Below are 51,159 nucleotides of genomic sequence, written 5' to 3' on the forward strand. Positions count from 1 at the left end.
CACACGCTCGAGCAGCGTCGTGCCGAGACTGCGCTCGAGCTGGCGGATCTGCTGGCTCACGGCGGGCTGCGTGAGGTCGAGGCGCTGCGCCGCGGCGGAGAAGCTGCCGAGTTCGACGACGGACACGAACGTGCGCAGGTAATTGAGGTTGAGACCGGGGGTCGGAGATTTCATGGCGGCTGCGCGATATCGGACGATCTCAAACAATCGCTTATACATTGCATCAAAGGATGAAGCTTCATTTATGGTAACGAATGAGGCAAGATGCGGCAACGCCTGACCCACGACCATCATGTCCACCGCTGCTTCCTCCCTAGATCCCGCCATCCACACCACGGTGCAGGTACGCGACGCCACCGACGACGATATGGCCGCGATCCAGGCCATCTACGCCCATCACGTCCTCCATGGCAAATCGAGCTTCGAGGAAGTGCCGCCGACGCTGGACGACATGCGCGCGCGGCGCGCGGGCGTCCTCGGCCACGGCCTGCCCTATCTGGCCGCCGAACTCGGCGGCCGGGTGGTGGGCTATGCCTACGCCACGCCCTATCGGCCGCGCCCGGCGTACCGGTTCACGGTGGAAGATTCGGTGTATGTGGCCGATGGGCTCGCGGGACGCGGCATCGGCAATGCGTTGATGGCCGCGCTGATCGCGCGCTGCGAGCAGGGACCATGGCGGCAGATGATCGCCGTGATCGGCAATAGCGCGAACGCGGGCTCGCGCGCGCTCCATGCGCGCCACGGCTTCGAATATGTCGGCACGCTCGCGAACGTCGGCTTCAAGTTCGGCGGCTGGCTCGATACCGTATTGATGCAGCGACCGCTCGGCGAAGGCGCGCGGTCGCTGCCGTCCACTAGCCCGAAGGACTAGCGCAAAGGACTGGCGCAAAACCCTGCCGCTCAGCTCTTGATGAACGCGAGCAGGTCGTTGTTGAAGCGTTCCTTGTGCGTGTCGGTCAGACCGTGCGGCGCACCGGGATAGACGATCAGCTTCGAGTTCTTCACGAGCTTGTGCGAGGCGCGGCCCGCCGCATCGATCGGCACGATCTGGTCGTCGTCGCCATGAATCACGAGCGTCGGACGATCGATCTTCTTCAGGTCCTCGGTGAAATCGGTTTCCGAGAAGGCCTTGATCGAGTCGTACGTGTTCTTGTGTCCGCCCTGCATGCCCTGCGCCCACCACCATTCGACGAGGCCCTGCGACACCTTCGCGCCCGGACGGTTGAAGCCATAGAACGGACCCGACGGAATATCGCGATACAGCTGCGAACGATTGGCCAGTTGCCCATTGCGAATGCCGTCGAACACTTCCAGCGGCAATCCACCGGGGTTGGCCGGCGTCTTGAGCATCAGCGGCGGCACGGCCGAGACCAGCACGACCTTGGCCACGCGCGACGTACCGTGCCGGCCGATATAGCGTGCCACCTCGCCGCCACCGGTGGAAAAGCCCACCAGAATCACATTGCGCAGGTCCAGCGTCTCGATGACGGTCGCGAGGTCGTCCGCGTAGTGGTCCATGTCGTTGCCGTTCCACGGCTGGCTCGAACGGCCGTGGCCGCGGCGGTCATGCGCCACCGCGCGGAAGCCGTTGTTGGCAACGGCCATCATCTGCGATTCCCAGCTGTCCGAAGACAGCGGCCAGCCGTGGCTGAACACGACCGGCTGGCCCGTGCCCCAGTCCTTGTAGTAGAGCTGCACGCCGTCCTTCGTGGTGATGAAGCTGCCACCGGCGTTCGCACCGGCCGGCGATGCGCCGGCACCCGGCTGGCCTGCCGCGCTGGCGGCAACCGCCTGCGTGGCCAGCAGTGCGCCAGCGGCGCCGAGGGCGCTGCCGAGCAGCAGGGAGCGGCGGGCGGGTACGGCTACGGCTTCGTTCTTCTCGTTCTTTGCAGACATGATGGGCTCCGATTAAGATCGTACGTATTTATATCGCGTGCGATATTTAAGGTCAAAAAAACTCGCTTCACGTGTAATCGCCGAGGCTGCCCCGCAGGTTCAGCATCCGGGTCCGCATCTCGCGAATCTCCGCCGCATTCAGCCCCGTGGCTTCCGCCACGCATGCGGGAATGCGCTCGGCCTTCTCGCGCAACGCCTCGCCCTGCTTCGTCAGCGTGACGATGACCTGCCGCTCGTCGGCCGCCGATCGTGTCCGCCTGACCAGACCCTGCGCCTCGAGCCGCTTGAGCAACGGCGTCAGCGTGGTGGTCTCCAGCGCGAGGCGTTCGCAGATCTCGGAGACATTGACGCCTTCCTTCTCCCACAACACCAGCAGCACCAGATACTGGGGATAGGTCACGTCCAGCTCGCGCAACAGCTTGCGATACACCTTGTTGAAGCTCAGCGCCGTGGAATAGACGGCGAAACACAGCTGCGCGTCGAGCGCCAGGGCATTCGATTCGGGCCGTTTCATCGTGGGTTTCCGTTGGTCACTGGGCATGGAGCGAAATTTATATCGCACACGATATATTGTCAAGCGACTTTTTTGAGGTGCGGTCGCTGCCCTCATTCATGCACAACCCACTGAGCAGCCCAGCACCATTCCGTGCGATGCCCTCCCGGCACTGGTGCACGCCCGATCGCGGCATCGTGCCCGCTCGCGCCACGCTGGCCCGCTCACAGACCAGACATATCCCCTCCCGATGCGGGGGGTCCGCCACCCTCGAGCTGGCGCGGGGCCTGAGGGCAGACGCTCCGCCTCATGCAGACAACTCGCCCGGCCACACGGCAATGGTGAGCAGCCCACAACGATCAGGCATTACATGTGCTTCTGAGAAACGCTTCGTTTGGTCACAGCGTTCACGGTCTTAAGCTTTGCCTCTCTGATTGAGAGTCACTGCATAGCTCTGTGAGCGGCTCACAGGAGTCAATGAACCCATGAGCGAACCACAATTCCACGCGCCATCCCGCGAGACTGACGCCGATAGCGTCAGCCTCGGTCTTGCGGCCTACACCGCGATTCGTCGCGACATCCTCACGTGCCGACTCGTCCCCGGGTCCATGGTGACCGAGGGCGAGCTGATGGCGACGTATGGCTTCGGCAAGAACAGCTGCCGCATCGCGCTGACCCGGCTCGCGCACGAGCGCCTCGTGTTTGCGCGGCCACGCAAGGGCTATCAGGTAGCGCCCATCACGCTGAAGGACGTCGAGGAAGTCTTCGCGCTGCGCGTGCAGCTCGAGCCGATGGCGGCGCGGCTGGCGGTCAATCGCGTCGACACGCAGCTGCTGCATCGGCTCGAAGCGGCCTGCCGCGTCGAACACATCGGTCCGCTGCCGCATCGCATCGACGTCTTCATGGATGCGAACAAGGCGTTCCACCTCGCCATCGCCGAAGCCACCGGCAACGAGCGCCTGCTGCGCACGCTGTCGGGCCTGATGGACGAGATGTCGCGGCTGGTCGCGCTCGGCTTCAACGTGCAGCGCGTGAAGCCGGAGATCCGTCACGACCACAACTCGATGATCAAGGCATTCGAGGATCGCGACGAACGCGCGGCGGAAACGATCGCGCGCCGCCATATCGAGACGTTCCGCACGCAGACGATGGAAAAGGTCTACGCAAGTCTGTCGCAGGCGGGGACGTATCTGCCGCTCGTCGTGGCCGGAGGTGTGCGATGAGCCCCCCCGTTCTGGTTGCCACGGGCATCACCAAGCGCTTCGGCGCAACCACGATCCTCGACGACATCGACCTGACCGTGAACGCCGGCGAAGTCCTCGCGCTGGTCGGCCCGTCGGGCTGCGGCAAGAGCACGCTGCTGAATATCCTGTCGGGCCTCGTCGCGCCCGATGCGGGCCAGTTGCTGGTGGAAGGCGTGCCGTCGACGCAGGTCAGGGACTGGCGCCGCATCGCGTACATGTTTCAGGAAGACCGTCTCCTGCCCTGGCGCACGGTGCGCGACAACGTGACGTTCGGGCTCGAAGCCTCGCCGATGCTGCGCGGCGAACGCGACCGCATCGCCGACGAGATGCTCGCGCTCGTGGGCCTGCATGGCCGCGCCGACGCATGGCCGCACGAACTGTCGGGCGGCATGCGCAGCCGCGTGGCCCTGGCGCGCAGCCTCGCCGTGCAGCCGGACGTGCTGCTGATGGACGAGCCGTTCTCGAAGCTCGACCCGCATACGCGCAGCCAGATGCATGAAGAGTTGCTGCGCATTCAGGCCGGCAATCCCAACCACAAGCGCATGACAGTCGTTTTCGTCACGCACGATATGGAAGAGGCCGTGGTGCTCGCGGACCGCGTGGTGCGCCTGGCCGCGCGCCCGGGGCGTGTCGCCGACGTCGTCGATCTCGCGACACTCGTGCGGCCCCGTATTCCGACGGCACCGGTCGTCGCCGAACAGGTCCGCGTGCTGCGGGCCGCCGCGTAAGGAGCCGCCGCCATGTCTAACGTGATCCAGAACCGCGCGCTCCAACTCGTCGCGCAACGTCTGCTGTTGGTCGGCGCCGTGCTTGGGCTGTGGTGGTGGGGCGCGTCGCACGTGCCGTCGTTCGTGCTGCCGGGCCCGGCCAAGGTTGCCGACGCACTGGTCGCGCTGTGGCACAGCGATACGTTCGCGGCCGATGTGGGCGCCACGTTCCGCCGCGTGCTGACGGGCTTCCTGATCGCCACCGTCATCGGCACGGGACTCGGGCTCGCGCTCGGCGGCAGCCGGATGCTCGCGCGCTTCTTCGAGCCCATCCTCACCGTCTTCAATACCGTGTCGTCGGCCATCTGGGCGATCTTCGCGATCATCTGGTTCGGCATCTCGGACGCGACCACCATCTTCGTCGTGTTCATGACCGCCATGCCGCTGATTCTCACGAACGTGTGGGAAGGCGCGAAGACCGTCGATGCGCAGTACGTGGATCTGGCGCGGAGCTTCCGCATGTCGCGGCTGCAGATCCTGCGCAAGATCTACGGGCCCACGATCCTGCCGCACTTCTTCGCCGGCGCGCGGCTCGCCTTCGGTTTCGGCTGGCGCGTCTCGCTGGTGGCGGAAACCATCGGTTCCTCCAGCGGCATCGGTTACCGGCTGCGCCAGGCCGCGGACCTCGTGCAGACGGATCAGGTCTTCGCGTGGACCGTGCTGCTGGTCGGCCTGATGCTGCTGCTCGAAGGCGGCGTGCTCAAGCCCGCCGAACGCTGGCTGTTCCGCTGGAAGGCACCGGCCGGTGCATCCGGCAAGTCCGCCGCCCCGTCACGCAACACCTCTTCTCTGCTTCAAGTTCAAGGATGACCATCATGCGCAAGCTATTTACTGCCACCTTTGCCGCGCTGTCGCTGTTCTCGGCCGCCGCAAGCGCCGCCGACACCGTGAAGATCGGCTACTGGACCAGCGGCGTGAGCCTGGGCTACGGCTCCGTGCTGGAAGCGAAGGACTTCCTGGCCAAGCGCGGCATCAAGGCCGAGTTCGTGCACTTTCCCGACGTGAACGCCCCGCTGCGCGCGCTGGCGGCCGGCTCGATCGACCTCGCGTTCGGTGCCCCGGTGGCTGGCGTGTTCGGCACCGCCGCCTCGGGCGTGCCCATCCGCATCTTCGCGGCCACGCAGCCCGCCGACGTGCAGTTCGTCGTGCCGAAGGACTCGCCGATCCAGTCGATCGCCGAGTTCAAGGGCAAGAAGATCGGCATGTCGCCGGCCGGCTCGTCGGTGGCCGTGATCGCGAGCGCCGTGCTCGCGGGCAACTATCAGATCAAAAGCAGCGAGTTCTCGCTGATCGGCGGCAACGAGTCGCGCCTTGCGCAGTTCCTCGTGCAGAAGCAGGTGGACGCGGCCGCGCTGCGGTCCGTGACCGTGGCACAGCTCGGCAGCGAACTGCCCGTGCGCAAGCTCAGCACGTTTGCCGACGAATGGAAGAAGCTCACGAAGTCCGATGCGGTGCCGTATATCGGCGTGGGCGCCGTGCGCACGGAGCTCATCGACAAGCAGCCGGAGACGGTGGCACGCGTGATCGCCGCGCTGCGCGACACCCTCGCATGGGGCAACGCCAACCGCGACGAAGTGGTGCAGATCCTTCAGAAGAAGGCCAACCTGCCCGCCGACGACGCCAAAGTCTACGTGAGCCACTGGAACGACATGAACCGCGTGGCCTTCGAGCCGACCGATATCGATACGCTGCGCCGCCAGCATGCGGTGTTCGTCGAGTCCGGTCTGGTCAAGGGCGAACTCAAGGACGACCTGTTCGCGCGCGGTCCGTACGAGCAGTCGAAGACGCTCAAGTAATTGGTTAGATTCGCCCCCCTTTTTTCTTCCCCCAAGCAAGGAACATCCCGTGAGCCAAACCATGCAGGCGCTCGTTCTCGATGCGCACGGTACCCTCGATCAACTTCGCGTCGTCAGCGACAAGCCCGTTCCCACGGCAGGCGAAGGTCACGTCGTGATCCGCGTCGGCGCGTCCTCGTTCAACTATCACGACGTATTCACCGTTCAGGGCATGCCCGGCATCAAGGTGCCGCTGCCCGTCGTGATCGGGCTGGACCTCGCCGGCACGATCACCGAGATCGGTGAGGGCGTGTCCGGCTGGAAGATCGGCGATCGCGTGCTCGTCAATCCGCTGAAGCCCGGCGTGGGCCTGATGGGCGAGATGGTCGACGGCGGCATGGCCGAGTACGCGCGGGTCGATGCCAAACAGCTGATCGCGCTGCCCGAGAACGTGACGTTCGAGCAGGCCGCCGCGCTGCCGGTGGCTTACGGCACCGCGCATCGCATGCTGATCACGCACAACACGGTCAAGGCCGGCGACAAGGTGCTCGTGCTCGGCGCGAGCGGTGGTGTCGGCACGGCGACGGTGCTGCTGGCGAAGATGCTCGGTGCGGAAGTCATTGCCGCGGCCGGCAGCGACGAGAAAGGCGAAAAGCTCAAGGCGATCGGCGCGGACCATGTCGTCAACTACCGCGAAGTCGATTTCGGCAAATGGGTCATCGAGCGCTACGGCAAGCCGCAGCGCCGCAACTTCGACGGCGGCGTCGATGTCGTGGTGAACTTCACGGGCGGCGACACGTGGCTGCCGTCGATCAAGAGCCTCAAGCGCGGCGGCACGCTGCTCGTGTGCGGCGCCACCGCGGGGCACGACCCGAAGGAAGATCTGCGCTACGTATGGAGCTTCGAGCTGAACATCAAGGGCTCGAACAGCTTCTACGACGACAACCTCAAGGCGCTGCTCGCGCTGGTGGCCGAAGGCAAGCTCGATCCGGTCATCGACAGCGTGGTACCGCTGACCGGTGCCGCCGACGGCCTCGCGCTGATTCGCGATCGCGCCGTGCTCGGCAAGGTGATTGTCACGCCCTGAGCGTCACGCCTGATTCCCTCTTACTTCCCATACCCCCGATCATGTCCGAAAACACCACCCTTCCGACCGCCGCCGACGTGCAGGCACGCCTGCTGCGCGGCCCCTATCACCAATGGCTGGGCCTCGAAGTCCAGAACGTCGCCGACGGCGAGATCACCATCACCGCGAAGTTCCGCGACGAATGGGTCGTCAACGTCGAGGGCGGCTATATCCATGGCGGCATTCTTGCCGCGCTGGTGGACCTCGGCGCGGACTGGGCGCTCGTCTCGCACACCGGCAAGGGCGTGCCGACGATCGACCTGCGCGTGGACTACCACCGTGCCGCGCGCGGCGACCTCAAGGTCGTCGGCAAGGTCATCAAGACCGGCCGCCAGGTCTCCGTCGCGGAGGCGAGCGTGTTCGACGCCGAAGGACGGCTCGTGGCCAGCGGCCGCGGCGTCTATTCGACGCCTGCCGCCTGACCGGACACGGATACGATCATGGACGAGCGCTCGAGTTTCATCCCTGATTCCAGCCCGAACGTCAGTCGAAACCTCGGTCGGATCATCGATCGAGGTGCCGACCGTGCCGCCACCGCGATCGTGGGCCTCGATCTGGAAGGCCATGCCACCGAGCATAGCTTCGGCGAGATCGACACGCGTGCCGATGCCATGGCGCGCGGGCTGCTCGCGCGCGGGCTCGTGCCCGGCGATCGCGTGGCGCTGCTCGGCGTGAACGCGGTGGATTACGTCGTCTCGCTGCTCGGCATCGTCCGTGCGGGGCTCGTGGCGGTGCCCGTCAACTTCAAGCTGCCGGCCACGATCGTCGAGTACATCCTGGCCGACAGCGGCGCGCGCCTCGTGCTGTGCGACGCCGCGCGCGCGCCACAGGTGCCGGCCGCCCTGCCGCACCTCGTGTTCGGCTCGGCGGCGTTCGCCGCCCTGGCCGTCGCGCAGCCGAATGCCGAGCCATTCGAGGCATTCGAGCCCGGCGAGCGGGATCTTGCGCTCATTCTCTATACGTCCGGCTCCACGGGACGTCCCAAGGGTGTCCTGCTGAGCCATGCGTCCCATCGCTGGGTCGTACGCACACGCCAGGCGGCCACACCGCTGGCCGACGAGCGCGTACTGATTGCCGCCCCGCTGTACCACATGAATGCGCTCGCGCTCATCCTGCTGACGCTCGCGAGCCACGCGCCGGCCGTATTGCTGCCGCAGTTCCAGGCGGCCGCGTATATCCGCGCGATCGCCCGCTATCGCTGCACATGGCTCACGGCCGTGCCGCCGATGATCGCGATGATGCTGCGCGAGCGCGAACTGCTCGCGCAGACGGACCTCGGCAGCGTGCGCGTGGTACGCATGGGCTCCGCGCCCGTGAGCCCCAGCCTGCTCGAACAGATTCACAAGCTGCTGCCCAATGCGCGCGTGATCAACGCGTTCGGCACAACCGAAGGCGGTCCGGTCGTGTTCGGTCCGCACCCCGACGGCCTGCCCACGCCCACCCAATCGGTCGGTGCCGCGCATCCGGCCGTGCAGATGCGGCTGGTCGACGCGCAAGGCCAGGCCGCGGAGGAAGGCGTGCTCGAACTGAAGAGTCCGGGCCTGATGCTCGGCTACCACCAGCGTCCCGAGCTGTCGCCATTCACGCCCGACGGCTATTACGTGACCGGCGATGTGTTCCGTCGCGATGCCAACGGGTTCTACACGTTCGTCGGCCGCCGCGACGACATGTTCGTGAGCGGTGGCGAGAACCTGTATCCCGGCGAAATCGAGAAAGCGCTCGAGCGTCATCCGGCCGTGCAGCAGGCCAGCGTGGTGCCGGTGCCGGACGACATCAAGGGCACCAAGCCCGTGGCATTCGTCGTGCCGCGCCCGGGCCATGCCGTCCCCAGCGAAGACGAACTCAAGGCGTTCTCGCTGACCCAGCTGGCCGCCTACGAGCATCCGCGACGCATCTGGTTCGTGGATGCGCTGCCGCTCGCGGCCACGCAGAAGATCGACCGGCGCGCACTGACCGAGGATGCCTTGCAGCGCCTTGGCGGCGAGCACGCCCATCATTAACCGCAGGAGTATTCCGATGTCTTTCCAGCACCCGGCGGCTCGCGCCGTGGCCTTCTCTCTTCTTGCCGCGTGCGCGGCACCCGCGTTCGCGCTCGACGAGGTGACCGTCGCGCTGGCCATTCCGCCCGCCGTGCACGACGGCGCGCCTTACGCGGCCGCCGAGGAGCTCGGACTGTTCAAGGAGGCCAACCTCAGCGTCAAGACCATCGTGTTCCAGGGCGCGGGCGCGCTGCTGCCGCAGGTGGCAGGCAAGCGCGTGACGTTCGGCTATCCGACCTCCGAACCCGTGATCGCCAGCTATTTCTCGGGCAAGGATCCGCTGCCTCTGCGCTACTTCTACAACGGCGTGCCCGGCAACACGATGGAGTTCGCGGTGCTGGCGGACTCGCCCATCAAGACGCTTGCCGACCTCAAGGGCAAGCAGATCGGCGTGGGCGCGCTCACATGGGGCACGATTCCCGGCGGCCGCGCGGCGCTGCGCACGGCGGGCCTCGAACCCGGCAAGAACGTGGAGTACGTGGCCGTCGGCGCGCTGGGCGCGGGCTTCCAGGCCCTGCGCACGCACAAGGTGGATGCGCTCAACTTCAACAGCAGCTGGGACGACCAGCTCGAGTTCTCGGGCGTGAAGATCCGCCGCATCGCCTATCCGCCGGTATTCCAGGAAACCGCCGGCAATGGCTTTATCGCCCACGTGGACACGCTGCGCGACCAGCCCGATCTCGTACGGCGCTTCGGCCGCGCCTATACGCAGGCGCAACTCGTGTGCGAGGCGAACCCGACGTTCTGCGTCAAGGCCTTCTGGAAGCACAACCCCGAGGCCAGGCCCGCCGGCGATGAAGCGAAGAATCTCGCCGAGGCCACCGAACTGCTGAGCCGCCGCCTCAAGCGCGTCCTGCATACGCCCGCCGGCGCCGCGCGTGTGCCGGGGCAGTACGACCTGGCCGCCATCCAGCGCGGCATCGATGCCATGGCCAAGGCCGGCGAGTATCCGAGCGCGGATGTCCCGCTGCAGAAGATCTTCAGCAACGAGTTCGTGCCCGCGTTCACCGACTTCGATCGCGCGGCATTGCTGCGCCGGGCAAAGGCGGCGCAATGAGCGGAACGATCCACGAACTGGCCACCGGCACGCCCGTGCTTTCGGTCACGCCCGCCGACGCCCTCGTCGATGTGCCCCGCGAGATCGTCGTGCGCGGCTTTCGCGCGGGCGAGCGCGTGGCACTGGACGCCACGCTCGCGCATCCCGATGGCAGCGCATGGCAGAGCCATGCCGAGTTCATCGCCGATGCCGATGGCGATATCGATATCGCGCGCGTCATTCCGATCGCCGGAGACTGGCGCATCGCGGATGCCACCGCCCCGGTCTGGGCCATGCAGCGCACGCAGGCGCCCGTACGCCCTCAACTGAGCGAGGACGTGAACCCGCTGGAGATCGTGCTGTCCGCCACGGGCGAGCACGGCGCGCGGGCATCGGCCACGTACACGCTGCGCTTTCTGGGGCTGGGCGTCGCACTGCGCCCGGTCCGCGAGGCGGGCCTGACCGGCACGCTCTATACGCCGGCGGGCGACGGCCCGCATCCGGCCGTGCTCGTGCTGGCGGGGTCCGGCGGCGGCATGCACGAGCAGCGCGCGGCCCTCTACGCGGCGCGCGGTTACACGGCGCTTGCGCTCGGATATTTCAAGGCACCGGGACGTCCCGACCATATCGACGACACCCCGCTCGAGTATTTCGAAAGCGCGCTGCAATGGATGCACGCGACGCTGAAGCCGGCCAATGGCTTCGTCGCGGTATCGGGCGTCTCGCGCGGCGGCGAGCTCGTGCTGCTGCTGGGCGCGCGCTTTCCGGAACTCGTCTCGGCCGTCATCGCCTATGTGCCGAGCGCCGTCGTCAACGGCACGTTGCGCGCGGGCAAGCCCGGTGCGCCGCGCGACGCCACGGCATGGACCTGGCGCGGCGAGCCGTTGCCCAATGTCTGGCGCGGCAATCCCGATGCCGACTGGTCGGCATTCGACGCGCCCGCCGCGCCGGGGCAGCCGGTCCGGCAGGCGGCCGCGTTCCACACGGTATTGCGGAACGCGGACTTCGTCGCGGCCGCGCGGATTCCGGTCGAACAGATTCGTGGGCCGGTGCTGCTGATCTCCGGCACCGACGACGGTTTCTGGCCGTCCACGCTGTATAGCGAGCAGGTGGAACGCACGCTGCGCGAGCACGGCGCGCGCTGGCCCGTGAAGCATGTGGTCGGCACGGGCGCGGGGCATGCGATCGGGGTGCCGCAACTGCCGGCGACGCTGATTGCCAAGCCCCATCCGGTGGCGGGCCTGCTGCTCGATGGCGGCGGTACGGCGGAAGCGAATGCTCGGGCGAGCGCGCAGTCGTGGGAAGCGGTGCTGGCATTCCTCGCGGATGCCGTGACAACGGGCAAACAGGCATGACCGCGGCGTTGCCTGTCATGTCGCCCATTGCGTCTCCCGCGCTCGACGCGCGGCACGTCGGCCTGACCTACCCCACCCGCAGCGGCGAAACCGAAGCGCTCAAGGACATCGACCTCGCAATCGGCGACGGGGAATTCGTGGCACTGCTCGGTCCGTCGGGCTGCGGCAAGTCCACGCTGCTGCGGCTGGCGGCGGGCCTGATGCCGGCCAGCACGGGCACGCTCCACCTGCACGGCAAACCCATCGAGGGACCGAGCCGCCGCGCGGGCGTGGTGTTCCAGAAGCCGAACCTGCTGCCGTGGAAGACCGTACGCGACAACGTGCTGTTGCCCGCGCGCACGCAGCGGCTCGATCTGCGCGCCGCCGGGCGCCGTGCCGACGAACTGCTCGAACTCGTGGGGCTTGCGCAGTTCGCCAAGGCATACCCGTTCGAGCTATCGGGCGGCATGCAACAGCGCGTGGGCATTGCGCGCATGCTGCTGCCCGATCCGGACCTCCTGCTGATGGACGAACCGTTCGCCGCGCTCGATGCGCTCTCGCGAGAGACGCTGACGTTCGCATTGCAGGAAATCTGGAGTGTGCAGCGCAAGTCCGTGCTGTTCATCACGCACAGCATTCCGGAAGCGGTATTCCTCGCCGACCGTGTGCTCGTGATGTCGCCGCGTCCGGGGCGCATCGTGGAATCGCTGCAGATCGACCTGCCCCGCCCGCGGACGCTCGATACCTTCGATACGCCCGCGTTCACGGCGCTGACCCAACACCTGCGGAGACACTTCAATGCCTCGCCGATCTAGACTGCTGCCGGCACCGCTCTACCCGCTGATCAGCCTCGGCGTACTGCTCCTCGTCTGGCATCTGGCCGTACGCATCTGGCAGATTCCCGACTACCTGCTGCCGCCGCCATCGGCCGTCTTCGACGCGCTGTCGGCGGGCTTCGCCAGCGGCAGCCTGTGGCCGCATATCTGGGCCACGCTCGTCAATACGTTCAGCGGCTATGCCATCGGCTGTGCACTGGCCATCGCGCTCGGGGCGTTGCTCGCCGAGTCGGAGACGTTCGAACGCTTCGTCTACCCGGTGCTGGTCGGCCTGCAGGCCACGCCGAAGGTCGCGCTCGGACCGATCATCCTGGTCTGGTTCGGCTTCGGGGCCGCGTCGAAGATCGTGCTCGTCGCGCTGGTCTGCTTCTTTCCGCTGTTCGTGAACACGGTCAACGGTATCCGGCGCACCGATCCGGAACTGCTCGAAGCGTGCCGCGCGTTCAGCGCGTCGCGATGGTTCCTGCTATGGCACGTGAAACTGCCGGCCGCGCTCGGCGATATCTTTGCCGGGTTGCAGATCGGCGTGTCGCTCGCATTGATCGGCGCGGTGGTGGGCGAGTTCCTGTCCGCGCAGAAGGGGCTTGGCTATCTGATCGCCTCGTCCTCGGTCAGCATGAGTCTGGCCACGATGTTCGCGGGCGTGATTCTGCTCGCGGTCACGGGACTCACGGGTGCGGAGATCGTGCGCGCGTTGCAGCGACGCGTGGTGTTCTGGCAGGCGCGGAAACAGTAAGCGTCAGCCCTTCACACGCAAGATCTCTTCTTCGACCGCGGGCAGCGCATCCTTGCCGAACCACATCTCGTCATTGACGAAGAATGTCGGCGAGCCAAACGCGCCGCGGTCGAACGCGGCCTGCGTGTTGTCGATCAGCGTCTGCTTGACGTCGGCCTGACCGATACGCGCGACAAAGGCCTCGGGATCGAAGCCGGCTTCGCCGAGCGTGGCCGCGAAGATCGCGGGGTCGTCCATCTTCTTCCCGTCTTCCCACATCGCCTTGAAGATCGCGTCCACATAGCGCGCGAAGGTCCCATCCGACTTGTCGTCAATGCGCGTGGCCACCGCGCCGCGCATCAGTTGCAGCGTATTGACGGGGAAATGCGGATTCGGGCGGTAGGCATCGAGCCCGTGGCGCGCAACAAAGCGGCGGACTTCCAGCCGGCCGTACTCCTGCTTGTTCTTGATGCCCGCGAACGCTTCCGCGGGCGAACGGTTGCCGGTCAGGCGGAACAGACCGCCGAGCAGCACCGGCACGTACTCGAACGGAACGCCCGTGCGCGCCGCGATGCGGGGGAGCACCTTGTGCGACAGATAGGCATTGGGACTGCCGAAATCGAAACAGAACTGGGCGCTCACCGCGGGTTTCGCATGGTTTGCCTCGGGCATGTCGGGTCTCCGAATTGTCTTTGTATTGCGGAACAATGTACTGCACTGCAATCCATCCTGCAACCGCACCAAGCAGGATTTCAGGCGCCACTATAGAATCTCGCGCATTCGCACCGTGTTTCGGTGTTTCCCACACGGAATCGCATTCCGATACGCAGCATGACTGAGCCATCACCCGCCGCCGCCCCGGCCACCGCCGCGCCCCGCCAGACCGCGCGGGCAAAGCGTCTGCTCAACGATCCGATCCTGCCGACGCTGTTGCGGCTGGCGGCGCCCAATATCGTCGTCATGCTCGCACAGGCGGCCGCGAACTTCCTCGAGAGTTATTACGTCGGTCAACTGGGCGTGCCCGCGCTGGCCGGGGCGGCGCTGGTCGTGCCGCTGGTCATGGCCATGCAGATGCTGTCCGCCGGCGCGGTCGGCGGCGCGATTTCCTCGGCCATCGCCCGGGCGCTGGGTGCCGGGCGGCACGCGGAGGCCGAGGCGCTTGCCCTCCATGCGACGGTGATCGGGATCGTGTTCGGCGTGGTGCTGAGCGTGGCGATGCTGGGACTCGGGCCCTATATCTATCGGGCGCTGGGCGGGCGCGACAGCACGCTGGCGGCGGCGGTCACCTACTCCAACGCGGTGTTTCTGGGCACCACCTTCCTCTGGCTGCTCAATGCGTTCGCGAGCATTCTGCGCGGCACCGGAAACATGCTGCTACCCGCTGCCGTGGTCACCGGTGGCGTGCTGGTCCTCGTGGTGGCATCGCCGGTGCTGATCTTTGGCGCCGGGCCGATTCCGCCGATGGGGATCGCCGGGGCCGGGCTGGCGCTCGTTTGCTATTACGCGGTGGGATTCGTGGTGCTGCTGGTGGCGCTGCTGCGCGGATATGGCGGCATCCGGCTGTCGTTCGCGCATCGGCTGCGGTGGTCGATGTTTGCCGAGATTCTCGGCGTGGGCATCTATGCCGCGGTGAACAGCCTGATGATCAATCTGTCCGTGATCACCGCCACGGCGATGATCGGGATGCACGGGCCGCATGCGCTGGCGGGCTTCGGGCTCGGTATCCGGCTCGAGTATCTGCTGGTGCCGCTGATCTTTGGCTTCGGGGCCGGGATGGTGGCGATGGTCGGCATGAACACGGGCGCCGGGCAGCATGCGCGGGCGCGGCGGGTGGCATGGACGGGCGCGTTGGTCGCCGCCGGGTTGTGCGAGCTGATCGGCCTTGCCGCGGCGATCTGGCCGGCGGCATGGCTCTCGCTCTTCACGCAGGACGAGGAGGCGATCCGGATGGGCGCGGCGTATCTGCGGGCGGTGGCGCCCGCGTATGGGCTCTTCGGGCTTGGGCTGGCGTTGTATTTCGCTTCGCAGGGCGCGCGGCGACTGGGATGGTCGGTCATCGCGGCCGTGTCGCGGGTGGCGGTGATCGGGTTGCTCGGGTATTTGACGCTGACGCTATGGCATGGCGAGCTCGGGGCGTTTTTCGCGGCGCTGGTGTTGGGGCTCGCGATCTTTGCCGCGGTGAACGCGGTGCCCTGGGTGCCGACTCCGCCGGCCCCTCTCCCTGACGGAGAGGGGAGCAAGCCGCTGGCCAGCGCCCCGAGGCGCTGAGCACGCGTCTCCGTCAGCGACGGTCTTCGTTGCGGGCCTGTTGGCCGCGCTGCTGCTGGAACTGACGCTGTTGCTGCTGTTGTTGTTGTTGCTGCTGCTGATGCTGTTGTTGCTGACGCTGCTGCTCGAATGCCTGCCGTTGCTGCTCCTGCGCCTGGCGTTGCTGTTCCATCTGCTGGCGCTGCATCGACTGTTGCCGCTGCTGCTCCATCTGCGCGCGCTGCTGTTCCTGCTGCGCGCGTTGCATCGCCTGCCGCTGCTGATCCTGCTGCTGCCTCTGCTGCTCGAACGCCCGTTGCTGTTCCTGCTGAGCCCGCTGCATGGCCGCCCGCTGCTGATCCTGCTGCTGCCGCTGCATGTCCTGCGCGCGTTGCTGCTCCTGCTGCGCGCGCTGCATCGCCGCCCTTTGCTGGTCCTGCTGCTGACGTTGCATGTCCTGCGCCCGTTGCTGATCCATCTGCGCGCGTTGCATCGCCGCCCGCTGCTGGTCCTGCTGCTGCCGCTGCATGTCCTGCGCGCGCTGCTGCTCCATCTGGGCCCGTTGCATGGCCGCCCGCTGCTCATCCTGCTGCTGCCGCTGCTGGGTAAATGCCCGCTGCTGATCCTGTCGCGCGCGGTCGCCCGCCGCCTGCTGCTCGCCGAGCTGGCGTTGCTGTTCCATCTGCTGCCGTTGCAACGCCTGTTGCTGCTGCCGCTGGAAGTCCGATCCCTGCCGCTGCTGCTCCTGCAACTGCCGTTGCTGTTCGAACTGCTGCCGCTGCAATGCCTGTTGCTGCTGCCGCTGGAAATCCGGTCCCTGCCGCTGCTGCTCCTGCAACTGCCGTTGCTGCTCGAACTGCTGCCGCTGCAATGCCTGTTGCTGCTGCCGCTGGAAATCCGGTCCCTGCCGCTGCTGTTCCTGCAACTGCCGTTGCTGCTCGAACTGCTGCCGCTGCAATGCCTGCTGCTGGCGCTGTGCCTCGGCCGGCAGGCCTCGCATCTGATCCGGCCGCGTCGAGTAGGTGCGGCCGTTGTCCGCCGCACCGGGCGCCGAAACGAACCCCTGCGGCTGACCCGGTCGGCCCGGCTGCCCTTGCTGCCACGACTGCCGGTCGCGCGGATGCTGCGCCGCCTGACTGACCCGCACATCCGAATACGACGCCACGGGCTGCGGCGAGCGGCCCGGCTGCCGTGCATCGGGCACCTGCGGCCCGCGCCATGCCGGACCGGCGCCCGCCGTGCCGCCTTCCCGCGCAAACCGCCGCGCGAGGTCGTCGCTCCGGACAAACCCCGGCGCCCGCGCCGCGATGGCCTCGCGATCGAACGTCTGCCGCGCCTGCGGCGGAAGATTGCGAACCGGCGCACCGCCGATCAGGCTCGTCTTGACCGGGGCGATCGCGGGTCCGCCATGCGCCTCGCCACCGGGAATCCGGCGCCACTCGTCGTTGTGCCCGCCTGCCCGATAGGGCGCGGACGGCCGCCCTTCGACGAACCCGCGCGCCGGCATGCCCGTGATCGCGCCGGGCACGCCCCGGTTGAACCAGCGATCCCGATCGCCACGCCCGTTCCAGTCGCGCGCCCCATAGTTGATGCGCGTGAGATACGTCGGACTCGACCGATAGATCGGCCGGTACCGTTCGCCGGGCCCCAGCGGATACCACGCGACGCCGGGCCCGCCGCCGATGCGGATCTGCGTCGAGCTGCCGATAAAGCCGACCACGGCCGGCGCATAATAGGGCCGCACGTTGGCCGGCCCCGGCACCCATCCCCAGCGATTGCCCACATGCGCCCAACGCCCATAGTGCGACGGCGCAAACCCCCATGGCGCATCATCGACCCACGTCCAGCCCCAGGGCGCCACCCATGCCCACTGCCCCACGCTATACGGCGCCCATCCCGGCGACACCGCGCGCGGGAACCAGACCGCGCCATAGTCGGCGTCCTGCTGCCAGTCGCCGTAATCGTCGAGCGCCGTATAGCCGGTCATGTCGCGCGGGACATACTGCGCCGCCACCGACCGGTCTTCGCGCGCATCGCGGTCCGCGGTCCAGCGGTCGAACGCATCGGTCGGCGCAAGATTGCCCGCGCCGGCGTCGGCCAGATCGGTTCCGGCGAACCGCACACGCTCGCCGCGCTCGAGTTCGGTGGAGCGGCTGTCGCCATAGAGCACGGCGCGGCCATGCCGCATCGTGACCGTCGTGGTGCTGCCATCGGGCGCGACATCCAGCCGGTAGTCGCCCGGCTCGCTCGGCACGAATGCCAGGTTCGGCGTATCGACCTCGACCGTCTGTCCCTGCGGCAGCGCGCGCACGCGCAACTGCAGCGTGCCCTGCGTGAGCTTGACCTGCGTGGTGTCGTCATCGAGATTGAGCACGGAAACCGCGGTCGCCCCGGCCAGCCGCACCGCCGTCGAGCCCGCATGGAGTTCCGCCCGGCCACCGGGATCGACCCACAACCGGTCGCCCGTGGTCACGGGGCGGTTGAGCCCCGTCGCCGCCCAGGTGTCGGAGCCCGCCGGCGCAAAGCTGACGTTGCCGCCGACATCGGTCAGCGTGGCCACCCGCGACGAGGGGTCGGCGCCCAGCGCCGCGTTGCCGGGATCGCCGAGCGGATTGCCCGAGGGATCGACGGGCTGGCCATAATCCTGTCCGCCCTGCCCCGGTGGGTACCCATAGCCTCCCTGTCCGTACCCCTGCGCGTACCCCTGCGCGTACCCCGGCGGCGCCGTACCCTGCGCGCCGGCCGAGGCCGCGATCACGCTGGCCAGCACCACGGGCGCAAGCCGCCACGAGGTCGCAAGCTTCGGACGCTTCGGACGCTTCGGTCGCTGGGGATCGATGGAGATAGAAAAGGGGCGCATTGCTTCGGTCTTGTTCAGGGAGTCCGCACCGGAGGCGGCAGTCGTATTGTCACCCTATATGCGGAACGGGGCGCGGCGCGCAACGGCGCGGGAGGACTTTGTAAGCACGTATTTCCCCGTGCCCGCACGCCGGCGGGGCATCCTTCCCGCCAAGGCCGGCGGCGGGCGGCTGCCCGGGCGGCGACGGCGGACAGCGTCCCCGCAGGCGGACGCACACGGAAACAAGTCTTGCAGTCGGAGCGCCATTCGAGGGTTACTGCTGCGCCGCACCAACCGGGGAAGAAGCGAGGGGGGCGCGACGTTCAGCGCGGCTGGTTGCGCAGGAAATCGGTCAGGCGATCCGGCGCCATCGGCCGGCCATACAGGTAGCCCTGCGCCTCGTAGCAACCGTTCGCGAGCAGGAAGTCGCGCTGGCCCGCGGTCTCCACGCCTTCGGCCACCACGCCGATGCCCAGGCTGTTGCCGACCGTGATGACGGAATTGACGATCGCGGCGTCCACGCCGTCATCGACGACGTTGCGGATAAAGGACTGGTCGATCTTGAGCCGGTCCACGGGAAACGACTTGAGGAACGACAGCGAGGCGTAGCCCGTCCCGAAGTCGTCGCAGGTCAGCGTCACGCCGTCGCGGCGCAGCGCCTGGAGCTGGTCGGAAACGTCGTCCCCCTGCTGGAGCGCGATCGTTTCGGTAATCTCGATCTCGAGCAGCGAGGGCGGCAGCTCGAGCGCGCGCAGCACGTGCCGGACTTCGGTCAGCAGCCGGCTTTCGGCCAGCTGGGCGGCAAACAGGTTGATGGCGACGCGCGGCGCTTCCTCGCCGAACTGGAGCGACCACGCCCGCGCCTGCGCGCAGGCCGTATGGAGCAGCCACATGCCGACGTCGCTGGCGACGCTGCTGGCGGCCAGCGCGTCGATAAACGCGGCCGGCGTGAGCAGGCCGAGCGTCGGATGGCGCCAGCGCATGAGCGCCTCGGCACCGAGCACCCGCCCGTCCCGCAGATCGACCTGGGGCTGGTACAGCAGCTCGAACTGCCGCTGGGCATAGGCCTCGCGCAGGGCCTGGACCAGCGACAGGCGCGTCGTCACGTCCGTGCGCATCTGCGGCTTGAAGAAACGGATTGTCCGGCCGCCATCGTGCTTGGCGCGCGCGAGCGCCAGGCTGGAGGCGGCCAGCACGTCGGAAGCGGTATCCCCGCCGGCCGGCAGCACGCACGCGCCGACGCTGGCCAGCACATGATGGCGGCGGCCGGCCATTTCATACGGGGCGGACAGCATCGACTGGATCGCGGCACTGACGTGGCGCACCAGAGTGGGGTCGGAAATGGACGTCAGCAGGACGCCGAATTCGTCGCCGCCGACGCGGCCGATCACCGCATCGCGCGGCGAGGCATCCTTGAGACGACGGGCCACGTGCTGGAGAATCAGGTCGCCTTCGGCGTGGCCATGCATGTCGTTGAACGCGCGAAAGTCGTCGATCCCCACAAGCAGCAAGGCGAAACGGGGCGTCGCGTCCGTCTGCAGACGCGTTTCCAGCCGCTTCAAGAATGCCTGGCGGGCGACCACGCCGGTCAGCGGATCGAGGTCCGCCGGCGGCAAGGCGCCAGTCGCCTTTGCCTCCGACTTGGCCACCATTCCTGCCCTATCTGTTGTGAATGACATTGTGCGCGCTTCAGCTATTTGGCAAGTGTGACGAAAACCATGGAAAAATCAAGCGTCTCAAATCGGCGGCGCAACCGCGCAACGTCGCCGCAAGGCGGCTTGCGGGCGTCGTTGAAATGGGTTGGGGCTTCGCGTACCCTACGCCGCAACGTCCCTCCGGTCGGAATGGTTACGCGCCGGCCGGGGATATGACATCTCATAACAAGAGCATCATCGTGAAGCACTGGACCATCCGAACGCGCATCCTGGCGAGCTTTACCTTTATTTTGCTGGTCATGACGCTGATGGCCGTGGTGTCGTACAACCGGCTGAGCAAGATCGAGCACGAGACCACCGTCATGCGTACCGACGCGCTGCCGGGCCTGACCTACAGCGCCGGCCTGCGCGGCGTCTGGGGCGAGATCTACGTGCTGGCGTGGCAGACCGTGACCGCCGCCGACGAAGGCCAGCGCGGCCGGCTGCTGGCGCAGACCAAGGACGCGATCCAGCGTTTCGATCGTTTGGAACAAATGTATGAGGCTTCCATCGCGCGCGAGGAAGACCGCGCGCGCTTCGAGGCCTTCAAGCAGGTGCGGGCCAAATACGATCAGGCCGCCCTCCCCTATATGGATCCGCTGCGGTGGAAGGACACCGCCACGGCCGAAGCCGCGCTGCGCGGCACCGCCCACGACCTCTGGTTCGATGGCCGCAAGCTGCTGCAGCAACTCGTGGACGACAACACCGCGGTAAACGACCGGGCGGCGGCGAGCATCGTCAGCGCCGTGGACGCGGCCAAGATCAGCATCGAGGTGGCGCTGGCCATCGCCGTGCTGGCCGCGGCCGTCTGCGGCTATCTGCTGCTGCGTGCGATCACCGTCCCGATGCGGACCATCGTCTCGCTGCTCGCGACCATGCGCGGCGGCGACCTGCGCCAGCGCATGGCGCTGGCCCGCCGCGACGAATTCCTTGCCGTCGAGGAAGGCTTCAACCAGATGTCCGGCGAACTGACGGGGCTGGTCGGCCAGGCCCAGCGCTCGGCCATCCAGGTCACGACCTCGGTCAACGAGATTGCCGCCACTGCGCGGCAGCAGCAGGCCACCGCGACCGAGACGGCCGCCACGACCACGCAGATCGGCGCGACCTCGCGCGAAATCTCGGCCACCGCGCGCGACCTCGTTCGCACGATCAGCGAGGTATCGCACGCCGCCGAGCAGACCGCGGGGCTGGCCGGTACGGGTCAGGTGGGCCTGTCGCGCATGGAAACCACCATGCACCATGTGATGGACGCCGCCGGTTCGGTCAATTCCCGTCTGGCCACGCTCAACGAGAAGGCCGGCAATATCAATCAGGTGGTGACGACCATCGCCCGCGTGGCCGACCAGACCAACCTGCTCTCCCTGAACGCGGCGATCGAGGCCGAGAAGGCCGGCGAGTACGGCCGCGGCTTCTCTGTCGTGGCCACCGAGATCCGGCGCCTGGCCGACCAGACCGCTGTCGCGACCTACGACATCGAGCAGATGGTGCGCGAGATCCAGTCGGCCGTGGCCGCGGGCGTGATGGGCATGGACAAGTTCTCGGAAGAAGTGCGCCGTGGCATGTCGGAGGTGACGCAGGTCGGCGACCAGCTGTCGCAGATCATCGGCCAGATCCAGTCGCTGGCGCCGCGCGTCCAGATGGTCAACGAAGGCATGCAGGCACAGGCCGGCGGTGCCGAGCAGATCAACCAGGCGCTGATGCAGCTGTCCGAGGCCGCGCAGCAGACCGTCGAGTCGCTGCGCCAGTCCAGCCAGGCGATCGACGAGCTCACGCTCACGGCCAACGAACTGCGCAGCGGCGTGTCCCGCTTCAAGGTCTGAGCGGCATTGTCGCCCGCGATGAAATTGTTCCTGCTGTTCCGCATCGGTAGCGATCATTACGCGCTCGACACCGCCGAGATCGCCGAGGTGCTGCCGCTGACCGCGCTGAAGCAGATTCCCGGCGCGCCGGCGTGGGTCGCGGGACTGATGGTCCGGCATGGCAAGCCGGTGCCGGTCATCGATATCTCCGCGCTGGCCGTCGGGACGCCCGTGGTCCCGCGCACGAGTTCCCGGACCGTGCTCGTCCACTATCGTCCGGCGCATGCGGGCGACGATCGTCCCGCGCAGCTGCTCGGCCTGCGGCTCGAGTACGCGACGGAGACGCTGCGCTGCGAGGAAGATTCGTTCGTCGATGGCGGCATCGATCCCGGTACGGCGCGCTACCTTGGCCCCGTGCGGCATGACGCGCGCGGGCTCGTGCAATGGATTACCGTGCCGGCGCTGCTGCCGGACGATGTGCGCGCGCTGCTGTACCCCGAGAGCAATGCCGCCCGGGATCTCGCCGTGAGTCATCCATGATCAACGCCATTCCGGACGCCACGCATATCGCGCTGCTGCTCAAGGAGCGGATCGGGCTCGATGCCGAGACCATCGGCGCCGGCGCGGTGGCGCGCGCGGTGCGCGATCGTCAGCTGGCGGTGGGCGTGGAGGATATCGCCGCCTACTGGAACGTGCTGCACGCCGCGCCCAACGAGCTTCAGGCGCTGATCGAGGCCGTGATCGTCCCCGAGACCTGGTTCTTCCGCCATCGCGAGGCGCTGCTGGCGCTCGCCCGCGCGGCCGCGCAGCGCGTGTTCGGCCTGCCGGCCGAGGGGCCGGGCGGGGTGCCGCTGTTACGCGTGCTCAGCGTGCCGTGCTCGACGGGCGAGGAACCGTACTCCATTGCGATGGCGCTGCTCGACGCCGGGATTCCGGCCGACCGCTTTCGCGTGGATGCGATCGATATCAGCGCGCGTTCGCTGGAGCGCGCGCGCATTGGCATTTATGGCCCCAACGCGTTCCGGAGCGGGCCGCTCGATTATCGCGAACGGCATTTCTCGATCGCGCCCGGGGCGGTGCACGGCAGCTACCAGATCGATTCGCGCGTGCGTGCGCAGGTGCGACTGCTGCGCGGCAATCTCGTGGACCCGCTGCTGCTCGCCAACGAGCTGCCCTATCACTTCGTGTTTTGCCGCAATCTGCTGATCTATTTCGACGCCGATACGCAGCGCCGCGCGGTTCGCACGCTGACGCGCCTGACGGAGGCGGACGGCATGATCTTCGTCGGTCCGGCGGAGGCGAGCCTGCTGACGCGTGAAGGGCTGCGCAGCACGGGGGTGCCGCTGGCGTTTGCGTTTCATCCGGTGCCGGCGGCGGATCCGATTGCCGCGAGCGCCGCGATTTGGCCACCGGTCCAGCACGCGCCGCCGCGCGCGGCCTTGCCGCCGCCCGCGCGGACGACGGTCCGGGCCCGGCGCCCGGGCGCGCAGGGAGACGGTCGCGCGGATGGCGCGGGCATTGGCGGCAACGGGCTCGCGAAAAGAGCGAGGGACGGTGCCGCGCGAGACGTTGCCGACAACAAGGGCGAGGAGGCGGGACGGCGATCCGCGCTGGCCGCCATCGCCGCGCGCGCGGACCGTGGCGAGCTGGCCGAGGCTACGGCCGCCTGCCTCGACTATCTGGACGCGCACGGCCAGTCGGCCGACGGATGGTGCCTGCTCGGCGTGCTGCACGACGCGGCCGCGCGTACGTCGGATGCGCAGGCCGCCTATCGCAAGGCGGTCTACCTCGACCCGGGCCACGAGGAAGCGCTCTATCATCTCGCCGCCTTGCTGGAAAGCGTGGGCGACGCGCCGGGGGCCATGCGCCTGCGGCAGCGCGCCCAGCGGCATGCACGCATGAACCATGGCTAAGCCCTCCGCGCCCCACGGGCCCGCCGAGGCCAACGTAGCAGCCAGGCCGAGTGGCGTTGGTGCCGACACGGGCGCCGGGCTCGTCGCGCGTACGATCGACGCCCCCCTGGTGCTCGACGAAAGCGCCGGCGCCATCGACGATTGCTGGCGCCGGATCGGCGAGACCGGCGACCGGAGCTGCCCCGAGCTCGTCAAGTACGTACGCTGCCGCAATTGCCCCGTCTATGCCAACGCAGCCGTTGCGCTGCTCGATGCGCTGTCCGTTGACGCGCCCATCGACATGGCCCAGCTGGAAGCCGCCACCGAGGCCCACCGTACCGCCCATGCGCGTGGCCGCTCGTGCCTCGTGTTCCGTGTCGGCGACGAATGGCTGGCGTTGCCGACCGTCGTCCTCGGCGAAGTTACCGCGCCGAGCCGCGTCCATTCGCTGCCGCATCGGCGGCATGCGGCACTGCTCGGCGTGGCGCCCGTGCGTGGCGCGCTGCTGCCCTGCCTGTCGCTCGCGCTGCTGTTCGACGTCAACGGCGCCACGGGCGACTTCAGCGCCGATGGCGACGCGCAGGCCGTGCGCGGGGCCCGCTTTCTGATCCTCGGGCAGGGACGCCAGGCACTGGCGCTGCCCGTCGATGAAGTCGCCGGCGTGCACGGCGTGCCCGATAACGCGCTGTTGCCATTGCCCGCGACGCTCGCGCGCGCATCGTCCCACTATACGGAGGCGCTGTTCGACCACGATGGCCGCACCGTCGGTCTGCTGAACGCGGCGATGCTGCGCCAGGCCCTCGCACGGAGCCTGTCATGAATCCCGAACAGCTACGCGATGCGTCGATGCTCGAGCTGTTCGCGCTCGAGGCCGACTCGCAGGCGGAGGTCCTCAATGCCGGCGTGCTCGCGCTCGAACGCGACCCCGTGGCGGCGGATCACCTCGAAGCGTGCATGCGCGCCGCGCATTCGCTCAAGGGCGCGGCGCGCATCGTGGGACTCGATGGCGGCGTGCGGGTCGCGCATGTCATGGAAGACTGCCTGGTGGCGGCACAGCGGGGCGGGCTGCTGCTGTCGCCCGCGCATATCGATGCGTTGTTGCAGGGGACTGACCTGCTGCAGCGCATCGGGCGGCCGCCGGGGGGCAGGGTCGATTGGTCGGAGACCGATGGGCGTGCGGAGATCGATGCGTTTGTTGTGCATATGTCTGCGGTGCTCGATGGGACGGTGGGGTCGTCGGTGCAGGGGGGGCGTGTAGCGGGACTGAGCGCGCATGGGCCATCGGCAACCGTGGCCGATCCCGACAGCCGGGGCCGGGCCGACGCGGGCCCAATGGCTGCCCCGACGGCGGGTCCGACCGCCGCCCCGATCACCGCCCCAATCGCCGCCCCGACCGCCGCCCCGATTGCCGACCCGATCGCCGCCCCGACCGCCGCCCCGATCGCCGGCCCGATCGCCGGCCCGACCGCCGCCCCGATCGCTGCCCCGATCGCTGCCCCGGTCGCCGGCCCGATCGCCGGCCCGATTGCCGGCCCGATTGCCGACCCGATCGCTGGCCCGATGGCTGGCCCGATGGCTGGCCCGATTACCGGCCCGGTCGCTGGCCCGATTACTGGCCCGTTTGCTAGCCCGGTCGCTGGCCCGATTACCGGCCCGGTCGCTGGCCCGAATACCGGCCCGGTCGCTGGGCCGGTTGCTGGCCCGGTCGCTGGGCCGGTCGCTGGGCCGGTCGCTGGGCCGGTTGCTGGCCCGGTTGCTGGCCCGGTTGCTGGGCCGTTTGCGGGCCCGGTTGCTGGCCCGGTTGCTGGCCCGGTTGCTGGCCCGGTTGCTGGTCCGGTCGCTGGGCCGGTTGCTGGCCCGGTCGCTGGGCCGGTTGCTGGCTCGGTTGCTGGGCCGTTTGCGGGCCCGGTTGCTGGGCCGGTTGCTGGGCCGGTTGCTGGGCCGGTTGCTGGGCCGGTTGCTGGGCCGGTTGCGGGCCGGGTTGCTGGCCCCGCTGCTGGGCCGACTGCTGGCCCGGCGGCCGGGGCTTCGCCCTCGGCGTTCGTCACAGCGCCCGTATCCGCGCGCGGCTCGGCGCCCAGTGGCACGCCCAGTGGCACGCCCGGTGCCACGCGCGGGCCGGCGCCCGGTGGCGCGCCCGGCAGCGCGTCTGCCGCCCCCGCGCCCATCCCGCGCCACGACACCGGCCTCGTCGACGACAGTCATGGCAAACAGGAACGCATGCTCCGCGTCAACGCCGACCGCCTCGACAGCGTCCTCGCGATGGCCGGCGAGGCCATGGTCGAGACGCACTGGCTGCATCCGTTCGGCGTGGCGCTCCAGCAGACGCGCCGCCAGCAGATGCGCGTCATGCAGGCCGTCGACAGCATGCAGGCACTCCTGGCCAGCCCCGATGCCAGCGCCGCCCGCATGGGCGCCGCCCTCGCCGACCTGCGCCGCATGCTCGGCGAGGCCAGCGACCAGCTCTCCCAGCGCGCCGACGAACTCGACCAGTACGATCATCGCGCCACGCGCCTCTCCCGCCGGCTCTACGACACGGCGCTCTCGTGCCGCATGCGTCCGCTGTCCGACGGCATCACCGGCTACGCACGCATGGTGCGCGACCTCGGCCGCGCGCTCGGCAAGTCGGTGCACCTCGAGCTCTCGGGCGAACACACGCAGGTCGATCGCGACATACTGGAGCAACTCGACGCCCCGCTCGCGCACCTGCTGCGCAACGCGGTGGATCACGGCATCGAGACCCCCGAGGCCCGCCGCGCGGCGGGCAAGCCCGAAGAAGGCCGCATCTCTCTGCACGCGCGCCATAACGCGGGCCGCCTGGTCATCGAGATCTTCGACGATGGCGCTGGCGTCGACTTCGACGCGCTGCGCGCGACCATCGTCCGGCGCGGCCTCGCGCAGCCCGATACCGCCACGCGCCTGTCGCAGGCGGAGATGCTCGAGTTCCTGCTGCTACCCGGCTTCAGCCTGCGCGAGACCGTGTCCGAGGTATCGGGCCGCGGCGTCGGCCTCGACGCCGTACAGGACATGGTGCGCGGCGTGCGTGGCAGCCTGCGCGTGACGCAGCAACCCGGCAGCGGCATGCACTTCCACCTCGAACTGCCGCTCACGCTGTCCATCGTCCGCGCGCTGCTCGTCGAAGTGGCCGGAGAAACGTACGCGTTTCCGCTCGGCCATGTGCTGCGCGCCGTCAGCGTGGCCCGCGAAGACATCGAGCAGGTCGAAGCGCAGCAGCACTTCCGGCACGACGGCAAACCGGTCGGCCTCGTCAGCGCCGCGCAATTGCTGCAGCGCCCGGAACGCCCGCAGGAAGATGCCGCGATTCCGGTGGTCGTGCTCGGCGAGCACGACCGCGTCTATGGCGTGGCCGTGGACCGGCTGATCGGCGAACGCACGCTCGTCGTGCAGCCGCTCTCGCCGGCGCTCGGCAAGATCAAGGACATCGCCGCCGGCAGCCTCACGGACGACGGCACCCCCGTGCTGATCTTCGACGTCGAGGACATGCTGCGCTCGGTCGAGAAACTGGTGTCCGACGGCCGCCTCGCGCAGGTGCGCCAGGTGGGACCGGAAGCCGGACAGGTGCGCCGCAAGCGCGTGCTCGTCGTGGACGATTCGCTGACAGTGCGCGAACTCGAGCGCAAGCTGCTTGCCGGACGCGGCTATGATGTCGCCGTCGCCGTCGATGGCATGGACGGCTGGAACGTGCTGCGCGCGGAGAAGTTCGACCTCGTGATCACCGACGTCGATATGCCGCGCATGGACGGCATCGAACTGGTCGGGCGCATTCGCGCGGAGCCGGCCCTCCAGCAGCTGCCGGTGATGATCGTTTCGTACAAGGACCGTGAACAGGACCGCGAACGCGGCCTGCAGGCCGGCGCGGATTACTATCTGGCCAAAGGCAGTTTCCACGATACCGCACTGCTCGACGCGGTACAGGACCTGATCGGCGAGGCACGCGCATGAAGATCGGTATCGTCAACGATTCACCGCTGGCCGTCGCGGCCCTGCGCCGCGCGGTCTCGCTCGAGAACTCGCACGAGATCCTGTGGGTCGCGGGCGATGGCGAGCAGGCCATCCGCATGGCGGCGTCGCGCACGCCCGACGTCATCCTCATGGACCTGCTGATGCCGGTCATGGACGGCGTGGAGGCCACGCGCCGCATCATGGCCGCCACACCCTGCGCGATCGTGATCGTAACCACCGACCTGGGCCGCAACGCCACGCAGGTCTTCGACGCCATGGGCCATGGCGCGATCGACGCCGTGGACACGCCCACGCTGACCGAACCCGATGCGCAGCTCGTCGCCGGTCCGCTGCTGCGCAAGCTGCGGAACATCGGCCGCCTGCTCGCGGGCCGCGGCGCGGTACCGCTCGCCGTGCGGCGCGCCACGCCGCTGCCAGCCGCCCCGCGGCTCGTGGCGATCGGGGCGAGCGCGGGCGGTCCCGCGGCCCTTGCCACGCTGCTCGCGGAAATTCCCGAGAACTTTGGGGCTGCCGTGGTGATCGTACAGCACGTGGATGAAGCGTTCGCGCAAGGCATGGCCGAATGGCTCGACGCGCAGTGCGCGCTGCCGGTACGCCTGGCACGCGCGGGGGAGACGCCGCAGACGGGCACGGTGCTGCTGGCCGGCACCAACGACCATCTGCGGCTCGTCGCGAGCGCGCAGTTCGCCTATACGCCGGACCCCGCCGATTCGCTCTACCGGCCCTCGATCGACGTATTTTTCGAGAGCGTGGTGGAACACTGGCGCGGCGAAGCGGTCGGCGTCCTGCTCACGGGCATGGGCCGCGATGGCGCGCTCGGGCTGCGAGCCATGCGGGAGCGTGGCTATCTGACGATTGCGCAGGACCAGGCGACCAGCGCCGTCTATGGCATGCCGAAGGCCGCCGCGGCGCTCGACGCGGCCTGCGACATCCTGCCATTGCCGAGGATCGCGCCACGATTGATCAAGGCCTGCGGCGGACGCCCGGCGTGCTGACGCGGCACGCCAAAGGGCAACGACAAGAATAGAATCAGGAAGCACACCATGTCCAGACACAACGAACCGGCCGACGCGGCGGCCAATGCCGAGTACCTGTCGATGGTGCTACTGGTCGATGACCAGGCCATCATCGGCGAGGCGATTCGGCGCGCGCTCGCCGGCGAGTCCGATATCGATTTTCACTACTGCGCGCAGCCCGAGGAAGCGGTGGCCGTGGCCGAGCGCACGCAGCCCACGGTGATCCTGCAGGATCTGGTAATGCCCGGCACCGACGGCCTGACCCTCGTGCGGCGCTATCGCGAGAACCCTGGCACGCGGGACATCCCGATCATCGTGCTTTCCACCAAGGAAGAGCCGACGATGAAGAGCGCGGCCTTCGCGGCGGGTGCCAACGACTACCTCGTGAAGCTGCCAGACAGCATCGAGCTCATCGCGCGCATTCGCTACCATTCGCGCTCGTACCTGAACCTGCTCCAGCGCGACGAGGCTTACCGCGCGCTGCGCCAGAGCCAGCAGCAACTGCTCGAAACCAACCTCGAGCTCCAGCGGCTGACCAACTCCGATGGCCTGACCGGCCTGTCCAACCGGCGTTACTTCGACGAGTATCTCGGCGCGGAATGGCGCCGCGCGCAACGCGAGCAGACACAGCTCGCGCTGCTGATGCTCGATGTCGATGCGTTCAAGGCGTACAACGACACCTACGGCCACGTGGCCGGCGACGAAGTGCTGCGCCGCGTGGCCAGCGTGATCCGCGACAACTGCACGCGTCCGGCGGACCTGCCGGCGCGCTTCGGTGGCGAGGAATTCTCGATGATCCTGCCGTCGACCTCGCCCGGTGGCGCACGCCTGCTCGCGGAGAAGGTGCGGCGGGCGATCGAGGGCATGAAGATACCGCACAGCGGCTCGCCCAATAGCGACTACGTGACGGTGAGCATCGGCGGCGCGGTAATCGTGCCGGAAGCCGACAGCATCTTCAGCAGCATCGTCGAAGCCGCCGACACAGGGCTCTACCAAGCCAAGCGCAGTGGCCGCAACCAGGTCGTCATGGTGTAACTATTTCCGCTTCTTTCGCGCGATGTAATGTTTTCCGCATCGCGCGCATCCCTTGTCCCGCCTGGCCTCGCGGGCGATCGTCACGCATCGTGTGTGTCCGGCGTGTAACCGGATTGTGGGATTCCTCCGACATGGATATCGGAGCGGTGCGTCTGCTCCGCGAGGTCCGACATGCCTATCGTTGCATCACGGCATGCGCGACTTCCTTCAGCTGCCTCACCGCTGCCCCGGCACGGCTGCTTCGCGCCCTTCTTTTCCACAACGGCGAGGTGAATCCATGACAAGCTTTAAGAACAAACTGACGGTAGGACTGGTGGTTGCGGCAACGGCACTGTTGGCCGCTTGCGGTGGGGATGACGGTATCGACGACCGCCTTGGCATTTCCAAGCCGGCCGTGCGTCTGCTCAACACGGTTCCGGTTGGCGTCAATGTCGACCTGTTCCAGAACGGCGCGCCGACGCAAGTCGCGAACGCGCCGTACAAGTACGTCTCGGCGTACTTCGACATCTCGAAGGACAACAACCTGTTCCAGCTGCGCGTCGCCGGTACGCAAACGGTGATCGGCCAGCAAACGATCAACGGCGCCACGGGCCACAAGTACTCGCTGGTTGCCACGCCGGGCTCGACCGGTGCCGAACTCGTCGTGATCGACGATCCGTATGACAAGGGCCTGACGTCCGACAAGGCGCGCGTGCGTGGCTTCAATGCCGCGCTGAATGCGCAGAACATCGACATGTACATCACGGCGCCCGCGATCGACATCACCTCGGTGAACCCGACGCTGGCCGCCATCGCGTACAAGAGCGCCAACCCGGCTTCGGGCTCCGATTCGATCTACTTCGACTCGGGTACCTATCGCCTGCGCATCACGGCAGCCGGTACGAAGAACGTGATCTTCGATTCGGGCGCGCTGACGCTGCAGAACAACGCCGACTGGCTGATCACGACGATCCCGGTGGACGGCATCGGCGCCGTGGTCCCGAACCGCATCAAGGTGCTGGTGGCACAGAGCAGCACGGGTCCGAGCGATTCGCAGGAACTGGTCACGCAGCCGCTCACGACCGCACCGGCAGCGCCCGCCTCGGCAGCCGCCGCTCAGTAAGCAGCACTCCGCTCCAAAGAAAAACGCCGCGAATCGCGGCGTTTTTTTTACGCCGCATCAAGCAGCGTTCTTTCGTTCCCCCACATCCTCGATGTCTTCCCGCAGCACCGCGAGGTGCGACAGGTAGGCATCGAGCTCGGCACGTCCGGAATCGGTAATGCAGTAGACACGACCGTTGCCTTCCACAAGCTCGGCGGTGATCGCGCGCGCCATCATCAGGCTGCGCAAGATCGGCCGCAACGCGCGGATATTCTTGTCGATACCGCGATCGCGCAGCCGCTCGACGAGGTTGAACACCGTCGCCGGACTGGCCTGTACGAGCTTCAGGATGTAAAGCCGGAATACAACCCGGTCCAACGGAGGCGGTTTCATGGTGGTTATCATGCTGACACGCCAAAAAAGCGGGGTGCACGCGGCACCCCCAAAGCTTGCGTTGTGTACGCCCGAGGTGCGGGCGTAGTTCCGTAGCGCAGCGCGCTATTCTTCCTGGAACGCTTCCTCGCGCTTCGCCTTGATCGACGGCAGTGCGACCACGGCGACGAGTGCGGCGGCTGCGATCAGCAGACCGAGCGACAGCGGACGGGTGAAGAACACGCCGAAGTCACCACGCGACAGCAGCAGCGAACGGCGGAAGTTCTCTTCCATCATCGGTCCCAGCACGAAGCCGAGCAGCAGCGGGGCCGGTTCGCACTTGAGCTTCAGGAACAGATAGCCGATCACGCCGAAGGCCGCAGCCATGAACACGTCGAACGTCTGGTTGTTCACCGAGTACACGCCGATGCAGCAGAACGTGAGAATCGCGGGGTACAGGAAGCGATACGGCACGGTCAGCAGCTTCACCCAGATACCGATCATCGGCAGGTTCAGGATGATCAGCATCAGGTTACCGATCCACATCGAGGCGATCAGGCCCCAGAACAGCGCGGGGTTGCTGGTCATGACCTGCGGACCCGGCTGGATGTTGTGGATGGTCATTGCACCGACCATCAGCGCCATCACGGCGTTCGGCGGAATGCCGAGCGTCAGCAGCGGGATGAACGAGGTCTGCGCCGCGGCGTTGTTGGCCGATTCCGGACCCGCCACGCCTTCGATGGCGCCCTTGCCGAATTCATGCGCGTACTTCGAGGTCTTCTTCTCGAGCGAGTAGGCCGCGAACGAAGCCAGTGCCGCACCGCCGCCCGGGAGGATACCCAGTGCCGAGCCCAGGAACGTGCCACGCAGCACGGCCGGGATCATGCGCCTGAAGTCTTCCTTCGTCGGGAACAGGTTCGTCACCTTGTTCGTGAACGTTTCGCGGGCTTCCTTCTGCTCGAGGTTCGCGATGATTTCCGCGAAGCCGAACATACCCATTGCCAGCGCGACGAAGTCGATGCCGTCGGTCAGTTCAGGCACGTCGAACGAGAAGCGCGCCGCGCCCGAGTTCACGTCGGTACCGATCAGGCCGCACAGCAGGCCCAGCACGATCATCGCGACGGCCTTCGGCAGCGAACCCGATGCCAGCACCACGGCACCGATCAGGCCCAGCACCATCAGCGAGAAGTATTCGGCGGGGCCGAACTTGAACGCGAGTTCCGACAGCGGCGTTGCGAATGCGGCCAGGATCAGCGTGGCCACGCAACCGGCGAAGAACGAACCCAGACCGGCGGTGGCCAGCGCCACACCGGCGCGGCCGCGCCGTGCCATCTGGTAGCCATCGATCGTGGTCACCACCGACGACGATTCACCTGGCAGATTCACCAGAATGGCCGTGGTGGAGCCGCCGTACTGCGCGCCGTAGTAGATACCGGCCAGCATGATCAGCGCGGCCACCGGCGGCAGCGAGTACGTCACCGGCAGCAGCATCGCGATGGTCGCGAGAGGGCCGAGGCCCGGCAGCACGCCGATCAGCGTACCGAGCACGCAGCCCAGGAACGCGTACGCGAGGTTCTGCAGCGTCAATGCCGTGGAAAAGCCCAGGGCAAGGTGATCGAACAATTCCATATGCGTGCGCTCCTTAGCCCGTAATGAAAGCAGGCCACACCGGCATCTGCAGGTTGATACCGTAGACGAAGGCGCCCATGCTGATCAGTACCAGCACGACCCCTGCGCACAACGCACCCTTCCAGCTGAATTCGTGGCTTGCCATCGACGAGATGACGACCAGCACGAACACCGACAGCACCATGCCGAGCGGCTTCAGCAGCAGACCGAACAGCACCACCGAACCCAGAATCCACAACAGCGTCTTCAGGTCCCAGCGGGCCAGCTGGTCTTCTTCACCCTTGGTGCCCAGCGAGCCGATCGTCACGATCACGCCGAGCAGGGCCAATACGAGGCCCAGCAGGAACGGAAAGTATCCGGGGCCCATTTTCGCGGCTGTTCCCATGGAATAACCGCGCGCGACGAAGGAAAAGCTCAGGCCGACCAGGATGAACATCAGGCCGGAAGCGAAATCCTTTTGGCTGCGTATGCGCAAAGCGAATCTCCTCAACGTTTAACAAACCATGCCACTCGCGTGGTGCGCCGGCTCAGGCGCGAGATGCGAGCGCAACCAGAAAAAGGGTGCGGTCGGCAGGATGGGACGAACAGTAGAGACGCGATCTTTCAGCCGCCTTTCAGTTGTCTGGTGTTTAGGGTATTCACCGAGACACGACGATGACCGCTGGAAAACGCTATTTTTCGCGTTATATCACGTCGTGATATATCTATGCGCATGCAGCGGAAATGATGGTGCGGTGCGTCGAAAGGGGATTGAAAGCGAAGGGTCCCGTAACTGGCGGATCGAATCTTTCGATTGCCTTACACGTGAATGCTCACGCGGACATTCGCGCGCTCGCGCAAATGTCTCTCATGTGAAATTGCGATGAATGCGTTGAAACTATCGCCCTACTTCAGCGGGGGTCGGTAGCAGGAGTGGGTAGCGTGTCGCGCGCGGCGTCCTCGCAGGGCGTGGCCATGCTCGTGTCCGCGGCCTGCCCCATCGCGGCGGGTGCCGGCTCCTCCGGCAGAATATGGCTGCGCCGCCAGTTGCCGAAGCGATAGTACCCCCATGCCAGCGCGACGGAGATGATCGACCCGAGCGGAAAGCTCCACCAGATCGATTCGGCGCCGATGCGCTCCCCGAGCAGCCAGGCGAACGGCAGCCGGATGCCCCACATCGCGACGAACAGGATCACGAGCGGTGCCATCACGGCACCCGTCGCGCGCACGGTGCCGAAGATCACGATCGTGAAGCCGAACAGGATGAACGACCACAGCACCACATGGTTGATATCCTGCGCGATGGAGATGGCGAGGCTATCGTCGCCGAGGAACAGGCTCAGCGAATGGCGGTTGAACACGTAGAGCAACGCGACCAGCGCGCCGGTCATGGCCAGGTTGAACAGCAGGCCGACCTGCGTGATGCGCGTGACGCGCGCCCACAGCCCGGCGCCGACGTTCTGCGCGACCATCGACGACACGCTCGCGCCGACGGCCAGCGCGGGCATCTGCACGTACGTCCACAGCTGGGAGGCCACGCCGTAGGCCGCGGTGGTCTGCGAACCGTACGTATTGACCAGCGACATCATGACGATGGCCGACGACGAGATCACGACCATCTGCAGGCCCATCGGCAGGCCCTTCATCACGAGCGCGCGCAGGATCGCCCCATCGGGCCGCAGCAGGTTCAGTTGCCCGCGATGGAGCAGCAGGAAATGCTTGCGTCGATAGAGCAGCGCGATCATCGCGAACAGGCTGGTCACCTGCGCGATCAGCGTCGCCATGGCCGACCCCGCGATGCCCATCGCCGGAATCGGACCCACGCCAAAGATCAGCACGGGATTGAGCACGACGTCGATGACCACCGACAACAGCATGAAGTAGAACGGCGTGCGCGAATCCCCGGCACCGCGCAGCGCCATCATCACGAAGTTGTAGAAGTACATGAACGGCAGCGCGATGAAGATCACCCGCAGGTACACCTCCGCGAGCGGCGTGGCATCGGCCGGCGTGTGCATGGCGGCGAGGATCGACGGTGTGAACACGTAGCCGAGCGCCGCCGCGAATACGGACAGCAGCACGAAGAACGTCGTGCCGGTGCCGACCACGCGCCGCGCCTCCTCGATGTTCCGCGCGCCCACCGCCTGGCCGATCATGATCGTATTGGCCATGCTGATGCCGAACACCACGCCGAGCAGGAAGAACAGGATGATGTTCGCGTTGGACGTGGCCGTGAGCGCGGCCTCTCCCAGATACCGCCCGACCCAGACCGCGTTGACCGAGGCATTGAGCGACTGCAGGATGTTGCTGCCGAGCACCGGGAGCGAAAAGGCGAGGAGCGTTCGGCCGATCGGGCCGGAGGTCAGTCTGGCGTCTGGTTTCATCCGCACGATTATAGGTGCGGGGCGCGGAGAACCATGTCGGTGCATGGCCGACGCGAGGGAGGGAAAAAGGGGGGTATGGTGCGAATTGCACGCGCTCGGGGTAAGCTTGCGGTTTCGTTCCCGCCCACCCCGCTGGCGCCCTCAATGTTGCGGCGCCGCACCTCAGGAGACACGCATGTACCAGGATCTCGCCCTCTATATCGACGGAGAATTCGTCAAGGGCGGCGACCGGCGCGAGCAGGACGTGCTCAACCCGGCCACCCAGGAAGTCATCGGCAAGCTGCCGCACGCCTCCCGTGCCGACCTGGATCGCGCGCTCGCCGCGGCGGAGCGGGCCTTCGAGTCGTGGAAGAAGACTTCGCCGCTGGACCGTTCCAAGATCCTGCGCCGCGTGGCCGAACTGACCCGCGAACGAGCCAAGGACATCGGCCGCAATATCACGCTGGACCAGGGCAAGCCGCTCGCGGAAGCCGTGGCCGAGGTCATGATCTGCGCCGAGCATGCCGAATGGCACGCCGAGGAATGCCGCCGCATCTACGGCCGCGTGATTCCGCCGCGCCAGCCCAACGTGCGCCAGATCGTCGTGCGCGAGCCCATCGGCGTATGCGCGGCCTTCACGCCGTGGAACTTTCCGTTCAACCAGGCCATCCGCAAGATGGTGTCCGCGATCGGCGCGGGCTGCACGCTGATCCTGAAGGGGCCGGAAGACTCGCCGAGCGCCGTGGTCGCGCTGGCCCAGCTGTTCCACGATGCAGGCCTGCCCCCGGGCGTGCTGAACATCGTCTGGGGCGTGCCGGGCGAGATTTCGTCGTACCTGATCGAATCGCCGATCGTGCGCAAGATCTCGTTCACGGGCTCCGTGCCGGTGGGCAAGCAGCTGGCGGCACTGGCCGGCGCCCATATGAAGCGCGTGACCATGGAGCTGGGCGGCCATTCGCCGGTGCTGGTGTTCGACGACGCCGACATCGAGCCGGCCGCCGAGATGCTGGCCCGCTTCAAGCTGCGCAACGCCGGCCAGGTCTGCGTGTCCCCGACCCGCTTCTACGTGCAGCAGGGCGCGTACGACAAGTTCCTGGCGCGCTTTACCGAGGTCATCGGCTCGATCAAGGTCGGTAACGGCCTCGAAGACGGCACGCAAATGGGCCCGCTCGCGCACGAGCGCCGCATTGCCTCGATGGAGCAGTTCCTCGACGACGCGAACCATCGCGGCGGCAAGATCGTGGCCGGCGGCTCGCGCATCGGCGACAAGGGCTACTTCTTCGCCCCGACCGTCATCACGGACCTGCCCGACGATGCCAAGCTGATGACCGACGAGCCGTTCGGCCCGGTGGCCCCGGTCGTGCGCTTCAAGGACACGGACGAAGTCCTGCGCCGCGCCAACAGCCTGCCGTTCGGCCTGGCCTCGTACGTGTTCACCAACTCGCTGAAGACCGCCAACTACGTGTCGAACGGGCTCGAAGCCGGCATGGTCAATATCAACCATTTCGGCATGGCGCTCGCCGAGACGCCGTTCGGCGGCATCAAGGACTCGGGCATCGGCAGCGAAGGCGGCCAGGAAACGTTCGATGGCTACCTCGTGACCAAGTTCATCACGCAGGTCTGAGCGCTATCGGAAGAACTCCCCGCGTGTCAGGAACGTGAAGTTGGCTTCCTCGGCCATCAGCCACACGAGGACCAGCAGGCATAGCGGGGGCAGGAGGATGGCGCAGATCAGCGCCATCCTCTCCCATGCCATATGCATGAACACCGCGATGATCAGGCCGGCCTTCGCCGCCATGAAGATCAGGATGAGCGTCCAGCGCAGATAGCCCTGCACGTGGAAGTAGTCCACCCCGTACGACATGGCCGACAGGACAAACAGCAGCAGCCACACTTTCAGATACAGACTGATCGGATGTTGTTGATGTTGTTGATGCTGTTGATGTTGCGGATGCAGTTGATGGACCTGGGCTTCCATGGGACACCTCACCAGAGGTAGAACAACGCGAAGATGAATACCCACACCAGATCCACGAAGTGCCAGTACAGTCCGGCGATCTCGACGATCTGGTAGTTGCCGGTCCGCTCGTAACGGCCGCCCAGTACCCGCAGCGCCACCACCAGCAGATAGATCACGCCGCACGTCACGTGCAGGCCATGAAAGCCCGTGATCATGAAGAACGTCGAGCCGAACTGCGCGGCCCCCATCGGGTTGCCCCACGGCCGCACGCCCTCATCGACGATCAGCTTGGTCCATTCGAACGCCTGCATGCCGACGAACATCGCGCCGAACAGCGCGGTCACCAGCATCAGCATCGCGCATTCGCGACGCTGGCGCCGATAGGCGAAATTGACGGCCATCGCCATGGTGCCGCTGCTCGTGATGAGCACGAACGTCATGATGGCGATCAGGATCAACGGCACGGGCTGCCCGCCGAAATCGAGCGCGAACACTTCGCTCGGATTCGGCCACGGCACCGTCGTCGACATCCGCACGGTCATGTAGCCGGTCAGAAAGCAGCTGAACACGAATGTGTCCGACAGCAGGAAGATCCACATCATTGCCTTGCCCCAGGACACCTTGAACGCGCGCTGGTCCGACGACCAGTCCGCGACGAGGCCCCGGAACCCATCCGGCAGCCTGGCCAGCGGATCCTGTGCAGTGGAGAGTGGCGCGGTCATGGCGTCTCCTTCGTTGTCGCGCTTACGCGGTGCCGCAGAGATAGCGCACGATCTCCGGCGTGAGCCAGCCCAGCGCGCCGAGCAGCACGACCCAGACCGCGAGCAGGAAGTGCCAGTACCGCGCGCACAGCCGGATGCGCATCAGCGTGCGCGGCCCGCTTCCGCGGTCGGTCACCACCATCGCCCATCCCGCGACGCCGCCGAGCATGTGCAGCCCATGCATGGCCGTCAGCAGATAGAAGAAGCTGCCGGCCGGGTTGTTCGCGGGTACCACGTGCAGGGCATACAGCGCCTCCCAGGCCCATAGCTGCGAGGCCACGAACGCAATCGCCCCCACCCCGCCCAGCCGCAGTGCCAGGCGCGCGGGCGCCATGCGTCCCGCCGGTGCCAGCCGCGCGGCGGCCTCCATTGCCACGCATGCACCCACCAACAGCGCCGTGGACAGCCAGCTCTGCCAGGGCAGCGTGACGCGATGCCAGTCGGGACTGTCCATGCGCATGACGTACGCGGCCAGGAACAGCGAGAACAGCGACGTAACCACGGCGATAAAGGCCCATAGCCCGATGCTGCCCGGCATCGGCGTGCGCGCACCCGGACGCGTATCGCCCGATGTCGCCCCACCGCCCGCGCCACCGCCCATCCCCGGGCCCGCGGCGAAATTCGATTCGGTTTTCATGCCACGGCCCCCCGGCTCGAATGCGGTTCCGGCTCCGCGCCCCCGGCATCGGGCGGCGCGTTCTGCGCGACAAAGTCCTCGCGCGCGCCGGGCACGCTGTACGCATAGGCCCAGCGGTAGACGACGGGCAGATGCGGTCCCCAGTTGCCATGCGCGGGCGGCGTCTCGGGCGTCTGCCATTCGAGCGACGCCGCGCGCCATGGATTGGACCCGGCCGGCCGCCCGCGCACGAGGCTCCAGCCGAGGTTGAAGACGAACAACAGCTGCGCCGCCGCCACGATGAACGCGGCAATCGAGATATACATGTTCATCACGTGCGCGGACTCGGGGATGAACGCGTAGTTCTCGTATGCGTAATAGCGCCGCGGCATGCCGAGGATGCCGAGGTAATGCATCGGGAAGAAGATCGCGTAGGTGCCGATGAACGTGACCCAGAAGTGAATGCGGCCCATCGTGTCGTCGAGCATGCGGCCCGTGACCTTTGGATACCAGTGGTAGATACCGCCGAAGACCACAAGGATTGGTGACACGCCCATCACCATATGGAAATGCGCGACCACGAAGTAGGTGTTCGACAACGGAATGTCCACGCTGACGTTGCCGAGGAACAGTCCGGTCAGCCCGCCGATCACGAACGTGCTGATGAATGCGATGGCGAACAGCATCGGCACCGAGAAGTGGATATCGCCGCGCCACAGCGTGATGACCCAGTTGTAGACCTTGATGGCCGTGGGCACCGCGATGATCAGCGTGGTCGTGGCGAAGAAGAAGCCGAAGTACGGGTTCATGCCGCTCACGAACATATGGTGCGCCCAGACCACGACGGACAGCAGCCCGATAGCGAGAATCGCCCACACCATCGTGCGGTACCCGAAGATGCTCTTGCGCGAATGCACGCTCACGAGGTCCGATACGATACCGAACGCGGGCAGCGCGACGATATAGACCTCGGGGTGCCCGAAGAACCAGAACAGATGCTGGAACAGCAGCGGACTGCCGCCCTTGTAGTCGAGCTGCTGCCCCATGGAAACCATTGCCGGCATGAAGAAGCTCGTGTGGAGCGTCTTGTCCAGCAGCATCATCACGCCCGAGACGAACAGCGCGGGAAATGCGAGCAGCGCGAGGATCGTCGCCATGAAGATGCCCCACACCGACAGCGGCATGCGCAGCAGCGTCATGCCTTCGGTGCGCGCCTGCAGCACGGTCGTCACGTAGTTGAGGCCGCCCATGGTCGCGGCGACGATAAAGATCACGAGCGATACGAGCATCAGGATGATGCCCCAGTCATAACCGGGCGTACCCGGCAGGATCGCCTGCGGCGGATACAGCGTCCAGCCCGCCCCCGTGGGCCCGCCCGGCACGAAGAAGCTGGCCAGCAGTACGAGCACCGAGAGAAAGTACACCCAGAAGCTCAGCATGTTCAGGTACGGGAACACCATGTCGCGGGCACCGACCATCAGCGGGATCAGGTAATTGCCGAAGCCGCCGAGGAACAGCGCGGTCAGCAGATAGATCACCATGATCATCCCGTGCATCGTCACGAACTGGTAGTAGCGGTTCGCGTCGATAAACGAGAAATGCCCGGGAAACCCGAGCTGCAATCGCATCAGGTTGGACAGCGCGACGCCCACCAGTCCCACGAAGATCGCGACGATCGTGTACTGGACGGCAATCACCTTGTGGTCCTGGCTCCAGACATAGCGCGTCCAGAAGCTCCTCGGCCCGTGGTCCGCGGCATCTTCGGCATGGCTCATGCATGACCTCCCTGCTTCGTCTATTTGGCTCCCGCCTGCGGTGCGCCGCCCGCCGCCGCGCCCTGCGCGCGGATATACGCGCTCAGCGCGGCCACCTCTTCCGCGGTCACCGGCATCTTCGGCATCAGCGGGCCGTAGCCCTTGACCAGCCGCGAGTGCGGGTCCTCGATCTCGTGCTTCAGGAATGCATCGTCAACGGGCGCCGTGCTGCCATCGGCAAACGTCTCGGTCTTGCCGTACAGCCCCTTCCAGGTCGGCCCAACGCCGGGCGCGCCGTCGATGCTGTGGCAGCCGACGCAGCCCTTGCTCTGCGCCAGCGCGCGTCCCTGCTCGATCAGGCCGGCAGCGGCGGCCACGCCGGCACCGCCCGTGCCCGCCTCGCCGCCGGCGGGCGCCGCGGCGACCGGCGCCGTCGCGCGCACCTGCGTCATGGCGAACGTCTGCTGTTTCGTCAGCCAGGCCTCGAATGCCGCCGGCTCGTCGACCACGACGTGCCCGCGCATGTTGTAGTGCCCGACGCCGCAGAGTTGCGCGCACAGGATGTCGAAACGCCCGGTCTGTGTCGGCGTGAACCAGAACGACGTGATCATGCCGGGCACCATGTTCATGCGCGCGCGAAACGGCGGCACATAGAAATCGTGCAGCACATCCTTCGATCGCAGCAGTACCTTGATGGGCTGGTTCAGCGGCAAATGCACCTCGGGCCCCACGACGATCACGTCGTCCTGTCCGTTGGGGTCGTCCGGGTTGACGCCGAGCGGATTCGTCGCGCTGACGAAGCGCATATCCGACGTGCCGAGCTGGCCACCGCGGCCCGGAAAGCGGAATGCCCACTGCCACTGCTGGCCCACGACCTCGAGCACCATTGCCTGCTGCGGCGGGCGCACATAGTCGGCGTAGACGAAGAGGCCCGGCGCAAGCAGCGCGATGATGCCGACGGTGGTAATGGCGATCAGCCCCCACTCGAGCCGCCGGTTCTCGGGCGCATAGTGCGCGCGATGTCCGTCGCGGTGACGGTCGCGCCAGACGATATAGCCGAGGAGGAGATTGATGACGACGAAGAAGACGCCGGTGATGACGAGGGTAATGGTCAGCGTGTCGTCCATCTGCTTCCAGTTGGACGCCAGCGGCGTCGCCCACCACGGGCTCAGAAAATGAAAGAGCACCGAAGCGACGACGAGGACCACGAGCGCAATGGCGATTGCCATATCCACCCTCCTCTGCGCGGACAACTGCCGCGAGAGACGCGCAACCCACGCAAGTGGTTCAAGCGTAGTGCATGGGTTGCGAATGCGGCAAGTGCTCTTGCGCGAGCTTCAGTGCCGCGGAACGTGACACATGCTGTGCCGCATTCAGTGCATCACGTCCCTGGATTCGAGCTTCCAGTAGCAGATGGCCATCACCATCCCGAACAGCATATGGGCGATCAGCGTGTGCCAGCCGCGCGCTTCCACGAACCACGGGAACGCGCCCGTCATCACGTAGAAGTTGAAGAGGTAGACCACCACGCCGAACACCGCGCCGGCCAGCACCGCCATGCCCGGACTCGAGTCCAGATGAAACGGCGCCATGATCGCGCCCAGCACCATGCCGAGTACCGCGCCGAGCACGAAGTGGATCAAGAGCGCCGCGCCGACGGTACCGATGCTGAACAGCGCGTTTTGCATCACGTCCTGACCCATGACGATTGCCGCGATCATGCGCGTCGGCACCCACGGGTTGACGCCGGACATCATCGACGCCCAGAACAACTCCAGCACGATCAGGAAGGCGCCGGCCGCGATACCTGACACGGCCGCGGCGCTCCAGTCGGGCAGACGGCGCACGTAGTGATGCGAATGCACGTGAAGTTCCATGATGGTCTCCTTGTCGCTTCGGCTTCGTGAGTCCAGCATAGGACACGCGACGCACGATTCCGCGCCATGGAACGCACATAGGGACAACCCTGAGGCCAACTGCCTTGTATTCGCCACACACGGCCTATACTGGAAGAACAAAAGACAAGAAAGGAGACCGCCATGTTTCATCTACAGGCGCACGATCTTGTATTTCTGCTGCCGATGGCACTTGTCGGCATGCTGGCGATGGGCGCGGTACCCGTCGCCGCCAAGGCGCTCAAGATCAGTTGCCGCTGCTGCGGCGTGATCATCGGCCTCATGATGGGCGTGCTGGTGCTGGAAGTGTTGCCGATGCTGATCTGATCGGCCCCTCTCCCTGAAGGAGAGGGGGAACACTCAGGCGTTTGAAACGCCCGATGGTCGAATCACAGTTCGATCATCGCGAAATCTTCCTTGCCGACGTCGCACTCGGGGCAACGCCAGTCGGCCGGGATGTCTTCCCAGCGGGTGCCCGGGGCGATATTGTCGTCGGGCCAGCCCTGCTCTTCGTCATACACCCAACCGCAAATCACACAAACCCAGGTCTTGTAGGCGACGGCTTCCTGCTGCAAAACGTCTCTCCGTTAAATAAAGTCGATGGAACGGGCCGCATGATACCGCGCCTGCGGTTGCGGCCCGATTTTCGGTCGTTACTGGCGGATCGAGAAATCCACGCGGTTGGGACCGCCCTTGTCCTTGATGCCTTCGGCATTGAGCTTCGGCGCGGTCAGGAACAGCTTCGAATCGGGCACCTTGCCGTCGCGCTCGAGCGCCTGCTTGACGGCCAGCGCGCGCTGGTCTGCCAGCTGGCGCAGTTCCGTGTCGGTGACGGGCGCGTTCTCCAGCAGCAGCTTTTCCATCTCCGCCGTCGGCAGGGACTTGTTCAGGCCGATCATGTTGGTCGGCTTCTTGAACGACTGGCGCTTGTACACGGCCTCCAGATACTTCGGATATTCCTGCCTGGAGACCGTGATCTTCGCGCCCTGCTCGCCGCCTTCTTCCTCGTCGGCCTGGCCGCCCGAACGCGCGCTGCGGCGCAGTTCGCGCTCCTTCTGCTCCGCCACACGCTGGTCGAGCCATACGCGGCGCGCGCCATCGGCATCCGTTGCGGGATCGATGCGGCCGCTGATCTCGAGCCGCAGCGACGGCCGGTCGTTCAGCGCCTTGGCCACCGTGGCGATCTTCTCCTGCGCCTCCTTGGACAGCGTGGCGCTGCCCGGCGCGAACTCGATATAGCCGAGTTCGTCGCCGCTGCCGCCGAACGCGGAGGCGATCAGCGAGAACGGTGACGTGATGGCCTTGGTGAGCAAGTTGACGATCACGCGAACGATCACGCCGCCGATGCTGAACTCGGGGTCGGAGAGCGAACCCGACACCGGCAGGTTCACGTCGATCACACCGTTGCGATCCTTGAGCAATGACACCGCAAGCAGCACGGGCAGCTTGGTCGCATCGGGACTGTCCACGCGATCGCCGAACGTGAGCTGGTCGAGGTACAGGTGATTGCGCGCATCGAGCCTGCCGTTCTCGATCTTGTACCCCACGTCCACCGTGAGCTTGCCCTTCGTAATCGGGTAGCCCGCGTACTTGGCCGCGTAGGGCGTCAGCCGCGTGAGCTCCACGCCCGCCGCCTTCGCCGCGATATCGAGGAACAGCTGCTCGCCGAGCGGATTCAGCTTGCCGCTGATGCTGACCGGCGCATCGTCGTCGAGCCGGCCGTTGAGCACGATATCCGCGGGGGTCGGGTCCGACGACGACACCTTGGAGATCGAGCCCTTCATGTCGGTGAGATTCGCCGAGTAGTTGGGCTTGACGAAGAAGTCCGAGAAGTTGATGTTGCCCTTGTTGATGGACACGCCGCCGAGACGAATCTGCGGCGCGGGGCCGGCCTTGCCCTCCTTCGCGACCGTCGCCGTTGCAGGGGCCGCGGCCGGTGCGGAAGCGGCCGGTGCCGAAGCCGGGCTCGCCTGCGTGAGGCTCGTCGATGGCGCGGGCTGCCCGCGATCGCTGCCGCCGGCCATGACGTCCTGCAGGTTCAGGCGGCCGTTCGCGTTGAGGATCACGCGCGCATAGAAGTCCGAGAGCGCGACGTTGTTCACGCCCACGCGCATCGGCCCCTTCGACTCGTCCATCGCAAAGTCGATGCCCGTTACCGCGAGCGAACGCCAGCGCAGGAAGTCGTCGCCGCTGATGCGGTCGACCGTGCGCACATTGCCCGCCAGTGCGTTGCCGGCGAAATGCGCGGCGATCGGCTTGCCGGCCGGCGCGTTGAAGTCGAGCTTGCCCTTGACCGTCATCGTGCCGCCGCGCAGTGCCGCGTTGAAGCGATCGGCGATATAGGGCTGCAGCGGCGCGATATCGAGCTCGCGCACGTCGAGCTGCATTTGCGCGCCCGGCGCGGCGGGCAGCAGGCTGCCTTCGAGGCCGATCACGCCGCGGCGTCCGGACTCCGCATGCAGCATGACGGGTATCGCGGCGTTGGCAAGCGGCCATGTCACGGTACCGCCCGTGAAGCCGATATTGCGGTACTGGTGGATCACGGGGCGGCCACGGTTGGCCTCGGCGGGCTCGTAGTCGGCGAGGCGTGCCGCGCCGCCGTCAACGTTGATCTTGCCGATGCGGACTTTCCAGCCCGGTGGCGTGACCGTGCCGCGCGCGGCCGCGCTGCCGTTAGCCGTGCCATTTGCCGTGCCGTTTGCCGTGCCATTTGTCGCGCCATTTTTCCGTGCGGTCGCGGCGCCCGTGCCCTGCGGCGCGCCCGAAGCAGCCGCTGGCCGCGCCGGTGCCGCCTTCTCCTGCGCCGATTGCACGGCCCAGATGCGGGCCATCTCGAGCAATTGCCCGCGATGATCGCGCGTGGCCGCGATCTGCGGCTGCACCAGCGATACGGCGCTCGTATCGAACGTCTGCTTCGCGAGGTCGAGGTTGATGTCCTCGAGTACGAGCTTCTCCGCGCGCACGAGCGGCAACTGCGCGCCCTCGATATCAGCCACGCGCCGCTGCGCCTGCGTGGTGCGCTTGCGGGTCGTGCCCTGCCCAGCTTGCGCGGCCTGTGCCGACTGTGCCGCTTGTACATTGCGGCGATGCGCGCGCTGGCCATCGCGGCGCGCGCCATTGCGCGCCCTGTCGTTTGCTCGGTCATTCGCGCCGTCGCTTGCCGCGGCGGCATCGTCGCCCTGCCCGGCAGGTGCGGCCGGCAGCGCGATGGGCTCGCGCGTCGCCACATACACCGGCGACAGCTCGAGGCGCGATTTCTCGAGGACGAACTGGAACGTCGGCTGCGTCCACGCCATGCGGTAATTCAGCTCCGCGTTGATGCCCGTTTCGCCGAACTGGCTTTGCAGTTCGCGCGGCCACCATGCGGCAAACCCCTGCGGCCGCAGGCCCGTGGTCTTCAGCGTGCCCGCAAGCGTGCCCTGCCGCAGGGCCAGCTGGCCCTTGTGGTCGAGCGTCTGCCCATCGGCAATCGTCACCTTCGCGTCGAGTTGCGCGGGCTTGTCGCCCGTGCTGGCAAGGTCCGCGATCTCCACGTTGACGGGGCCGATATCGAGCTTCCCCGGGCCCGACGGCGCGAGTTCGTCCTGGAAGCCGAGCTTCGCGTCCTTCAGCGTGATGCGCTGAATTGCATAGCTGAACGGCTCGGCCGGTGCGGGTGCCGGGGCCTGCGCGGCAGCCGGCGCGGAGGCCGAAGCTGCCGGCGCGGAAGCCGGCGCAGGAGCCGGAGCCGCCGGCGTTGCCTTCGGCGTCGGCGCGCTCTCCGGCAGAAACGCCGTGGCAAGGTTCAGCGAACCGTCCGCGCGCCGAATGGCCTGCAGTGCCAGTCCTTCCAGACCGATGCTACGGATGGCCGCCCGATTGGCCAGCGGCTCCACGCGGTCGAGGTCGATCGCCAGCCGTCCCGCCTTGACGATCGGCGCTCCCGCATGGGTCACCACATCGGCATCGCGCAACACCACGGTGCCCGAGACGAACAGGTCCTGCTTGTCCTTGTCCTGGCGGAAGCCGACCACCAGGCGCGTATCGACGAGCCCGCCTTTGATCTCGGCGTCCTTGAGCCGCGGCGCAAAGGCCATATAGGTGGGCACCTGGAGCGCGTCGAGGTTCACGTTCAGGTTCGTCTCGCGCGTATCGGCAAATGGCTGCGTCGTACCGTCGAGCGACAGCGGCGACCCATTGATCTTCGCGAACAGCGTCGGCCGCGTATTGATGGTCGCGTCGTGCGGCAGGTTCGAGAGGAACGGCAGCGTCAGCGTGAAGTTCTCCACGCGCTGCGTGGTATCGCGCGGCTTGTCCTCGTACACGAACGTCGAGTTGGTCACCGCGATATTGCTGATCGAGAACCGCGCAGGCTTGCTGTCGGCGGGCTTCGGCGGCATGGCCGCGAACTTTTCTTCCACGTCCGCAAAGTTCATGCGGCCCTGCGCGTCGCGCACCACGTGCACGGACAGCCTGTCCACATGCAGGCTGTGCACCACGGGCGCCAGATGCCAGAGCGACGCGATGGACGCATTGGCATCCACTTCGCCCAGCGTCACCATCGGCGTCGTGCCGTCCGGCTCGAAGATCGTCAGGTCATTGAGCGTCGCCGCGAGGTCGAACGGCCGCACCTGCGCCGCCCCGAGCGTGACTTTTCGCCCCAGGGCCTCGGTCGCCTGTTTCTCGACGAGATATTTGACCAGCGGCGGGCCCCCGAAATATCCCGCAATTCCGAAAATCGCCACGGCGACGACAATGCCGCCGAGCACGCGCAACGCGAGCCGCCTGCGCGGCGTGGCCCTGGCTTTCTCGCCGGCCGTTCGGGCCGCAGTGCCGATGGAATCCTTGAATGACATGGTTACCCAGAAAAGATGACCCCTGTGCATCGGAAATCACTGTCGGGTAGTGTGCCCCGGATTTCACTTTTTTTAGCATTATGGCAACGGATTATGGCAAGGCAAAGGACCATTTCAAAACATTCCGGCATTACCAAAAAGGGAGAGCGGCGGTTCTGGTATCGTTACGCCTTTCGCGAAGCGACCCCCTTTCAGGCCGGCAGGCATATCCGCCGCCGCGCGCCTGGCCCGGCACGCCATCCTCCGTGCCCCTCCGCCCCACGCCATCCGTGTAGCGCGCTTCGTGTGTGAATTCACTATGCGAGCTTTTTCATGTCTACCTCCAGCAGCACTGCCGGGGCAGTGGGCGCGCCCGGTCATGCCGCGCGTCCCCTGACCGGGCAGGATTACAAGACTCTCGCGCTCGCCGCCCTCGGCGGCGCGCTCGAGTTCTACGATTTCATCATCTTCGTCTTCTTTGCCACCGTCATCGGCCAGCTATTCTTCCCGCCGTCGATGCCGGACTGGCTCCGCCAGTTCCAGACCTTCGGCATTTTCGCCGCCGGTTACCTGGCCCGTCCGCTGGGCGGCATCATCATGGCGCACTTCGGCGACCTGCTGGGCCGCAAGAAGATGTTCACGCTGTCCATCCTGCTGATGTCGGTGCCGACGCTGGCGATGGGCCTGCTGCCGACCTATCACTCCATCGGCCTGCTCGCGCCGCTCGCGCTGCTGCTGCTGCGTGTGCTGCAGGGCGCCGCCGTGGGCGGTGAAGTGCCGGGCGCGTGGGTATTCGTGTCCGAACACGTGCCGAACCGGCATGTCGGCTATGCCTGCGGCACGCTGACGGCCGGGCTGACCGCCGGCATCCTGCTGGGCTCGCTGGTCGCCACCGGCATGAATTCGGCGTTCACGCCGACCGAGCTCCATGACTGGGCATGGCGCGTGCCGTTCCTGCTGGGTGGGGTGTTCGGCATTGCCTCGATGTACCTGCGGCAGTGGCTGCACGAGACGCCGGTGTTCGCCGAACTGCAGCAGCGCAAGGCGCTGGCGGCCGAAATGCCGCTGAAGTCCGTGGTCCGCGACCACCGTGGCGCCGTGGCCATCTCGATGCTGCTGACGTGGATGCTTTCCGCGGGCATCGTGGTCGTGATCCTGATGACGCCGACGTTCCTGCAGAAGCTGTTCGGCTTCGATGGCCGCACGGCGCTGGTCGCCAACAGCTTCGCCACGCTCGCGCTGTCCATCGGCTGCGTGGTGGCGGGCATGCTGGCGGACCGCTTCGGCGCGCGCCGGACGCTGTTCGTGGGTGGATTGCTGCTGGCCGGTACGGCGTATCTGCTGTACACGACGGTGGGCACGCATCCGCAGCTGCTGATTCCGCTCTACACGCTGGCCGGCTTTATGGTCGGCACCGTCGGCGCGGTGCCCTATGTGCTGGTGAACGCGTTCCCGGCGCAGGTCCGCTTCTCGGGGCTCTCGTTCTCGTACAACGTGTCGTACGCGATTTTCGGCGGACTGACGCCGATGATCGTCACGCTGATGCTCAAGGACAACCCGCTGGCCCCGGCGCACTACGTGATCGCGGTCTGCCTGATCGGTATCGTGACGGCGCTGTTCGTGAAGAAGGCCTGATCGGGCTATTCGTCGATTCGTTGCGGCAGGTCAAGAACAAAGGGGGCCATCGCCCCCTTTGTCGTTTCCCGCCTTCGGCGCCCTACTTCCGCCGGTGCTCCCGAAAGAACTCCCACATCATCGCGCTGGCATCGGGCCCGGTGCTGCTGTGATACTCGACCCGCCCGTCACCGCCACTCCACGCGTGATCGAGCCCGGCAACCTCCACGAGCTTCACCAGGTCCTTGTTCCACCGCCCGAACCGCGCCTCGCGATAGTTGCCGCGCCGGAGCGCTGGCCTTTCGTTGGCTACCCGGGCGTTGGCCACACTTTCGTTAGCGACACCCTCGTTAGCGACACCCTCGTTGGCCGCCTCCGCGCCGGCACCCGCCATCGCCGCCACCCGGGGCGGCATCGCCACCGAGAGCCGGTCGTCCATGCGGTTGTAGGCAAGAAACTGCCGCGCCAGCAGACGCCCGTTGACCGGGTGTACCGCCTGGTCCTCGAGCCCGTGCATGACGATCGCGGGCATCGTGGGGCCGCCCGGCGTCACGCCCGCGGCGTCGAGCAACACGAGCGGATCGGTCGCAGAGCCCTGCTCCATCGCGCGCAATCCCGCCCGCGGCGAATCCGCGGCACCGATGACCACGCCCGAGTGCAACCCGACCGCGGCTACCTTCTCCGGATAGCGCAACGCCACCAGCGCCGCCATCGTGGCGCCGGCCGACAACCCTGCCAGATAGATTTCGCCCGCGCGCACATCGGGCCGCTCGGCAAGCTCGTCGATCAGCGCCGCAACAGCCTGCGCCTCGCGCCCGCCTTCCTCGGCGCCGAGGTCGAACCACTGCCAGCAGCGATGCACGGACCGCCGCAGCGGCTGCTGCGGATAAGCCACCATAAAGCCTTCGCGCTCGGCGAGCGCGTTCATGCGCGTGCCCTCGGCCAGCGCCTCGGGTGTCTGCCGGCAGCCATGGAGCAATACCACGACGGGCATCGGACCCGTCCTGCGCGACAACGCGCCCGACGGAATGTAGAGACGGTATGACAGCTGCGGAACGAGTTCACCCGGCAGCGGCGCAAGGCCAAGCCGGTGGGATTCCCATGTGCCGGGCAGCGAACCGGGCGCATGCTCGCCGACCGGAGGTACCGGGCGGAGCGGGGGGGTGGGCTGGAACGCGTCGAAGCGTCGCAGCCAGGACTTCAATTGCTGTGCGGCCTGGTGCTGCGCGTGGCCGATTTGGCGCCATTGCGTTTCCCAGTCCGAGGACAGGCTTTTGGCCATTAGAGACTCCTGCTCGTCTTTGGAACGGATCCCCTCCTATGTTTGTGCGATGCAGCATAACACAAGCCGCCGCGGCGTATCGCTCACTCCAGTGCGGCAATGTATGCATCTTGCAACATTAAAAAAGACCTGCGGAACAGGCTCGCAGGTCACTCGATAGATGCGGAAGTGCGGGAAGCGCCTATTTATCGGCCACGCGACGCCATCCTTCCGTGGAAAACGACCGCATCGCGGCGGCCCGGCTGGCCGTGGAAGTGCCGAGATCGCGTTCGTAAAAATTTCTTTCCGCGTCGATCAAAAAGGTGTGTACGCCACTTTCGCCGTATCGGGCGGGCCATGCGATAAACGCGAACCGCGTCGCGCCGGCGCCCGTGCCGGGCGGGAGCACGCGAAAACGGTAGCCGTAATAGGCGTCTTCGGGCGGGACATCGGGGCCCATGGCGAGGGCGTCGGGGCCGATCGGGCTGGCGTCCGCCTCGGTGTCGGACGGCCAGTAGAGGCCATCGGTGCGGCCCCGCGAGCTCACGATACGTTTGGCGAAGGCGCCGTTGCCGACCTGCTGCGCGTAGCGCTGCTGGGCATCCGCGAGTTGCAGCAGCGAATCCATCGCCACGAGTTCGTTACGGGCGATGCGGCGGTCGCGCACTTCCTCGCGGCCTGCCTTGAGGTCGAACTGCCAGCCGGCGGGGCGCTTGACGATCGGCGCGGGGAACGTCCAGCCGCTGTCGCCCACGGCAATGCGCATGGCGTTGTCGCCGGCAGGCTGGAGCGCGTGGTGCGCGGCCCAGGCGCCGAGAAAGTCGTAGATATCGTCCTGCGTGATGCCTTCGGGCGGCAGAAGCGTGCGGTATTGATTGCCGAGTACCTTGCGCAGGGCATCCTGGTCGCTGCGGGCGATGGCATCGCCGAGGGCGTTCGAGGCGGCTTCGGCGGTGTCGAAGACCTGCTGTGCGGCGACGGGTGCGGCCACCATGACGACCGCAGCCATGGCCACGACTGCCTTTAGCCCCGCCCTCATCGCCACCTCGATCACCCTCGCCAGCCTCGCCAGCCTCGCCGCTTTCGCCGCTTTCGCCGCCCTCGCCGCCCTCGCCGCCCTCGCCGCCCTCGCCGCCATCGCCGCCATCGCCGCCATCGCCGCCATCGCCATGGTCGCCATGGTCGCCGGGGCCGCCGGGGCCGCCGTGGCCGCCATCGCCGTGGTCGCCGTGGTCGCCGTGGTCGCCGTGGCCGCCATCGCCGTGGTCGCCGTGGTCGCCGTGGTCGCCGTGG

Annotated in this window: 45 protein-coding genes and 2 pseudogenes (1 of these 47 running past the window's edge); 26 read left to right on the forward strand and 21 right to left on the reverse strand. The window is 66.9% G+C overall.

Translation table 11 applies throughout. From position 1 onward, the window contains the following. Positions 1-174: the beginning of a LysR family transcriptional regulator gene (locus tag AAHB16_RS10355; RefSeq protein WP_150375022.1), read on the reverse strand. It extends 711 nt beyond the left edge of the window; only the first 174 of its 885 coding nucleotides appear in the window; its start codon is at positions 172-174; its stop codon lies off the left edge, out of view. A 118-nt stretch (positions 175-292) separates the two neighbouring features. On the opposite strand from AAHB16_RS10355, the gene AAHB16_RS10360 reads away from it, so the two are divergent. Next, on the forward strand, positions 293-871 hold the full coding sequence (locus tag AAHB16_RS10360) for a GNAT family N-acetyltransferase (protein WP_150375023.1): 579 nt from the start codon (positions 293-295) through the stop codon (positions 869-871). A 29-nt stretch (positions 872-900) separates the two neighbouring features. On the opposite strand, the gene AAHB16_RS10365 is transcribed toward AAHB16_RS10360, so the two are convergent. Together AAHB16_RS10365 and AAHB16_RS10370 are read right to left on the reverse strand one after the other, a co-directional pair. Beyond that, a complete protein-coding gene (locus AAHB16_RS10365) occupies positions 901-1,896 on the reverse strand; it encodes an alpha/beta fold hydrolase (protein ID WP_150375024.1) in 996 nt (331 codons plus the stop codon). Between the two features lie 67 nt (positions 1,897-1,963). Continuing rightward, on the reverse strand, positions 1,964-2,410 hold the full coding sequence (locus AAHB16_RS10370) for a MarR family winged helix-turn-helix transcriptional regulator (RefSeq protein WP_223851762.1): 447 nt from the start codon (positions 2,408-2,410) through the stop codon (positions 1,964-1,966). A 464-nt stretch (positions 2,411-2,874) separates the two neighbouring features. Here AAHB16_RS10370 and AAHB16_RS10375 point away from each other — a divergent pair, with 464 nt between their 5' ends. From AAHB16_RS10375 to AAHB16_RS10425, 11 genes are all read left to right on the forward strand, one after another. Further along, on the forward strand, positions 2,875-3,612 hold the full coding sequence (locus AAHB16_RS10375) for a GntR family transcriptional regulator (RefSeq protein ID WP_150375026.1): 738 nt from the start codon (positions 2,875-2,877) through the stop codon (positions 3,610-3,612). Continuing rightward, a complete protein-coding gene (locus AAHB16_RS10380; RefSeq protein ID WP_150375027.1) occupies positions 3,609-4,361 on the forward strand; it encodes an ABC transporter ATP-binding protein in 753 nt (250 codons plus the stop codon). Before AAHB16_RS10375 ends, AAHB16_RS10380 begins: the two co-directional genes overlap by 4 nt. A gap of 12 nt (positions 4,362-4,373) precedes the next feature. Beyond that, positions 4,374-5,210, forward strand: coding sequence for an ABC transporter permease (locus AAHB16_RS10385; RefSeq protein ID WP_150375028.1), 837 nt, complete (start codon positions 4,374-4,376; stop codon positions 5,208-5,210). Between the two features lie 5 nt (positions 5,211-5,215). Continuing rightward, complete coding sequence (locus AAHB16_RS10390; protein WP_342050797.1) at positions 5,216-6,196, forward strand: ABC transporter substrate-binding protein; 981 nt, start codon at positions 5,216-5,218, stop codon at positions 6,194-6,196. Between the two features lie 61 nt (positions 6,197-6,257). Beyond that, positions 6,258-7,262 (forward strand): zinc-binding dehydrogenase, encoded by a 1,005-nt coding sequence (locus tag AAHB16_RS10395; RefSeq protein WP_342050816.1) that lies wholly within the window; start codon positions 6,258-6,260, stop codon positions 7,260-7,262. A gap of 41 nt (positions 7,263-7,303) precedes the next feature. After that, positions 7,304-7,723, forward strand: a complete 420-nt coding sequence (locus tag AAHB16_RS10400) for a PaaI family thioesterase (RefSeq protein WP_109584981.1) — start codon at positions 7,304-7,306, stop codon at positions 7,721-7,723. A gap of 18 nt (positions 7,724-7,741) precedes the next feature. After that, positions 7,742-9,301, forward strand: coding sequence for a class I adenylate-forming enzyme family protein (locus AAHB16_RS10405; protein WP_342050798.1), 1,560 nt, complete (start codon positions 7,742-7,744; stop codon positions 9,299-9,301). A 16-nt stretch (positions 9,302-9,317) separates the two neighbouring features. After that, the gene (locus AAHB16_RS10410) at positions 9,318-10,397 is read left to right on the forward strand and encodes an ABC transporter substrate-binding protein (protein ID WP_150375032.1); all 1,080 of its coding nucleotides are present in this window, start codon (positions 9,318-9,320) and stop codon (positions 10,395-10,397) included. Then, positions 10,394-11,731, forward strand: a complete 1,338-nt coding sequence (locus tag AAHB16_RS10415) for an acyl-CoA thioesterase/bile acid-CoA:amino acid N-acyltransferase family protein (RefSeq protein WP_342050799.1) — start codon at positions 10,394-10,396, stop codon at positions 11,729-11,731. Before AAHB16_RS10410 ends, AAHB16_RS10415 begins: the two co-directional genes overlap by 4 nt. A 17-nt stretch (positions 11,732-11,748) precedes the next feature. Beyond that, positions 11,749-12,525: an ABC transporter ATP-binding protein gene (locus tag AAHB16_RS10420; protein WP_342050800.1), complete on the forward strand. Its 777-nt coding sequence runs from the start codon at positions 11,749-11,751 to the stop codon at positions 12,523-12,525. Beyond that, positions 12,509-13,282 (forward strand): ABC transporter permease, encoded by a 774-nt coding sequence (locus AAHB16_RS10425; protein WP_150375035.1) that lies wholly within the window; start codon positions 12,509-12,511, stop codon positions 13,280-13,282. Before AAHB16_RS10420 ends, AAHB16_RS10425 begins: the two co-directional genes overlap by 17 nt. Positions 13,283-13,285: 3 nt before the next feature. Here AAHB16_RS10425 and AAHB16_RS10430 read toward each other — a convergent pair whose 3' ends face one another. Beyond that, positions 13,286-13,933: a 2-hydroxychromene-2-carboxylate isomerase gene (locus AAHB16_RS10430; protein ID WP_150375036.1), complete on the reverse strand. Its 648-nt coding sequence runs from the start codon at positions 13,931-13,933 to the stop codon at positions 13,286-13,288. 159 nt (positions 13,934-14,092) lie between these two features. Here AAHB16_RS10430 and AAHB16_RS10435 point away from each other — a divergent pair, with 159 nt between their 5' ends. Further along, entirely contained in the window at positions 14,093-15,529 is a 1,437-nt protein-coding gene (locus AAHB16_RS10435; RefSeq protein ID WP_150375037.1) for an MATE family efflux transporter, read from the forward strand. 13 nt (positions 15,530-15,542) lie between these two features. Here the strand turns inward: AAHB16_RS10435 and AAHB16_RS10440 are convergent, their stop codons facing one another. Both AAHB16_RS10440 and AAHB16_RS10445 read right to left on the reverse strand, forming a co-directional pair. After that, positions 15,543-18,368, reverse strand: coding sequence for a DUF6600 domain-containing protein (locus AAHB16_RS10440; RefSeq protein ID WP_342050801.1), 2,826 nt, complete (start codon positions 18,366-18,368; stop codon positions 15,543-15,545). A gap of 302 nt (positions 18,369-18,670) precedes the next feature. Then, positions 18,671-19,999, reverse strand: a complete 1,329-nt coding sequence (locus AAHB16_RS10445) for a putative bifunctional diguanylate cyclase/phosphodiesterase (RefSeq protein WP_150375039.1) — start codon at positions 19,997-19,999, stop codon at positions 18,671-18,673. A gap of 215 nt (positions 20,000-20,214) precedes the next feature. On the opposite strand from AAHB16_RS10445, the gene AAHB16_RS10450 reads away from it, so the two are divergent. The 5 genes and pseudogenes from AAHB16_RS10450 to AAHB16_RS10470 all read left to right on the forward strand — a co-directional run. After that, positions 20,215-21,861 (forward strand): methyl-accepting chemotaxis protein, encoded by a 1,647-nt coding sequence (locus AAHB16_RS10450; protein WP_317889560.1) that lies wholly within the window; start codon positions 20,215-20,217, stop codon positions 21,859-21,861. Positions 21,862-21,879: 18 nt separating this feature from the next. Then, positions 21,880-22,380 (forward strand): chemotaxis protein CheW, encoded by a 501-nt coding sequence (locus tag AAHB16_RS10455; protein ID WP_150375041.1) that lies wholly within the window; start codon positions 21,880-21,882, stop codon positions 22,378-22,380. After that, complete coding sequence (locus tag AAHB16_RS10460) at positions 22,377-23,753, forward strand: CheR family methyltransferase (protein WP_342050802.1); 1,377 nt, start codon at positions 22,377-22,379, stop codon at positions 23,751-23,753. Before AAHB16_RS10455 ends, AAHB16_RS10460 begins: the two co-directional genes overlap by 4 nt. Continuing rightward, positions 23,746-24,552, forward strand: a complete 807-nt coding sequence (locus AAHB16_RS10465) for a chemotaxis protein CheW (protein WP_150375042.1) — start codon at positions 23,746-23,748, stop codon at positions 24,550-24,552. The genes AAHB16_RS10460 and AAHB16_RS10465 overlap by 8 nt, the downstream gene beginning before the upstream one ends. Then, a pseudogene (locus AAHB16_RS10470) lies at positions 24,549-24,947 on the forward strand (Hpt domain-containing protein); the annotation flags it as partial. The gene AAHB16_RS10465 and the pseudogene AAHB16_RS10470, both read left to right, overlap by 4 nt. 242 nt (positions 24,948-25,189) lie before the next feature. Here AAHB16_RS10470 and AAHB16_RS32745 read toward each other — a convergent pair. Beyond that, positions 25,190-25,900, reverse strand: a pseudogene (locus AAHB16_RS32745) (hypothetical protein); the annotation flags it as partial. A 52-nt stretch (positions 25,901-25,952) separates the two neighbouring features. Here AAHB16_RS32745 and AAHB16_RS10475 point away from each other — a divergent pair. From AAHB16_RS10475 to AAHB16_RS10490, 4 genes are all read left to right on the forward strand, one after another. Beyond that, positions 25,953-27,695 (forward strand): hybrid sensor histidine kinase/response regulator, encoded by a 1,743-nt coding sequence (locus AAHB16_RS10475; RefSeq protein ID WP_342050817.1) that lies wholly within the window; start codon positions 25,953-25,955, stop codon positions 27,693-27,695. Beyond that, positions 27,692-28,711 (forward strand): chemotaxis response regulator protein-glutamate methylesterase, encoded by a 1,020-nt coding sequence (gene cheB, locus AAHB16_RS10480; RefSeq protein ID WP_342050803.1) that lies wholly within the window; start codon positions 27,692-27,694, stop codon positions 28,709-28,711. The genes AAHB16_RS10475 and cheB overlap by 4 nt, the downstream gene beginning before the upstream one ends. A 48-nt stretch (positions 28,712-28,759) precedes the next feature. Continuing rightward, on the forward strand, positions 28,760-29,767 hold the full coding sequence (locus tag AAHB16_RS10485; RefSeq protein WP_150375044.1) for a response regulator: 1,008 nt from the start codon (positions 28,760-28,762) through the stop codon (positions 29,765-29,767). A 277-nt stretch (positions 29,768-30,044) separates the two neighbouring features. Beyond that, entirely contained in the window at positions 30,045-30,869 is an 825-nt protein-coding gene (locus AAHB16_RS10490; RefSeq protein WP_150375045.1) for a DUF4397 domain-containing protein, read from the forward strand. A gap of 57 nt (positions 30,870-30,926) precedes the next feature. On the opposite strand, the gene AAHB16_RS10495 is transcribed toward AAHB16_RS10490, so the two are convergent. From AAHB16_RS10495 to AAHB16_RS10510, 4 genes are all read right to left on the reverse strand, one after another. Then, the gene (locus AAHB16_RS10495) at positions 30,927-31,241 is read right to left on the reverse strand and encodes a helix-turn-helix transcriptional regulator (protein ID WP_150377347.1); all 315 of its coding nucleotides are present in this window, start codon (positions 31,239-31,241) and stop codon (positions 30,927-30,929) included. Positions 31,242-31,346: 105 nt separating this feature from the next. Further along, entirely contained in the window at positions 31,347-32,849 is a 1,503-nt protein-coding gene (locus AAHB16_RS10500; protein WP_150375046.1) for a tripartite tricarboxylate transporter permease, read from the reverse strand. Positions 32,850-32,862: 13 nt separating this feature from the next. After that, entirely contained in the window at positions 32,863-33,324 is a 462-nt protein-coding gene (locus AAHB16_RS10505) for a tripartite tricarboxylate transporter TctB family protein (protein ID WP_150375047.1), read from the reverse strand. Between the two features lie 415 nt (positions 33,325-33,739). Next, entirely contained in the window at positions 33,740-35,212 is a 1,473-nt protein-coding gene (locus AAHB16_RS10510) for an MATE family efflux transporter (protein WP_342050804.1), read from the reverse strand. A gap of 175 nt (positions 35,213-35,387) precedes the next feature. Here AAHB16_RS10510 and AAHB16_RS10515 point away from each other — a divergent pair, with 175 nt between their 5' ends. Further along, entirely contained in the window at positions 35,388-36,815 is a 1,428-nt protein-coding gene (locus AAHB16_RS10515; RefSeq protein WP_150375049.1) for an NAD-dependent succinate-semialdehyde dehydrogenase, read from the forward strand. A 3-nt stretch (positions 36,816-36,818) separates the two neighbouring features. Here the strand turns inward: AAHB16_RS10515 and AAHB16_RS10520 are convergent, their stop codons facing one another. From AAHB16_RS10520 to AAHB16_RS10545, 6 genes are all read right to left on the reverse strand, one after another. Further along, positions 36,819-37,169, reverse strand: a complete 351-nt coding sequence (locus tag AAHB16_RS10520) for a cytochrome C oxidase subunit IV family protein (protein ID WP_342050805.1) — start codon at positions 37,167-37,169, stop codon at positions 36,819-36,821. An 8-nt stretch (positions 37,170-37,177) separates the two neighbouring features. Next, positions 37,178-37,873 (reverse strand): heme-copper oxidase subunit III family protein, encoded by a 696-nt coding sequence (locus tag AAHB16_RS10525; RefSeq protein ID WP_150375051.1) that lies wholly within the window; start codon positions 37,871-37,873, stop codon positions 37,178-37,180. A 22-nt stretch (positions 37,874-37,895) separates the two neighbouring features. After that, positions 37,896-38,549 carry a bb3-type cytochrome oxidase subunit III gene (locus AAHB16_RS10530; RefSeq protein ID WP_446718080.1) on the reverse strand — a complete coding sequence of 218 codons (654 nt, stop codon included), beginning with the start codon at positions 38,547-38,549 and terminating at the stop codon, positions 37,896-37,898. Next, positions 38,546-40,303, reverse strand: coding sequence for a cytochrome c oxidase subunit I (ctaD, locus tag AAHB16_RS10535; RefSeq protein ID WP_150375052.1), 1,758 nt, complete (start codon positions 40,301-40,303; stop codon positions 38,546-38,548). Before ctaD ends, AAHB16_RS10530 begins: the two co-directional genes overlap by 4 nt. Before the next feature lie 20 nt (positions 40,304-40,323). Continuing rightward, a complete protein-coding gene (locus AAHB16_RS10540) occupies positions 40,324-41,511 on the reverse strand; it encodes a cytochrome c oxidase subunit II (protein ID WP_342050806.1) in 1,188 nt (395 codons plus the stop codon). A 144-nt stretch (positions 41,512-41,655) separates the two neighbouring features. Next, on the reverse strand, positions 41,656-42,159 hold the full coding sequence (locus AAHB16_RS10545) for a hypothetical protein (RefSeq protein ID WP_150375054.1): 504 nt from the start codon (positions 42,157-42,159) through the stop codon (positions 41,656-41,658). Between the two features lie 162 nt (positions 42,160-42,321). Between AAHB16_RS10545 and AAHB16_RS10550 the strand changes: the two genes are divergently transcribed. Further along, positions 42,322-42,504, forward strand: coding sequence for a hypothetical protein (locus tag AAHB16_RS10550; protein WP_109584955.1), 183 nt, complete (start codon positions 42,322-42,324; stop codon positions 42,502-42,504). Positions 42,505-42,566: 62 nt separating this feature from the next. Here the strand turns inward: AAHB16_RS10550 and AAHB16_RS10555 are convergent, their stop codons facing one another. Continuing rightward, positions 42,567-42,752: a rubredoxin gene (locus AAHB16_RS10555; RefSeq protein ID WP_150375055.1), complete on the reverse strand. Its 186-nt coding sequence runs from the start codon at positions 42,750-42,752 to the stop codon at positions 42,567-42,569. A 78-nt stretch (positions 42,753-42,830) separates the two neighbouring features. Further along, entirely contained in the window at positions 42,831-47,012 is a 4,182-nt protein-coding gene (locus AAHB16_RS10560; protein WP_342050807.1) for a DUF748 domain-containing protein, read from the reverse strand. Positions 47,013-47,324: 312 nt separating this feature from the next. On the opposite strand from AAHB16_RS10560, the gene AAHB16_RS10565 reads away from it, so the two are divergent. Then, positions 47,325-48,626, forward strand: coding sequence for an MFS transporter (locus tag AAHB16_RS10565; protein ID WP_150375057.1), 1,302 nt, complete (start codon positions 47,325-47,327; stop codon positions 48,624-48,626). 82 nt (positions 48,627-48,708) lie between these two features. On the opposite strand, the gene AAHB16_RS10570 is transcribed toward AAHB16_RS10565, so the two are convergent. Further along, on the reverse strand, positions 48,709-49,887 hold the full coding sequence (locus AAHB16_RS10570; RefSeq protein WP_342050808.1) for an extracellular catalytic domain type 1 short-chain-length polyhydroxyalkanoate depolymerase: 1,179 nt from the start codon (positions 49,885-49,887) through the stop codon (positions 48,709-48,711). Between the two features lie 181 nt (positions 49,888-50,068). After that, positions 50,069-50,875 (reverse strand): DUF2950 family protein, encoded by an 807-nt coding sequence (locus tag AAHB16_RS10575; RefSeq protein ID WP_342050809.1) that lies wholly within the window; start codon positions 50,873-50,875, stop codon positions 50,069-50,071. On the opposite strand from AAHB16_RS10575, the gene AAHB16_RS10580 reads away from it, so the two are divergent. Then, positions 50,874-51,159, forward strand: a 286-nt coding sequence (locus AAHB16_RS10580; RefSeq protein WP_342050810.1) for a hypothetical protein, incomplete at its 3' end; no start/stop codon positions are given. The genes AAHB16_RS10575 and AAHB16_RS10580 overlap by 2 nt on opposite strands.

Origin of the sequence: Cupriavidus sp. OTU4054 (assembly GCF_038440175.1) — a bacterium.
GTDB lineage: Bacteria > Pseudomonadota > Gammaproteobacteria > Burkholderiales > Burkholderiaceae > Cupriavidus > Cupriavidus pauculus_D.

Bases quoted from the DNA above. Each gene is read 5' to 3' on its own strand.
- AAHB16_RS10360 (WP_150375023.1), top strand. From the start codon at position 293: ATGTCCACCGCTGCTTCCTCCCTAGATCCCGCCATCCACACCACGGTG.
- AAHB16_RS10365 (WP_150375024.1), bottom strand. From the start codon at position 1,896: ATGTCTGCAAAGAACGAGAAGAACGAAGCCGTAGCCGTACCCGCCCGC.
- AAHB16_RS10370 (WP_223851762.1), bottom strand. From the start codon at position 2,410: ATGAAACGGCCCGAATCGAATGCCCTGGCGCTCGACGCGCAGCTGTGT.
- AAHB16_RS10375 (WP_150375026.1), top strand. From the start codon at position 2,875: ATGAGCGAACCACAATTCCACGCGCCATCCCGCGAGACTGACGCCGAT.
- AAHB16_RS10380 (WP_150375027.1), top strand. From the start codon at position 3,609: ATGAGCCCCCCCGTTCTGGTTGCCACGGGCATCACCAAGCGCTTCGGC.
- AAHB16_RS10385 (WP_150375028.1), top strand. From the start codon at position 4,374: ATGTCTAACGTGATCCAGAACCGCGCGCTCCAACTCGTCGCGCAACGT.
- AAHB16_RS10390 (WP_342050797.1), top strand. From the start codon at position 5,216: ATGCGCAAGCTATTTACTGCCACCTTTGCCGCGCTGTCGCTGTTCTCG.
- AAHB16_RS10395 (WP_342050816.1), top strand. From the start codon at position 6,258: ATGCAGGCGCTCGTTCTCGATGCGCACGGTACCCTCGATCAACTTCGC.
- AAHB16_RS10400 (WP_109584981.1), top strand. From the start codon at position 7,304: ATGTCCGAAAACACCACCCTTCCGACCGCCGCCGACGTGCAGGCACGC.
- AAHB16_RS10405 (WP_342050798.1), top strand. From the start codon at position 7,742: ATGGACGAGCGCTCGAGTTTCATCCCTGATTCCAGCCCGAACGTCAGT.
- AAHB16_RS10410 (WP_150375032.1), top strand. From the start codon at position 9,318: ATGTCTTTCCAGCACCCGGCGGCTCGCGCCGTGGCCTTCTCTCTTCTT.
- AAHB16_RS10415 (WP_342050799.1), top strand. From the start codon at position 10,394: ATGAGCGGAACGATCCACGAACTGGCCACCGGCACGCCCGTGCTTTCG.
- AAHB16_RS10420 (WP_342050800.1), top strand. From the start codon at position 11,749: ATGTCGCCCATTGCGTCTCCCGCGCTCGACGCGCGGCACGTCGGCCTG.
- AAHB16_RS10425 (WP_150375035.1), top strand. From the start codon at position 12,509: ATGCCTCGCCGATCTAGACTGCTGCCGGCACCGCTCTACCCGCTGATC.
- AAHB16_RS10430 (WP_150375036.1), bottom strand. From the start codon at position 13,933: ATGCCCGAGGCAAACCATGCGAAACCCGCGGTGAGCGCCCAGTTCTGT.
- AAHB16_RS10435 (WP_150375037.1), top strand. From the start codon at position 14,093: ATGACTGAGCCATCACCCGCCGCCGCCCCGGCCACCGCCGCGCCCCGC.
- AAHB16_RS10440 (WP_342050801.1), bottom strand. From the start codon at position 18,368: ATGCGCCCCTTTTCTATCTCCATCGATCCCCAGCGACCGAAGCGTCCG.
- AAHB16_RS10445 (WP_150375039.1), bottom strand. From the start codon at position 19,999: ATGGTGGCCAAGTCGGAGGCAAAGGCGACTGGCGCCTTGCCGCCGGCG.
- AAHB16_RS10450 (WP_317889560.1), top strand. From the start codon at position 20,215: ATGACATCTCATAACAAGAGCATCATCGTGAAGCACTGGACCATCCGA.
- AAHB16_RS10455 (WP_150375041.1), top strand. From the start codon at position 21,880: ATGAAATTGTTCCTGCTGTTCCGCATCGGTAGCGATCATTACGCGCTC.
- AAHB16_RS10460 (WP_342050802.1), top strand. From the start codon at position 22,377: ATGATCAACGCCATTCCGGACGCCACGCATATCGCGCTGCTGCTCAAG.
- AAHB16_RS10465 (WP_150375042.1), top strand. From the start codon at position 23,746: ATGGCTAAGCCCTCCGCGCCCCACGGGCCCGCCGAGGCCAACGTAGCA.
- AAHB16_RS10475 (WP_342050817.1), top strand. From the start codon at position 25,953: ATGCTCCGCGTCAACGCCGACCGCCTCGACAGCGTCCTCGCGATGGCC.
- cheB (WP_342050803.1), top strand. From the start codon at position 27,692: ATGAAGATCGGTATCGTCAACGATTCACCGCTGGCCGTCGCGGCCCTG.
- AAHB16_RS10485 (WP_150375044.1), top strand. From the start codon at position 28,760: ATGTCCAGACACAACGAACCGGCCGACGCGGCGGCCAATGCCGAGTAC.
- AAHB16_RS10490 (WP_150375045.1), top strand. From the start codon at position 30,045: ATGACAAGCTTTAAGAACAAACTGACGGTAGGACTGGTGGTTGCGGCA.
- AAHB16_RS10495 (WP_150377347.1), bottom strand. From the start codon at position 31,241: ATGAAACCGCCTCCGTTGGACCGGGTTGTATTCCGGCTTTACATCCTG.
- AAHB16_RS10500 (WP_150375046.1), bottom strand. From the start codon at position 32,849: ATGGAATTGTTCGATCACCTTGCCCTGGGCTTTTCCACGGCATTGACG.
- AAHB16_RS10510 (WP_342050804.1), bottom strand. From the start codon at position 35,212: ATGAAACCAGACGCCAGACTGACCTCCGGCCCGATCGGCCGAACGCTC.
- AAHB16_RS10515 (WP_150375049.1), top strand. From the start codon at position 35,388: ATGTACCAGGATCTCGCCCTCTATATCGACGGAGAATTCGTCAAGGGC.
- AAHB16_RS10520 (WP_342050805.1), bottom strand. From the start codon at position 37,169: ATGGAAGCCCAGGTCCATCAACTGCATCCGCAACATCAACAGCATCAA.
- AAHB16_RS10525 (WP_150375051.1), bottom strand. From the start codon at position 37,873: ATGACCGCGCCACTCTCCACTGCACAGGATCCGCTGGCCAGGCTGCCG.
- AAHB16_RS10530 (WP_446718080.1), bottom strand. From the start codon at position 38,549: ATGAAAACCGAATCGAATTTCGCCGCGGGCCCGGGGATGGGCGGTGGC.
- ctaD (WP_150375052.1), bottom strand. From the start codon at position 40,303: ATGAGCCATGCCGAAGATGCCGCGGACCACGGGCCGAGGAGCTTCTGG.
- AAHB16_RS10540 (WP_342050806.1), bottom strand. From the start codon at position 41,511: ATGGCAATCGCCATTGCGCTCGTGGTCCTCGTCGTCGCTTCGGTGCTC.
- AAHB16_RS10545 (WP_150375054.1), bottom strand. From the start codon at position 42,159: ATGGAACTTCACGTGCATTCGCATCACTACGTGCGCCGTCTGCCCGAC.
- AAHB16_RS10550 (WP_109584955.1), top strand. From the start codon at position 42,322: ATGTTTCATCTACAGGCGCACGATCTTGTATTTCTGCTGCCGATGGCA.
- AAHB16_RS10560 (WP_342050807.1), bottom strand. From the start codon at position 47,012: ATGTCATTCAAGGATTCCATCGGCACTGCGGCCCGAACGGCCGGCGAG.
- AAHB16_RS10565 (WP_150375057.1), top strand. From the start codon at position 47,325: ATGTCTACCTCCAGCAGCACTGCCGGGGCAGTGGGCGCGCCCGGTCAT.
- AAHB16_RS10570 (WP_342050808.1), bottom strand. From the start codon at position 49,887: ATGGCCAAAAGCCTGTCCTCGGACTGGGAAACGCAATGGCGCCAAATC.
- AAHB16_RS10575 (WP_342050809.1), bottom strand. From the start codon at position 50,875: ATGGCTGCGGTCGTCATGGTGGCCGCACCCGTCGCCGCACAGCAGGTC.